Source organism: Aliihoeflea sp. 40Bstr573 (genome assembly GCF_024105655.1).
Taxonomy (GTDB): domain Bacteria; phylum Pseudomonadota; class Alphaproteobacteria; order Rhizobiales; family Rhizobiaceae; genus Aliihoeflea.
In genome coordinates this window covers 1-55030 of the sequence record NZ_JAAAMH010000002.1, presented here as the reverse complement: position 1 = coordinate 55030, position 55030 = coordinate 1, and the positions used below count along the sequence as shown (strand labels likewise).

The window sequence follows — 55030 nt, the reverse complement described above, 5'->3', positions numbered from 1 at the left end:
CGCTATCTCGGCCATCTGGCAAAGCTGATCCTCGAGCCGCTGTGCGCCGAGATGCAGCAGGCGGCCGGCGAAAAGGGCGTGCCGCAGATGGAGGACATCTGGAACCTGCATGGCGGGATCGTCTATATCGGCATCCGCAAATTCGTCTATTGCGTGCCGACGCCCGACGATTTCGGCCCGCCGGTCGAGGCGGCGGTGAACCGGTTCTGCGACAGCTTCGGACTGGAGTGAGGGGCGGAATTTGGCGGAGGTGCCACCGCCTGGAGCCGATTCAAGGTCGGGCGCGGGCGGGGTCAATTGAGGATTGCGTCAAGACAGGAGCTTGGGTAGTAGAAAGAAATTCTACGAGGGGGAAGGCACCACTTCAGATGAGGTATACAAGCGAGCAAAAGTCGTGAGCCGAAGGCAGGGCGCGGCGCTACTTTTGATCCTGATTCTCTCGACAGTTGCAGCTGTCTACTCGGTTCGCACCTACCGTCAACACTTCACCATCTCATCGGTAATAGATGGAAAGCCCTTGCTGACGCAGAATTTCCACGCGACCGCCTAAATGCTCCGGCACTGGATAGGTTGGCCTGAGCGCTTCGAGATCTGACTGATCGGCCATGATCGCAAGCGTAGCGGCCGTCCGTTGCATGCCCCAGGTCGAGGCGAAATAGTAGAACCACGATGGCTGCGCCAGGACGAGGCATAGGCAGGCGAGCGCCATCGCGCGCGCGGCCGTGGCTCCGGTCATATCCAGACAGATTGCCAGTGTTGGCACTCACAACAACGCGCTGAAGACGAAATAGCGGTAGGCCGGTTCGGTCTCCAGGGCCTCCGATGATCGTCCCATCGAAATCATCAGCGTGACGCCAAGGCCGAAAGCGCCGCAGCGTCGTCAGCGTGACGCCCTTGTTGGTGTGCCCGCCCGGATCGTCCGGATGGTTCACATAGCCGCCCTCGAAGCCGAGCGTGAAGCCAAGGGATGGAACGAAATTCTCGCGCATGAGCGGGCCTCCGGTGAGAAGGCCAGATTAGGTCGCGCGGGCGCGGGTCAATTGAGGATTGCATTGCAGAAGGCGCACGCGTAGGTAGCAACATGACAGACGGGGGTTGTCATGGTCGCACTGCCTGCAAGTTTACCGCGCGAAAGGGTCGCGCTAGGGACGTTTTTGTTCGCCGCTGCCATGATTTGGGCTGGTGCGTTGATTGCCCTGCGCAGGCCGGATCAAATCATGAACCCGGAAGTCTGGAACGAGGACGGCATTTTCGTCATCCCGCAGATCATCCAAGGCGGGTTTTTTTCCATCTTCGAGCCGGTTAACGGCTATCTCATCATTCCGTCGCGGATGATTACATGGCTCTCGCTGCAAGGGCCGCTGGAATACTATCCGACCATCTCGACGGCACTTGGTGTTTTCGCCCAGGCCGCCTGCGTGGCGGCGGTAGCGGTTGCCCCGACAATGCTGCGTTGGCCCGCTCTTTGCGCGGCGCTCATGGTGTTTCTGCCTATGGACCCCGAGGTCTACGTCCTGCCGCAGTATACCTTTTGGTGGACGACAACGCTGCTTTTCCTGGCGCTGATCTGGACACCAGCAGCGGCTCCGATTTGGCGGAATGTCTTCATCGTCATAGGCGGGTTTTCATCGCCCATGGCAATTGTCCTCCTGCCGCTTTTCGGGCTGAGGCTGGCCTACACCCGAGCACGCGAGGATGCGATTGCGTTGGCCGTCGTCGCTGCCGTCTCCATCGTGCAGCTCTATTTCATATTGCTGGGCGACCCGGCCCAGACGGAAAGCTTTGCATTGGCTGACGTTCTGCCTACGATTTCCGTGTTTTTTGCCGGGTGGACAGCCTTTGCGGCCCATCCGCACGCCCTTTGGCTGGGCCTTGGAGTTTGTGTCGTCCTGGCTTCTGGGCTGGCCGTTCTCCCGCGCGAAGATCAGTTCTATTACTTGCTGACAGGGTTGATGGTGTGGGCAGCAATCGCAAGCGCAGTCCTGCGCGCGCCTATCGAGATCATGTCACCGGTCGGCAATGGCCCGCGCTACTTCTTCCTGCCCCTCGTGCTAATGGCGTGGATGCTGGTTTGGCTGCTGGCCAGCCGAAAAGCGATTGCGATGACAGCCAGTGCGGCGGTTCTGCTGACGGCCGTGCCGGTCACGTGGACACACTATCAGCGCGGACAGGAGGGTCTGCAACCATGGGTCGAAGCGGTACAGGCCTGCCGGCAGGGAGGGCACGAAATGCCAGTGCATCACAATGGACAGTCGGTGCACCAGCATTTGGTTCCCTATGATCAGTCTTGGTGCGGTCGCTAACGTTTGGCTAGGCTCCCGGCGGGGCGAGCAAACGGGAGGTACGAATGGCGGATTCATCCTGCGCGACCTGTGCAGTCGAAGCGAAGCTGGCCGACCTGGAGGGGCTTGTGACGGCGCTGCGTTTCATCGGCGAGACGGCCGAGGATGGCGAGTTGCGCGAACTACGCCGTGGCGCTCCTCCATCTCATGGGCGACGCGATCCGCAGCGGCCAGAAGCTCGCCGGCGCGTGCCGGAAGAACGTGTGAGGAACGCCGTACGACAAAGTTTTGTCGTACGCGACAAATCTATGTCGTATGTTCCCGCTGCGTTCTCATGTCGAAAATTGCTGAAAGCCTTGCGCCGTAAGGGTTTGGCGGTGGTGAGCGCGCAGGGACTCGAACCCTGGACCTACAGATTAAAAGTCCGTTGCTCTACCAACTGAGCTACGCGCTCTTCCAAGGGCCGTAGCGGCTCGGAAATTGCGGCGGAACATAGGGAGAGGGGGCAGGGCGGTCAACTGCAAAAACGCCCTGCCGATGGGGCAATCGCGCGCAGGGCGGGGGTGCTGGGAGGGGCGGGTACCTAGCCCTTGGGGGCCGCCCGCGCTTCCTTCTGTGCCTTCAGCTTTTCGCGCAGCTTGGTGCCGAGGCCATCCTTGTTTTCCTGGCGGGCGCGGCCGAAGGCCAGTGCCCCGGCGGGCACGTCCTGCGTGATGACGCTGCCCGAGGCGACATAGGCGCCGTCTGCAATGGTGACCGGGGCGACGAGGGCCGAGTTGGAGCCGACGAAGGCACCCGCGCCGATCTGTGTGAGATGCTTGAGGAAACCGTCATAGTTGCAGGTGATCGTGCCGGCGCCGATGTTCGCGCCCGCGCCCACCTTGGCGTCGCCGATATAGGAGAGGTGGTTGATCTTGGCGCCGGTCGCGACGTCGGCGTTCTTGACTTCGCAGAAATTGCCGACCTTGACCTTGTCTGCGAGCCGCGCGCCGGGGCGCAGCCGCGCGAAGGGGCCGATCTCGGCATGGTCGGCGACGATTGCACCTTCCAGATGCGAGAAGGAATGGATGGTGACGTTCGCGCCGACCGACACGCCCGGTCCGAAGACGACGTTGGGCTCGACGATCGTATCGGAGCCGATCTGCGTATCGTGCGAAAAGTGCACCGTTTCGGGGGCGACGAGCGTGACGCCGGCCAGCATCATTTCGCGACGCTTGCGCGCCTGCCAGACGCCTTCGGCCTCGGCGAGCTGCACGCCAGTGTTGACGCCCAGGACACTCTCCTCCTCGGCGGTGGTGGCGACGACGGCAAGCCCGCGCGCGGCGGCGACCTCGACGATGTCGGTGAGGTAGTATTCGCCCTTGGCATTGTCGTTGCCGACGGCCTCGAGGAGGGACAGCGCGTGCTCGCCGGCGATCGCCATCAGCCCGCCATTGCAAAAGGTGACGGCGCGCTCGGCCTGTGTGCAGTCCTTGTCCTCGCGGATCGCGACGAGGCGGTCGCCCTCGGTCAGCAGGCGGCCGTATCCCGTGGGGTCGGCGGCGTAAAAGCCCATCACGACGACGGCGGCGCCGTCGGCAAGGCCGCTGCGCAGGAACGCGATGTCCTGCGGCTCGACGAGCGGTGTATCGGCGAAGAGGACGAGAATGTCGTCATGGCCTTCCGCGATCGCCTCGCGAGCGGCGAGGACGGCGTGGGCGGTGCCGAGGCGCTCATGCTGGAGATAGAGCCGGGCCGACGGCGCGACCCTTGCCGCGGCCTTGAGCACCTCGTCCGATTGGCGGCCTGCAACGATGGCGAGATCGGCCTGTCCGGCTGCCTGCGCAGCGCGTGCGGCATGGCACACGAGCGGCAGGCCGGCCACCTCGTGCAGCACCTTCGGCTTCGCGCTCTTCATCCTGGTGCCTTCGCCGGCGGCGAGCACGATCGCAAGGCAGCTACGTTCGGTCATCGGAATCTCTCAAGGCTGATCGGTCGACACGACCTAGCACCCCGACACCTTTCCCGCCAAGCCGGGCAAATTGCTTCACGCTATGGTAAGCGCCCCTCGGCTATGGTGATTTCAGTAGGAAACCCGAGGCTTCTGATGACCGTTCTCGTGACCGGCGGCGCCGGCTATATCGGATCGCACATGGTGTGGCGCCTGCTCGACCAGGGCGAGGAGGTGGTCGTGCTCGACCGGCTGTCGACCGGGTTTCACTGGGCGGTGCCGGCGGAAGCCGAGCTCGTCGTCGGTGACATCGCCAACCAGGAACTGGTGGAGTCCACGATCAAGCGGCGCAATGTCGATGCGATCATCCATTTCGCAGGCTCGATCGTCGTGCCGGATTCTGTCGCCGATCCGCTTGGCTATTACCAGAACAACACGGTCAAATCGCGCGCGCTGATCGAAAGCGCGGTGCGCTCGGCCGTGCCGCATTTCATCTTATCCTCGACCGCTGCCGTCTACGGCACGCCCGCCGCCTCGCCGGTGAGGGAAAGCGCCGAACTGAAGCCGGAATCGCCCTACGGCACCTCCAAGCTGATGACTGAGATCATGCTGCGTGACACGGCCGCCGCGCATGAACTGGGCTATACGGTTCTGCGCTATTTCAACGTCGCGGGCGCCGATCCGGGCCTGCGGACAGGACAGTCGACCAAGGGCGCGACGCATCTGATAAAGGTTGCGGCGGAAGCGGCGACCGGCAAACGCGCAGGAATGGACGTCTACGGCACCGACTATCCGACGCCGGATGGGACCTGCGTGCGCGACTACATTCATGTCAGCGACCTTGTCGACGCCCATGCGCTTGCGCTTGCGCGCCTGCGGGCAGGCGGCGGGAACCTGACGGCCAATTGCGGCTATGGCACGGGCTATTCGGTGTTTGAGGTGATCGACGCGGTCAAGCGCGTGGTCGGCCGCGACTTCGAGGTCCGCACCGGCCCGCGCCGCGCCGGCGATGCCGTTTCCATCGTTGCCGACCCCTCACGCGCCAACGCCGAGCTAGGCTGGCAGCCAAGCCACGCCGACCTCGAAACCATCGTCGCCCACGCGGTGCAGTGGGAAGAGCATCTGCGCCACCTCAACGTCGCCTAGGAACCGCCCCTAAGCGGCCTGAAAATGGCAGTCTTTTCCGCTTCCGGTGCTCACTTACCGAATGCCCGCTCCGCTCCGATTTTCAAAGCCTGCCATTTTCGGCTCACGCAGCTTGCGATTGGGGCGATGCGTCTGGAATTATCTGCTAGGACCGACGAAGGGACGCGCGAGACTGGCGGGCGCTGAATGAAGATGGACTATGGCGAGGCACTGACGCAGCTCGAACCTTTGGCGCTGGCCGCGGGACGGATCGTGATGGATGCCTATAACGGCGGCTGCGCGGTCGAGACCAAGAGAGACGACAGCCCGGTGACCTGGGCCGACCGCGAGGCCGAGCGCATCATTCTGGAAGGCCTGCGGCGCGATTTTCCACACATTCCGATCGTCGCCGAGGAAGAGGTGAGCGCGGGTCTGATGCCCGCCGAGCTCGGAAGCATGTTCTTCCTCGTCGATCCGCTCGACGGCACGCGTGAATTCGTCAACCGCTCGGAGGACTTCACCGTCAATATCGGGCTCGTCGTCGATGGCGAGCCGGTCCTCGGCGTTGTCTATGCGCCGGCGCGCCATCAGCTCTATCTCGGTCGGCCGGGCCGATGCGAGATGGCGCGCACGACCGATAGGCACGAGATCGCTGGGCGGCGCGAAACCCGCACGCAAAGGCCGGGACCGACGCCGCTGGTGGTGGCCAGCCGCTCGCACCGCACGATCGAGACGAACGACTATCTGGCAAAGCTGCCGCAGGCCGAGATCGTGTCGGTCGGCTCATCGCTCAAATTCTGCCTGATCGCGAGCGGCAATGCGGATTTCTACCCGCGCTTCGGGCCGACGATGCAATGGGACACGGCGGCGGGCGACGCGGTGTTGCGCGCTGCGGGCGGGCGCACGCGCACGCTCGACGGCGAGGCGCTGAGGTATGGCTGCTTCGGCAAGCCGGAGGCGGCTGCGTTTGCCAATCCGTGGTTCATCTCGGATTGTGGGGTGGATCTGGAGGGGTAAGGGCCGGGTGGTTTTTGCGAAGGGGACCCCCACCCCTTAATCCCTCCCCACAAGGGGGAGGGAGGGCATACGCGTCGCGATCTGACAGTCAGCCTTGCACCCGGATTGAAGGAAGAATGCGACGCTGACGAATCCCCTCCCCCTTGTGGGGAGGATAGAGGGTGGGGGTCCGATGGAAAGAGTCGGCTTGCTCAAGCCGGCCACTTCTCTACTCCGCGTTGCGCTTGACGAAATTGCGGATCGACTGGATGATCTTGTCCTGATCGGCTTCCGACAGATAGGGGTGCATCGGAAGGCAGAGGATGCGCGACGACAGGCCCTCGGAAACCGGCAGGCCGGCAGGCGTGCGGGGGAAGTGCTTGTAGGCGGCCTGCAGGTGGAGCGGCTTCACGTAGTAGATGACCGAAGGAATGCCGTCTGACTGGAGATGCGCCTTGAGGCCGTCGCGGGCCGAATGCTCGATGGCGAACTGTGCCCAGGCCGAACGGTTGCCCTCCGGCAGATGCGGGACCTTGACGACATCGCCGAGCGCATCGTTGTAGCGACGCGCGATGCGGTCGCGCGCTTCCATCTCGTCTTCGAGGATGGCGAGCTTTTCGATCAGGATCGAGGCCTGGATCGTGTCGAGGCGCGAGTTCACGCCGATATGGACGTTGTCGTATTGCGTCTCGCCCTTGCCGTGGAACGCGAAGGAGCGAAGCTTCTCGGCGAAGGCCGCGTCGTTGGTGAACATCGCGCCGCCGTCGCCATAGCAGCCAAGCGGCTTGGCGGGATAGAAGCTGGTCGAGCCGACATGGCCGAACGCGCCGCATTTCGTCCCGTTCCGGATGCCGCCGATCGACTGCGCGGCGTCTTCGATGACGAGGAGGTTTTCGCGTTTGGCAATGGCGTCGATCGCATCGTAATCGGCGGCAAGGCCAAAGAGGTCGACCGGGATGATCGCCTTCGGCGTCAGGCGTCCTTCGGATTTCACCATGCCGATCGCGGCTTCGAGGCTGGCGATGTCGATATTGTAGGTGTCGGGATCGACGTCGACGAAGATCGGCTCGGCCTTGGCGAGCGCGACGACTTCGGCCGTCGCGGCGAAGGTGAAGCTCGGCACGAAGACCGCGTCGCCCGGCCCGATGCCGGAGGCGTAGAGCGGCAGGAGAAGCGCGTCGGTGCCGTTGGCGCAGGCGACCACGTGATCGACGCCGACATAATCGGCCAGCCGCTGCTCGAATTCGCCGACCTCGGGGCCGAGAATGTAGCGCCCCTCGGCGACGACCTTGTCGATGGCGGTCTTGAGACGGTCGGCAATGCGGTCGCGCTGGGCGCCGAGATCGATGAACTGCATGGACGTGGTCAATCCGAACTTGCCGGATGGCGGCTTGGTGCCGATTTGCGGCAGAGCATCCGGGAGGTGGCTGGGGCGCCTGGATTCGAACCAGGGAATGGCGGTACCAAAAACCGCTGCCTTACCGCTTGGCTACGCCCCATTGCGAGCGGATGTGTGAATATCGTGCCGACCCCTGCAGGTAAAGCGCAAAATCAGCCGCCGCAGGTGACGGAACTGAAACCGCTATGCGTCGGTTTGGAGCGCGCGGCAGCAGCGCCTTGATGCTGGCAATTCAAGCCGAAAGCGGGCAAAAGGCGGGACCGGACCAATGGAGACTGAACTTTCATGATCGCCATCATCGAGACCACCCCCTTCGACGACCAGAAGCCGGGGACTTCGGGATTGCGCAAGAAGGTGCCCGTCTTCCAGCAGCCGAACTATGTCGAAAACTTCGTTCAGTCGATTTTCGATTCGCTGGCCGGCTATCGCGGCCAGACGCTGGTGCTTGGAGGCGATGGGCGGTTCTACAACCGCGAAGTCATCCAGATAGTTATCAAGATGGCGCTGGCCAACGGGTTCGGTCGCGTCATCGTCGGGCGGAGCGGCATCCTGTCGACGCCGGCCGTCTCGCAACTGATCCGAAAGAACGAGGCGTTTGGCGGCATCGTTCTATCGGCAAGCCACAACCCGGGCGGGCCGACGGAAGATTTCGGCATCAAGTACAATGCCGGCAATGGCGGGCCGGCGACTGAGAAATTGACCAACGCGATCCACGAGCGCTCGAAGGTGATCGACCGCTACGCGATCGCGCAGGTCGGCGACGTGGAGATCGACGCGGTCGGATCGAGCGAGATCGGCGGCATGACGGTGGAGGTGGTCGATCCGGTCGCCGACTATGCCGCGCTGATGGAGACGCTGTTCGACTTCGACGCGATCCGCGCCTATTTCGCGTCGGGTTTCACGATGGCGTTCGATGCCATGCACGCGGTGACCGGGCCCTATGCGGTGGAGATCCTCGAAAGAAGGCTCAGCGCGGCGAAGGGCACGGCGCGCAACGCGGTGCCTTTGGAAGATTTCGGCAGGCATCACCCGGACCCCAATCTGGTCCATGCCAAGGAACTTTACGACCTGATGATGTCGCCCGATGCGCCCGATTTCGGCGCGGCGTCGGACGGCGATGGCGATCGCAACCTGATCATCGGCAAGGGCATGTTCGTTACGCCTTCCGATTCACTGGCCGTTCTGGCGGCGAACATGCATCTGGCGCCCGGCTATGCGAACGGGCCGGTGGGAATCGCGCGCTCCATGCCGACGAGCGCAGCGGCCGACGAGGTGGCCACGGCTCTCGGCATCGAACTCTACGAGACGCCGACGGGCTGGAAGTTCTTCGGCTCCCTGCTCGACGCCGGCAAGGTGACCATCTGCGGCGAGGAAAGCGCCGGCACGGGCTCCGACCATGTGCGCGAGAAGGACGGGCTGTGGGCCGTGCTGCTCTGGCTCAACATCCTTGCTGCGCGCAAGGAAAGCGTCGCCGATATCATGCGCGGGCACTGGGCGCGGTTCGGACGCAACTATTACTCGCGGCACGACTACGAGGCGGTCGACGCGGGCGCGGCCAATGCGCTGATGGACGATCTGCGCGGGCGGCTCGACCAGCTCTCCGGCCAGATCTTCGCGGGCCTCGCCGTCGCGCAGGCCGACGACTTCGCCTATCGCGACCCGGTCGACCAATCGGTGACGGAAAAGCAGGGCATCCGCATCCTCTTCGAGGGCGGCTCGCGCGTCGTCTTCCGCCTGTCGGGCACCGGCACGGAAGGGGCGACGCTACGCGTTTATATCGAACGCTTCGAGCCGGCCGGCGGCCGCCTCGACCTCGACACGCAGGACGCGCTGGCGGACCTGATAAAGGCGGCCGAGGCAATCGCGGGCATTCGCAAGCGGACGGGCCGGGATGCGCCGACCGTGATCACCTAGCTCACTGAACCAGCACCGGACGGCCGCAGTCGACGTGGTGGACGCGGATGTCGGCTTCGCCGAGCGAGATGCCGAGGGCGGCGAGGACGCCGTCGACCACGGGATCGACCGCGCCAAGCGTGTTGCCGACGAGGCCGCCGAGCGACCCGGTGATGCCGGACGGGATGCCCAGGCCGAGGCCGAGCGGTTTGACCTCCAGCCTGAGGTTGGACAGGAGCGAGCCCGAGAGGGTCTGGAGCGTGTTGCGCGTCCGCACGGTCTTGACGGTTTCAGCGGAGATGTCGGTGGCGGTGAACTGGAGCGTGTCGGCCGCCATGTTGGTTGCTGCCGCATGGGCGCGGCCATTGACGGTCAGCAAGATCGGCACATGCAGGAGCCGCGCGTCGCTGAGCCGCGGCAGGCGGCTGAAATCGTGCATGCGCGCCGTATCGGCATCGGCAAGGTGCAGTTCGACGATGCCGGGCCTGGCTTCGACGCTGGCGCGGGCGCTGTCCGGACGGCCAGTCGGGCAGGAGGCCGATTGCAGCTTGGCTTCGCCATAGGCGACATCGACGAAGAGCGGCACATGAACGCCGACGCCCAGCAGCGGGCCGATGCGCGCATCGAGGCGGATGCGCGTCTGGACCGTGCGCACGATGGTGCCGGCCGGGCCGAGCGCGAACCAGGACTTGCCCTGCGGCGGCTCGCCGATCGCGACGGTGGCCGTCAGGTCGAGAAGGCCAGGGATCGAGCCGCCGAGGTCCAGCGCGACCTGATTGGCGCCGTTGGCAAGGGCTGCGGCCGCGTTGAGAAGCTGGACGGCGCCGACGCCGGCATCGAGACCGGTGGAAACGCCATCAATGCGCACGACCTCCAGCATGCCCGGATCGAGAAGCTTGCGCAGCGGCAGTTCTCGAGCCGCGGGAACGGCGTTGGCGAGGCGCTGAAGGACTGTGCGGGAGGCAAGGCCGACGCCGGGCGTCTGTGAGAGCGCGCGCAGGACATCGCGCATGGCGACGTCCGCGCTCAGCAGCTCGTCATAGGTGGCGGCGGTCAACTTCGCCTGGACGCCGAGCGCTTCGGAAAAAGCGAGAAGGTCGACATCGGTGTCGAGAATCGCGCGGTAGTCCATCGCGTTGAGGCTGATGCTGGAGCCGAGAAGCTGCGTCAGCAGCATGTTGGCGATGCCGCCCTCCAGGCTTGCAAGACGCGAGCCGATGGAAAAGGACGCCTTCGGCACCATCGATGCGACGGCGGAGGTGCGGATGACCGGGGCGTCGACCAGCGAAACGGAGAAGAACCGCGTTGCTCGGGTCTTGAGTTCGACACGCACGGCGTTGGCCGGTTCGATGCCGGGAACGAAGCGGTTGTCGGCAGGGATGTCAGGGTCAGGCGAGTAGGTGCCCGGCGTTACGGTGACCTGCCTGGTCTGTGCGTTCTTCGCTTCGGGCGCGCCCTCGACAGGTTGCGGGCCGTTGAGCGCAACGATGATGACGTCTTCCAAGCCATTGTCGGCGAAGACTGCCTCGGCGGCTTGCGCCGCGCGGGCGGGTGCGCGGGCGGCGGTCATCGCGGCGAGGTCGGTCAGGTTCTGCGCGCTGCGGCGCTCGACGAAGAAGGAGCCTGCATCGACGCCAAGCGCAGCCACGACGATCAGCACAGGGCTGACCAGCGCCGTCATGGTGGCGAAGTTGCCGCGCCGGTCGCGGGCAAGACTAAGAAGTGCGCGCCGCATCATACGCCTCCGACCCGGACGGTCGAGCGGCGCTCGATGGTGGTCGAGGGCAGGACGAGGCCGTCGAAAAGGTTCCAGATCGGCAGATGCCGCGCGTCATAGCGCAGATCGACCACGAAGCGCGAATTGTCGGACGGGCTATCCGAAACGGTGATGGCCAGCTTTTCCGGATCGACGAGGCCGTAGCCCTGCGAATGGCTGGCGATGTAGGCGAGCGCCATCTCGCGACGTTCGGCCTCGCTCAGCCCGGCGACCGACAGGCGCGCCGCCTCGGACGCAAGCTGCTGCACCGAATGCGAAGCGCCAAGATAGATGCCGAAGGCGATCATCCCGAACAGGAACATCAGATAGATAGGCGACAGGATTGCGAACTCTACCGCCGCCGTTCCCCTATTGCATGCCCACCGCGATTTCATTGGTTGTCTCCGTGCTTCGAATGCACGTCATGATTGCAATCAAATGCGAATGAATCGTCAAAATGCACGCATGAATTGTAGTGGCAGGGTTTGCGGCGCCGACGCGTCTGTGGCGCGGACGCAACGGCAGCGTTAGCTTCGTGCGCGCTTCTCACAGAATGTGTCGCGCAGTAACCATAAATCGGTCTAATTGTGAGACATGATGTTTGGCAGCGTCGAATCGCGTCACGGAGGTGAGTGGCCGGGATGATCATGCGGAAGGGAAAACGCAGGAAGCAGGCGCGGGTCTTTGCCACGCTGATCATGCTTCTCGTCGCCGCCTGGGCAACCGCTGCGCACACCGTTCCCGAATATGTGCTTTTCCGCGACCGGCTGGCGCTCGATATCCTGAAATTCGACAGCAAGCTGAAGCTCGAGCCGATCGAACTGACCGCGTCCGACGGGCTGAAGCTGCGCTCCTATTACTTTGCGCCGCAGCCCGGCAAGCCGCTGATCGTCTATTTCCCGGACCGGCTGGGTGACATCATCTACAAGCCGCGCCACCTGACGGCGATCGCGGAAGAGGGCTATGGCCTGCTCCTGACGGGCTATCGCGGCTATGGCGGCAATCCGGGGCTGCCGAGCGAGACGATGCTGTATGCCGACGCGTCGGCGATGATGGAGCGCATCGCCGTCGACGACCTCGCGCCAAGCGGCGTCATCATCTACGGCTATTCGATGGGAACGGGCGTCGCGAGCTACGTTGCCGCGCGCGCCGAGACGCTGGGCCTCGTGCTCGAGGCGCCTTTCACGACATTCGGCGACGCGGTGCGCCAGCAATTCTCGCAGGTGCCCGAATGGCTGGTGCGCACCAAATTCGACACGCGCTCGCGCATCGGCAATGTCGACGCGCCGATCCTGATCCTCGCCGGCGGCAAGGACCAGATCACACCGGCACGCTTTGCCGAGCGGCTGGCGTCGATCAACGCGGACCACGCCTCGCTGGTCGTGGTTCCGGACGGCAACCATCTGAACCTGATCCGCAAGGGCGGCGCGGCGGCGGTGCAGGGCTTCCTCGCCCGGCTAGGGGCGCCGTTGGCCGACACGCAGACCGACATGGCCTATGGCGATGCGCCGCATGTCATGCCGGCCAGCAGCGTCCACTGACCAATCACCCTCCTCGGATGGTCGAACAACCCGCATGATTGCGGGCCCGGATCAGAACTCCTTGGCGAGCGACACCTTGAAATGCCGGCCCGGCTCGGAGAAGTAGCTGCGGTTGGCGAGGGTGGGCGATGAGTTTCGCACATTGATCGCGTCGTAATATTCCCGGTCGAAGAGATTGTTGACCCCGCCGCGAATGGTGAAGCCCTCCAGTTGCTCAGGCTTCCACCATGCCGTGACGTCGACGATGCCGTAGCCCGGCGCCTTGAAGGTGGCGTCCGAATTGTCTGAGACTCCCTGGACGCCGATGAAGGTCAGATCGGTGCCCCAGTTCTCGGCAGCATAGCCGACATTGACCACGCCCTTGACCGGTGCGACCGAACCGAGCCCGGTGCCGGTGGCAAGGTTCTCGCCGCGCGCATAGGCCAGCGAGCCGCCAATGTGCAGGCCGCTGAGGAATCGCTTGTGGGCACTCAGCTCGAAACCGGAAATGCGCACACGGTCGATATTGCGAAATTCGGTGATGCCGAACGGATAGACCCTGCGGTTCTGTTCGGCGGCGAGTTCCGCATCGATGAAGTTGCGGTAGCTGTTGTGGAACAGGCTGGTGCGGAAGGAGAAGTCGTCGTCGCCGAAGCGGGCGCCGATCTCGAAGCCCTGGCTCGTTTCCGAGACGAGGTTCGCATTGCCGCGACGCAGATATGTGCCGGGTCCGCCGAAATTGCTGTAGAGCTCGCCCGATGTCGGCGCACGGAAGCCCATTGCCCACTGGCCGTAGAATTCAGTGAGCTCGTTCGGCCGGTAGCCGAGCCTGAGCTTCGGCGAAACCGCAGAATCGGAGAACGAACCGGGAAGAGCGGGGCGGGTAGCGTTACGCGCGAAAGCGTCGGTCATTTCCGGCGTGCGCTCTACCCAATCCAGGCGCGCACCCGGAGTAAGGTAGATGCCGCTGTCGCCGAAGCCGATTTCATCGTCGACGAAAAGCCCGACTTTCCTGCTGTCGATCCTCGGCTCGTCCGCCTGATTGGTGTGGAGGAAATTGCAGGCGGATTCGAAGCGCACCGAGCAGTTGTCCGTTCCAGCCGAATATTGCTCCGACGTCGATCCGGAAAGATCGAGGCCCATGACCAGGCGATGCGTCAGGCGCCCCGTGTCGAACAGCTTCTCGCCGGAACCGACAATGCCGACCGTCGTCTCGTCATAGGTGTTGAGCCGGGTGATCGGGCCGACGACGGAGACGGAGCGGAAGCCCTCATATCCCGTGCCGCGCTGCTGATCGAGCCAGTAGAGCGAGGCGGCCGCGCTATCGAAGATCCCGCCGCCATCATAGGCGTAATCGAGCGAGACCCGGTCGCGCGCGCCCTCTTCAAGCGCGGTGTAGTCACCCGGCCGGAAATTGTCGCGCGCTGTGGTTCCCTGATTGGTCCGCGAGTCGGTTTCGCGTTCGCGCCGGAAGCGCTCCGCGGTCAGGCCGATCCGGTGGCCGCCATCAAGCTCGTGCCGCAGCTTGAAGATCAGATTGTGCTGGTCGAAATCGGACGGGTTGGGAAGCGTGCGGGCGGAGCCGTACGTGTCGAGCGACCCCTTGTTCTCACGCTCGTTGCCGCGGGCATAGGAGCCCTGGAGAAGGACGGAGGTATCGCCCGCCCGGCGGGCCAGAGCCACCGATGGCCGCAAGCTGCGATCAGATCCGTCATAGGTCAGCGAGGTGAAACCGCCCCAGGAGCGTCCATTGCGGATGAGATCGTCCGGTTCGAGCGTTCGCAGGCCGAGCACGCCGCCGAGCGCCCCGGGGCCGGCCCTGCTCGAATCCGACCCGCGCACGATGTCCACGCCCGACAGCGAGGTGAAATCGAACAGATCGACGCCGCCGGATGCACCGCGCGTTGCATCGGCGAGGTACGGGACCGGAATGCCGTCGATCATCGTCAGCACGCGTGGTCCCTCCAGCCCCCTGATGTTCACCGCGCCGGTGGCGCGATTGAACCCGACGCCCGGCTCGAGACTGCGGCCCAGATCCTCGATGCTGGTGATCTGCCGGCTCTCGATCTCCGAACGCTCGACGCTGGAGGCGAGCGGCGTATCGGCGACCGGGTTGGGACTGGCCCGCCGACCACCTTGGACGATTATTTCGCGCAGCGCCGTGTAGCCGGCGTCGATCTGGTCGTCGGTCGACTGGGCGAGGACGACGCCAGCCGCAAGCGGCGTGAAGATGGTTGAACATGCAAGAAGGACGGCCATGCCGTGGCGCGCTGCCATGGTGATCTCTCGTGACTCGACTGTTTCGGGAGTTGGCTGCCGGCGAAACAGAAGTCGCGGTGGCTGTCGGCCGGGCGCGCATAGTCGCGCAACCGGCTTCGTCGGTGATAAGTTAACTTGACTTAAAAAGTCAACATTGATTCCGGCAAATTTGCGGTGCTTTCATGGCAGTCCGATTAGCGAATCCATGCCGTCCGCGCCGAGTTACCAGTGCATGCTGGTGAGGAAGATGTAGAGGAAAGAGCCGAGCGTTGCGGCAGCGATGCCGCCCAGCACCCACTCGAAAGCGGAAAGGCGCACTTGCTTCATGGGGGATTCCTCCGAGCCGAAGCGGCTCCGGTCCCCAGTGTGACAGATCGCAGCGATCATGCCATCAGAAACGGAGGGACGCGGCGGAAATCGGGAAAAGCTGCAAGACACAAAAAAGGCCGGGCTGAACCCGACCTTTACGTAGCCTGAGGAAACGTGCTGCCAGTACATCCGTGGTCAGCAATTCCGATCAGGCATATCGACGGCGTCTGAGCATGCTCGTCGCGCATCCAGGATGCGCGTGGCGCGACGCCGGCCGAATTCTATTAGACGGCCTTGAGGTTTTCGGCCGAATTCTTGCCCGAACGACGGTCCTGGACGATTTCGAACGAAATCTTCTGGCCTTCGTTGAGGCCATTCATGCCCGAACGCTCGACGGCCGAAATGTGGACGAAGACGTCGCCACCGCCCTGCTCGGGCTCAATGAAACCGAAACCCTTGGTCGAATTGAACCACTTAACGGTACCTGTAGGCATAACGATCTCCTTGGAATCGCTCGTGTAGAATTTAGCCCTGATGGGCCGTTTAGATCGATTATGGGAGGGACGTTCGTCGCAGGCGCCGTGGCGCAAAACAAATATCTTCTAGCAAGATCGATACACAGAAAGTGGGGCCGTGAGCCCAAAAAGTCAAACCTTTATTTTCTTCGCGGCCTTCTTCGGCTTCGCAGGCGCCGGTTCCTTGGCCTCAGCGGCCTCTTTTTCCATGCGCAAAAGCTGCAGGCGCGCGGTCTTCTTTTCGCGTGCAGTGACCTCGTCATCAATGATCGAGCGCGCAGCCGCCGTCGTGATGTCGGCCTTGGCGGACGGGGACGGCTTGGTCGTCTTGAAGACGGGATTGGATAGATCAGACACTTCCGGAAACACCTCTCGGTTGGAGCCGACCGAGCAGAATACCGGGTCGAATGGACGACGATGAGCCGTCATCGATACAATATAGGAGCTTTCGGGAAAAAATGCCATGCTCGGGGCTGCATGGCTGTGTGTCGATGGTCGGAGTGGCAGGATTTGAACCTGCGACCCCCTCGTCCCGAACGAGGTGCGCTACCAGGCTGCGCTACACTCCGCGACCGACGGCGGGCTTATAGCCGGGGTTGCAGAAGCCCGCAAGGGCCGGCTCAGCCATTCGCGCGAAATCGACGCGTCAATAAGGTGACGCAACGTCCCCCGTCTCGACATAGACCGACTTGACCTGGCTGTAGTGGCCGAGCGCGGCGAGCGCATTCTCGCGGCCGATGCCCGATTGCTTGACCCCGCCGAAGGGCATTTCGACCGGCGTGAGGTTGTAGGCGTTGATCCAGCAGGTGCCGGCCTGCAACTGGCCGACGACGCGGTGGCCGCGCGAAAGATCGGCGGTGAAGACGCCGGCGGCGAGGCCAAATGGCGTATCGTTTGCGCGGCCGATCACCTCGTCCTCGCTGGAAAAGCGCAGCACGCTCATCACCGGGCCGAAGATCTCCTCGCGCGCAATGCGCATCTGGTCGGTGACGTCGGCGAAGACGGTCGGCTCGATGAAGTTGCCGTTCTCGAATCCCTGCATCGTGGGTGCACCACCACCGGTGAGGAGGCGGGCGCCATCCTCGTCGCGGCCGATGCGGATGTATTCCATCACCTTGTCGAATTGGGCCCGGCTCGCCATCGGTCCCATCTGGGTATCCATGGCGAGCGGATCGCCGAGGCGGATGGTCTTGGCGCGCTGGGCGAGACGGTCGAGAAAGCGGTCGTAGACGCCGTCCTGAACGAAGACGCGCGTGCCGTTGGAGCAGACCTGGCCGGTGGAATAGAAGTTGCCCAGCATCGCGCCGCCGATGGCGTTTTCCAGATGCGCGTCGTCGAAGACGATGAGCGGCGACTTTCCGCCCAGTTCCATCGTCGCGTGCTTCATGTGCTCGCCCGCGAGGGCCATCACCTTCTTGCCGGTCGGCACCGAGCCGGTGAGCGAGACCTTGTCGACATGCTCGTGGGAAACGAGGGCGGCGCCGACATCGCCGTAACCTTGCACGACGTTGAAGAGGCCGGCGGGAAGACCCGCCTCGATGTAAAGTTCGGCGAGCGCAAGGGCGGAGAGGGGCGTCGTTTCGGACGGCTTGAACACCATCGCGTTGCCCATTGCGAGGGCCGGGGCGGACTTCCATGCCGCGATCTGGATCGGATAGTTCCACGCGCCGATGCCGACGCACACGCCGAGCGGCTCGCGGCGCGTATAGGCGAAGGGACCCCCGAGTTCGATGTATTCGCCGTTGAAGCCGGTAACGACCGAGCCGAGATATTCGAGCGCGTCGGCGGCCGACGAGGCGTCGGCGACCAGCGTTTCCTGAATGGGCTTGCCGGTGTCGAGCGTCTCGAGGCGCGACAGCTCCTCGTTGCGGGCGCGCAGGAGATCGGCCGCCTTGCGCAGGATGCGCCCGCGCTCGATCGGCTTGAGGCGCGCCCATTCGCCCTGCGCCGAGCGGGCCGCTTCGACCGCCAGCTCGACGATGTTGGAGGTCGCGGCGTGAAGCTTCGCGATCACCTCGCCGGTGGCGGGGTAGATCACCTCGATCTCGCGTCCGCCGTCGTCCTCGACGAAGCGGCCGTTGATGAAATGTGAGGCTTCTGGCTGGGCTTTCACACCGTTCTCCTTGTGTTGGTCAGTTCTGCTCCACCGAGACACCGCTCTCATCGAGGCGGATCTCGACGCCGTCCGGTTGGCTTTCCTCGCGATAGACATAGATGCCGAGGCCGATGACGACGACGGCGAGCGCTCCGACGAGCATGTAGAGCTGGTTCTTTTGCATATCTGGTTGCCTTGAGACGCATGATTGCGATCTCGTCGGCATACTGCGGTTTCGCGCTCGCGCCTAGCGGTCGGACGTCTCCCATCGCGGGTTGATCCAGGGTTCCTGATTGGAAGGGCTGAGAGGCTGGCGGCCAAGGATATGGTCCGCCGCCTTCTCGCCCACCATGATCGACGGCGCGTTGAGATTGCCGTTGGTGATGCGCGGGAAGATGGACGAATCGGCGACGCGAAGGCCTTCGACGCCGATCACGCGGCACTCGGGGTCGACCACCGCGTTCGGATCGTCTGCGCGGCCCATCCGGCAGGTGCCGCAGGGATGGTAGGCGCTTTCGGCATGGTCGCGGATGAAAGCATCGAGCGCCTCGTCGGACGTCACATCGGCGCCGGGCGAGATTTCCCTGCCGCGAAACTCGTCGAAGGCGGCCTGGCCGAAGATCTCGCGCGTCAGCCGGATGCAGTGGCGAAAGTCAGACCAGTCATCGGGATGCGACATGTAGTTGAAGCGGATGACCGGCTTTTCGTACGGGTCGGGCGAGCGCAGGCTCACCGAGCCGCGGGACTTGGACCGCATCGGCCCGACATGGGCCTGGAAGCCATGCGACTTCGCCGCTGCCTTGCCATCATATCGGATCGCGACGGGCAGGAAATGATACTGGATGTCGGGATAGTCGACGCCGGGCTTCGAGCGCAGGAAGGCTGCCGCCTCGAAATGGTTCGACGCGCCAAGCCCCGACTTGAAGAACAGCCATTCGGCGCCGATCAGCGCCTTGGAGAAGAGGTTGAGCTTGGAATAGAGCGTGATCGGCTTCGTGGATTCCTGCTGGATGTAGAGTTCCATGTGATCCTGCAGGTTCGCGCCGACGCCGGGCCGGTCTGCGACGACCTTGATGCCGTGCTGCGTCAAATGCGCGGCCGGGCCGATGCCGGACAGCATCAAAAGCTTGGGCGAGTTGATCGACGAGGCGGCGAGGATCACCTCCCGCTTCGCCCGGACGAAGCGGATCTGCCGGCGCGCCTCGAATTCGACGCCGGTTGCCCGCTGATTCTCGATGACCACGCGGCGCACGAAGCCACTGACCAGGCTGACGTTCGGGTGCTTGAGGGCAGGGCGCAGATAGGCGTTGGCGGTGGACCAGCGGCGGCCGAGATGGATGGTTTGCTCCATCGCGCCGAAGCCCTCCTGCTTGGAGCCGTTGTAGTCCTGGGTGGTTTCGAAACCAGCCTGCTGGCCGGCCTCGACGAAGGCGGCGTAGAGCGGGTTGCGGCGCGGGCCGCGCTTGACGTGCATTGGCCCGTCGGTGCCGCGCCAGCCTTCCTCGCCGCCATGCGAGGTTTCCATGCGCTTGAAGTAGGGCAGGACGTCGGCATAGGCCCAGCCGGCCGCGCCTTCGTCGGCCCAATGGTCGAAATCGCGCGCATGGCCGCGCACATAGACCATGCCGTTGATCGAGGATGAGCCGCCCAGAACCTTGCCGCGCGGCGTGGCGAGTTTGCGTCCGCCCAGATGCGTCTCCGCCTCGCTTTCGAAGCCCCAGTCGTAAAGGTTCATGTTCATCGGGAAGGAGAGCGCGGCCGGCATCTGGATGAAGGGTCCGATGTCGGTGCCTCCATATTCGATGACGATGACGGAGTTCTTGCCGTCCTCGGACAGGCGGTAGGCCATGGCGGCGCCGGCGGACCCCGAACCCACGATGACGTAATCGGCTTCAAGCATGTTCATTCGCCTCTCGGAAAGCGCTGGCGGTCCTCCAGCACGTTCAGGTCCATGTGGTTGCGCATGTAGCGCTCCGACGCCTTTTGCAGCGGCTGGAATTCCCACGGGTAATAGGCGCCGTTGCGCAGCGCCGGATAGACGACCCAGCGGCGCGCCTGGCTCTCGCGCACCTCGGCATCGAAGCGCGCCATGTCCCAGCGCGCGCGCACTTTCGCGACGAATTCGGCAACGCGGCCGGCATGGGCCGGATCGGCGGCGAGGTTCACGAGCTCGGCTGGATCCGATTCCAGATCAAAGAGTTGCGGCGGGTCGATCTCGCAATGGACGAACTTGAACCGGCCCTCGCGGATCGCGACCATCGGCGCGTTGGACCCTTCGGCGGCGTATTCCATCAGGACCGGCTCGCGGCGCTCGTTGCCGCCCATCTGGGGCTTGAGCGAGGTGCCATCGGTCCACGGCATGATGGCGGACATGTCGATGCCGGCGAGGTCGCAAAGCGTGGGGCAGATGTCGAGGTTCGAGGTCGGCGTTGCGTGGTTGCCGGGCGCGATGCCCTTGCCGGCGATCATCAGCGGCACGCGCGCTGAGCCTTCGAGAAAGGACATCTTGAACCAGAGGCCGCGCTCGCCGAGCATCTCGCCATGGTCGGAGCAGAAGAGGATGATGGTGTCGTCCGCCATGCGGGTGCGCTCGAGCGTGGCGAGGATCGCGCCGACATGATCGTCGACATAGGAGATGTTGGCGAAATAGGCGCGGCGCGACTTCTCGATATCCTCGTCGGTGATGTCGAAGGCCGGGTAATCGCTGGCGTGGTAGAGGCGCTGCGAGTGCGGGTCCTGCTCTTCGTATGGAATGAAGCCGACCTCCGGCTTCAGATGCGCGCAGTCCTCGTAGAGATCCCAATATTTCTGCCGCGCGACGAAGGGATCGTGCGGGTGGGTGAACGAAACGGTGAGGCACCAGGGGCGGCGGTCCTCGTCCTCGCTCAGGCGCGAAAGCTGGTGGAGCTTCTGCACGGCGTGGAAGGCGACCTCGTCGTCATATTCCATCTGGTTCGTGATCTCGGCGACGCCGGCGCCGGTGACCGAGCCAAGATTGTGATACCACCAGTCGATCCGCTCGCCTGGCTTGCGGTAGTCTGGCGTCCAGCCGAAATCGGCGGGGTAGATGTCGGTCGTCAGCCGTTCCTCGAAACCGTGAAGCTGGTCCGGCCCGACGAAGTGCATCTTGCCCGACAGCGCGGTGTGGTAGCCCGCCGCGCGCAGATGATGCGCGAAAGTGGGGATCGCGGAGGGAAACTCGGCCGCATTGTCGTAGACGCGGGTGCGCGAGGGCAGTTGCCCGCTCATGAAGGAAGCGCGGCCGGGCGCGCAGAGCGGCGAGGCCGTGTAATTGGCGGAAAACCGCGCCGAGCGGGCCGCGAGGGCCTTCAGATGCGGGGCATGGAGAAAGTCGGCCGGACCGTCCGGAAACAGCGTTCCGGTCAACTGGTCGACCATGAGAATGAGAATGTTCGGCTTCACTGATGTCCCCCCGGACTTTATTGGCTGCGTATCGAATGGTTCCGAGAATCGGTTGCCGCTTTTGCGTTCGATGCCTTGATCTTGAGGTCGAGATAATCGTTGACGAGCGCGATGGCGGAAGCGGCATCGGGAGCGCCGTCCTTGAGGGCGCGGCGGATGTAGAGCCCGTCGATCAGCGCGGCGATGCTTTCAGCGACGAGATCGGCGTCGGGCGTCAGCGGGCGAAGGCCACTCATCAGGTTCGAATGCAGCCGGCGCGCATAGATGCGCAAGAGACGGCGCAGGCGCTCGGAGCGCTGCGCCTCGACATAGAATGTGAGCCAGGCGGCGATCGTCTCGGACGCGAATTGCTGGGCCGAGAAGTTTACCGCGATGATGGCGCGCACGCGCGCTTCGGGCGTCGTTGCCTGGCCGAGCGCGGCGCGGGCGTCGTGGCCGAGCTTGGCCAGGATGTGACGCATCGTGGCATGGAGAAGGTCATCCTTGGCGCCGAAATAGTGATGCGCGAGCGCGGAGGACACGCCCGCACGCCGGGCAATCTCGGCCATCGTGACGTCCAGCGAGCCGCGCTCGCCGATCGCGCCGATGGCGGCGTCGATGAGCGCCTTGCGGCGCAGCGGTTCCATTCCCAGCTTTGGCATGGAACGGATTTAACGTTTATTGACTGATCAATCAAGAACGAGCGCGGACCGACCAGTGGAAACCGGTTCGGGTGCATGCCGACGCCTCCAAAGTGCTGGAGCGTCCTTAGTGCGTGAGATAGGACGCGCGGCGATCCAAGGCACATCCGTTGTTCGTTCAGGACTGAACAAATTTCCAGTTTCGGCAGCGGGTTGACGCATGGTAGGGTGCGGCACACCCCAAGGAGGCCAGAAAACATGACCGCATGCATTGTCGGCTGGGCACATTCCCAGTTCGGAAAACTGCCCGAAGAAACCGTCGAGAGCCTGATAATCAAGGTTGCGTCGGATGCGCTCGACCATGCCGGCATCGGGCCGGAGGACGTGGACGAGATCGTGCTCGGGCACTTCAATGCGGGCTTCTCGGCACAGGATTTCACCGCCAGCCTCGTCTTGCAGGCCGACGACCGCCTGCGCTTCAAACCCGCGACGCGCGTTGAAAACGCCTGCGCGACCGGTTCGGCCGCAGTGCGCCAGGGCATCCGCGCCATCGACGCGAATGCCGCCAAGATCGTGCTCGTCGTCGGCGTCGAGCAGATGACGACGACCAAGGGGCCGGATGTCGGCCGCAATCTTCTGAAGGCCTCCTACCTGCCCGAAGAAGGCGACACGCCGGCCGGGTTCGCGGGCGTCTTCGGCGGGATTGCGCAGTCCTATTTCCAGCGCCACGGCGACCAGTCGGATGCGCTCGCCACCATTGCCGCGAAGAACCACAAGAACGGCGTCGAAAACCCGTATGCGCAGATGCGCACCGATTTCGGTTTCGACTTCTGCCGCAACGAGAGCGAGAAGAACCCGTTCGTCGCCGGCCCGCTGAAGCGCACCGATTGTTCGCTCGTCTCCGACGGCGCTGCGGCGATCGTGCTCGCCGACACGCAGACCGCGCTGCGCATGAAGCGCGCCGTCGCCTTCCGCGCCAACGAGCACGTTCAGGACTTCCTGCCGCTGTCCAAGCGCGACATCCTGCTTTTCGAGGGGGCCGAAGCGGCCTGGGCGCGGGCGCTGAAGAACGCGGGCGTGAAGCTGGACGACCTCTCCTTCGTCGAGACGCACGACTGCTTCACCATCGCCGAACTCATCGAATACGAGGCGATGGGCCTCGCCAAGCGGGGAGAGGGCGGGAAGATCGCGCTCGAGGGCCAGACCAAGAAAGACGGACGGCTGCCGGTGAACCCCTCGGGTGGCCTGAAATCCAAAGGCCATCCGATCGGCGCGACGGGTGTTTCCATGCATGCGCTGTCGGCCATGCAGCTCACCGGCGAGGCGGGCGGCATCCAGATCCCGAACGCCAAGCTCGCGGGCATCTTCAACATGGGCGGCGCGGCGGTCGCCAACTACGTCTCGATCCTCGAGCGGATCAAGTGAAGCGTCCGGCCATCGTCACCGGAGGAGCGACCCGCATCGGCTTTGCCGTTGCCGAGCGCCTTCTGGACGATGGCTGGCCGGTCGCGATCATTGATGCCGACGCCGAGGCGATCTCGGAAGTCGAGGAGCGGCTGGGCGACGAGGACGCGATCTTCATCCGCGCCGACCTGACGGACGAGGAGGAGATGGAGGTGGCGTTCGACCAGTGCGTCGACGCCTTCGGACCTCTCGCCGCGCTCGTCAACGCTTCGAGCCATGCGCCTGCCGGCGGGCTCGACGAGACGACCGGCGAGTTTTTGCGCGAGGTTCTGGAAGTGAACCTCGTCGCGACGCTGACCGCCTGCCGGGCGGGAGTGGAGCGGCGCGGCGACGAACTGGCGATTGTCAATCTGTGCGCCGCGGCGGGTCAGGGACGCCTTGCCTACGGCGTCGCGCAAGCGGGGATCCGCGCGCTGACGGAGGGGCTTGCGGTCGAACTCGGGCCCAAGGGCGTGCGCGTGAATTGCGTGTGCACCGGCCCCGACGAGCATGTCGAGACGCTGCCGCTGCGCCGCGCGGCGGATGAGGATGAGGTTGCCGGGGCGGTGGCATTCTTGCTGTCGCCCGATGCGAGCTATGTCAGCGGCCATGTGCTGATGGTCGATGGGGCGATGTCGAAGGCGGGGTGAGGTTTGGTGCTGGCTTGCATGCGGGAGCGAGCCAGGCGGACAGGGGCGGATGGGTTGAGGACCCCCACCCTTTATCCCTCCCCACAAGGGGGAGGGAGGGCGTCGGCGTTGCAATCTACCGAAAGACAACTCATCCAGTTTGAAAGTTGGGCTCGACGCTGGCGTCCCCCTCCTCTTTGTGGGGAGGGGTGGATCGGCAGCGCGCTGGCGTTTGCGGTCAGTACACCGAGATTGTCCCGTAGCCCGGCACCTTCAGCCCGATGCGCTTCAAATCCACGCCTGCCACCAAGCCGAGAAAATGAAACTCGATGCCGCTTGCCGCGCCGATGGTGAAGCCGGCATAGCCGCCGAGGGAGACGCGGAAATCGCGGCCGTCGGGGGTCATGCCGAAGGTGCCCAGTCCGGGGGCGAAATCGCGGCCGACGGCGTTCGGTGGCAGGCGGCCGCCGAAAGCGGAGACGGCGTCGAGGACGTTGGCGACGAAGCTGTTGGAGTTCGGACCGGGCCAGATGCGGTAGCCGCCGGGCTGCGCATAGGGATAGGCGGCGATCGCGGCGTCGAATTGGGGCAGCAATTGCTCGGCCGCTTCGCCCCTGACCGAATGCACCACATAGGGTGGATTGGAATACCAGTAGCCGTCCGCATCGCGATGGTTGCGGCGGATCGGCGAGCCCCAGCCGACCTTATCGTAGCGCTCGTAGCTCGTCTCGCCGGGGCGCTTCAGGACGATCCAGCTATGCACCGACAAAGCGCCCTTGAGCCCGCCGGTGCGGGCGGCGAGGACGTAGATGCCGGCATCGTCGGTTGCGGGAGGTGGAAGAAGTCCGGACGACGTCCACATCGCGCCCCGCCAGCTATCCGGACGGTCGGTCACCGACCACCAGGCGAGCGTCGCCAGCGCCGGCAGCAGGAAGAACACGAAGACGACGAGGGCGAAGCGCAGGGCGATGGTCATGAAGCGGCACGCTTCCTTTCGGGCAGGCAAATCGGTATGTGGCGGGCAGTTGGTCTTGAGGGAAGATAATGGCGAATCCGGTTCTGGTCGAAGTCACCCGCGGAAATGTGATCGAAAGCCGCCATCGCGGTGCGCTGTCGGTGTTCGATGGCGACGGCGCGCAGGTGCTGTCGATCGGCGACGTCGCGCGGCCGGTCTTCCCGCGCTCGGCGGTGAAGTCGATACAGGCGCTGCCGCTCGTCGAAAGCGGTGCGGCGGACGCTTACGGGTTCCAGGATGCCGACCTCGCGCTTGCCTGCGCCTCCCATGCCGGCGAGGCGCGCCATGCAGACCGGGCGGCGTCGATGCTGGCGCGGGCGGGGCTCGATGCAAGCGCGCTCGAATGCGGCGCGCACTGGCCGACGGGGCAAGACGCGATGATCGAGCTGGCGCGCTCCGGCGTGTCGCCGACCGCGCTCCACAACAACTGTTCGGGCAAGCATTCGGGCTTCGTGTGCACCTGCCGGCATCTGGGCATCGACCATCGCGGCTATGTGAAGGCGCAGCACCGCTCGCAGGAGATGGTGCGTGAAGCGATGGAGGCCGTGACCGGCGCGCCGCATTCGACCGACGCATGCGGCATCGACGGCTGTTCGATCCCCACCTACGCGATCCCGCTGGCGGATCTGGCGCGCGGGTTTGCGAAGATGGCGACGGGGCAGGGGCTGGCGGAAAAGCGCGCTGCGGCGGCGAAGCGGCTGATCGCGGCCTGCATGGCCGAGCCATTCTACGTGTCGGGCACGGATCGGATGGACACGCGGCTGATGACCGTCGGCGCGGGGCGAATTTTCGTCAAGGTCGGCGCGGAGGGCGTCTATTGCGGCGCGCTGCCGGAACTGGGCCTGGGCTTTGCGCTGAAATGCGACGACGGTGCGGTGCGGGCGGCCGAGACGATGGTTTCAGCCCTGCTCGCGCGGTTGCTGAAGGATGAACTGGGCGAACGTGTCGGGGACATGGCGCGGCCGGTCATGCGCAACTGGAACGGCATCGAGGTCGGCACGGTACGGCCGGTTGGGGAGCTGGGGTAGACCGCGACGTCGAACCTCAGCCCATCACGTCCTCTTCGAGCCTGCGCGGCGACAATTTCTCGCAGAACACCGTGCCGTCGTCAGGCAGCGGCTTGACGGGAGCGTCGAGCGTGGGCTGCGAGACGGGAAGGGGCGGTTCGAAGACCGTTGCGCCGACGATGACGTTGTGCCCGCCGCGCACCGCCTCGATGCGCGCCTGGCGGGCTTGGAGGACGCGTTCCTGCAGCCGGCCGTCGACCAGTGAGTGCAAGATGCCGCCTTCGTTCTCGATGCGGCGGAATTCTTCCCACGCAGTTTCGCACAGCGACGCGATGAGGTGGTTCTGCAGATCCGGCGTGGGCGTTGGATTGGAGATCGGGCGAAGCTGCACCTCCCGCTTCATGACCGTCTGCGTGGCCAGCGCTATGCGGCGGGCAGCCCCTTCGGGCAGGCCGAGCGGCATGGTGTGCGGCAGGACGGAAACCGAATTGGCGCCGCCGGCGATGGCGGCGGCGGCGGCGAGCGTGTTGCGCGTCAGATTGGTCTCCGGATCGCGCCGGCTCATCATGCGAAACGACGTCTCGGCATGGATGTTGGCCGGGACGGGCGGCAGCGCGGACTGCTGCTCGACCGCAGCCCACAGCATGCGCAAGGCACGGATCTTCACAATCGTCGACAGCGGGTCCTGCCCGGCGGCGAGTGCGAAGCCGATATGCGGCGCGGCGTAGACGAGCGGCTGGCGCGCCTCTTCGAACATGCGCAGATGGCCGACGGCCGAGGCGATGATGATGCCGAGCTCCTGCGCGTCGGTGGCGCCGGCATTGTGGACGACGCGTCCGTCGGCCTCGAGGAAGACGGCCGGCGCGCCAACCGAGAAGAAGTGTGCGAGCGACTGCGGCATGGAGGCCTGCAGCGCCTCGATCGACATGCGCAGCCTTCCGGTGCCGGCGAACACGGCGCCCGGATCGACGCCGAAGGACAGGCTCAGGCGCGCAGGATCGACATTCGGCCAGTTGTGGAAGATCGTTTCCATCCAGTCGACCGAGGCGCGACTGGCCGGATGGACGTCGATGCGCAGATGGACCTTGTCGATGGCAACGTCCCTGACGGCGGTGCGCAGCGCCTCGGGCGTGGCGGGCAGGCCGTATCCGAAGGCATTGGGCGCGCCCTCGAAGACAAGCGCGAGACCGTCGGCCCCATTGGCAAGGTCGGTGAGCGCCTGCGCGTTGGCGCGGGCTGGATCGGGATCGTCGACGCGCTGCAGTATCTTCCACTGCGCTGCGCCGCCGGCGCGAAGCTGGAGACCGGACGCGTCGACTTCGTAGTGCAGCCGCGCGGATGCAACCGGCTCTTCCGCCAGCCGCTCAAGCCAGTTTTCCCGCTTCATTGCCGGGAATGATCTGGTGCCGACGCTTGCTGCTTCCATTTCCATCCTTCCTTTGGCTGCGCGCGGGCAACCTGATCATGGCGAACTTAAGGATGCGGAGCGGGACGCGCAACGCGGCAGGACGCGTTGCGGCATCTTTTGCCCGGGCGATGTTGCACATGAGCCCTAGCGGCGAGCGAGCACTTGACGCCGGTAGCGCGAAAAGTGAACTTCGCCTCCACTGGTTTCAGGCTTCGAGGGACGTCATGTGGCAGGCTGAGAGCATTTTCCTGGGCGCGAGCCGCAAGCCGGACGACAGCTATCAGGGGCGGCAAGAGCTTCTCCTCAAATACGGCAACCGCCACGGGCTTGTGACGGGAGCGACCGGAACAGGCAAGACCGTGACGCTGCAGATTCTCGCGGAAGGCTTTTCGGATGCCGGCGTGCCCGTGTTCTGCGCCGACATCAAGGGCGACGTCGCCGGCCTCGCGGCCAAGGGAGAGCCGAAGGATTTCCTCGCCAAACGCGCCGAGGCAATCCAGCTTCAGAACTACGAATTCAAGGAATTCCCGGTCGTCTTCTGGGACCTCTTCGGCGAACAGGGGCATCCGATCCGGGCGACGGTTTCGGAGATGGGCCCGCTGCTGCTTTCGCGGCTCCTGAACCTGACGGAAGCGCAGGAAGGCATCGTCAACATCGCCTTCAAGCTGGCCGACGAGGAGGGCATGCTCCTTCTCGACATGAAGGACATGCAGTCGATGCTGGCCTCGATGGCCGAGCGTGCGAGCGAATTGTCGGGTCGTTACGGCAACGTCACCAAGGCATCGGTCGGCGCAATCCAGCGCGCGCTGTTGGTGCTTGAAGGGCAGGGGGGCGACCACTTCTTCGGCGAACCGGCGCTGCGCATTTCCGATCTGATGCGCACCGCGCGCGATGGGCGCGGTGCGATCAACGTGCTGGCCGCCGACCGGCTGATGATGAACCCGCGCCTCTACGCGACCTTCCTGCTCTGGTTGATGTCGGAACTGTTCGAGGAACTGCCGGAGATCGGTGACCCGGACAAGCCGAAGCTCGTCTTCTTCTTCGACGAGGCGCATCTGCTCTTTGCCGACGCGCCGAAGGTGCTGGTCGAGCGCGTGGAGCAGGTGGTGCGGCTGATCCGCTCCAAGGGCGTGGGCGTCTATTTCGTCACGCAGAACCCGCTCGACGTGCCAGAGACGGTGCTGGCGCAATTGGGTAACCGGGTCCAACATGCCCTGCGCGCGTATACGCCGCGCGAGCAGAAGGCGGTGAAGACGGCGGCCGAGACCTTCCGGCCGAACCCGGATTTCGATTGCGCGGACGCGATCACCCAACTGGGCACCGGCGAGGCGCTGGTTTCCGTTCTGGAAGAAAAGGGCGCACCATCGATGGTCCAGCGTACGCTTATCCGCCCGCCATCCTCCCGGCTTGGGCCGCTGACGCCGGAAGAGCGCAGGCAAATCATCGGCCAAAGCCCGGTAGCGGGCCAATACGACACCACGGTCGACCGCGAATCCGCACACGAGTTGCTGGCGAAGCAGGCCGAAGCGAAGGCGCGTGCCGAGGAAGACCAAAGGGCGCGCGAGGCAGCGCAGAAGGAAGAGGCGCGCCGCGGCCGCTGGACGCTGCCGGACATGGACGGCGAAGGCCGACGCGAGCGCGCCCCCGCACGGCCGCGCGCCTCGAACCGGCAGACGGTGGCCGAGGCCGCAATGAAGTCGGTGGTGCGCTCGGTCGGATCGTCGATCGGGCGGGCGCTGGTGCGCGGGATATTGGGGAGCTTGAAGAAGGGGCTTTAGGGGAGTTTTTTCTGAAGTGACCCCCACCCTTTATCCCTCCCCACAAGGGAGAGGGAGGGCATCGGCGCCAGGCCTTTCCTTCAAGCTTGGAGGTGCATTGGTGGTCGAATCAGAACGCTGGCGACTCCCTCCCCCTTGTGGGGAGGGATAGAGGGTGGGGGTCGCCTTCGAGAAAACCTACGCGACGCCGAGGCTCGGAACCACCAGGATCGGCGAGCCGTTCGGCACGCGATCGTAGAGGTCGATGACGTCCTGATTGATCAGGCGCACGCAGCCCGACGAGACGGACTGGCCGATCGACCACCATTCCGGCGAGCCGTGCAGGCGATAGAGCGTGTCCTCGCCGTCCTGGAAGATGTAGAGCGCGCGCGCGCCGAGCGGGTTGTTGAGGCCCGGTTCCATGCCGCCATTCTCGATCGAATAGGGCTCAAGTTCGGGCTGGCGGGCGACCATTTCGTCCGGTGGGGTCCAGCGCGGCCATTTGCGCTTCCACTGTACGACCGCGCGACCGGACCAGGCAAAGCCCTCGCGGCCGAGGCCGACGCCGTAGCGCATGGCCTGCCCGCCGGGCTGGACGAGATAGAGATAATGCTGCGACTGGTCGACGACGATCGTGCCCGGGGCCTCGCCCGTCGGGTCGGGCACCATCTGGCGCAGATAGGCCGGGTCGATGCGCTCGACCGGAATGGCCGGAAGCTCGTATCCCTCGTCGACGCGGGCGCTGTAAAGCTGCTGAAAATAGGCCAGGTCGTAGTTCGGCTGGGCTGGCATCGGCGACACGGCGCCGATGGTTTCGCGGCGCGGAATGCTGCTGGTACAGGCGGAAAGGGCGAGCGAGGCAGCACCTGCAGCGGCAGCCCCCAGAAAGCGGCGGCGGGAAAGGCGTTCAATCGTGTCCAAAATGAGACTCCAATAAGGTCAGGCGGATGAACGCGGGATCGTTCAGCAAGGTTCCGGGTTGTTTGGCGTCGAGAAGCGACGCGGTTAACGCGCTCCCATTGAATCAAGACGTTGCCGTTCAGAGCGCGTCTGATCTTGCCCGCCACTGTGGTCGAGATGACACAGATACGAAAGCCGCCGAGCGGTCAGGATGCCGTGATGACGCCGTCAAGCGATGGCAGTACCAGCCGGGCGGGTTGCTCGGGATATTCGTCGGGCATGCCGGTTCGGTTGATCCAGATGGTGCGAAAGCCGAAGCGTGATGCGCCGGCCACGTCCCAGCGGTTGGATGACTGGAACGAGACAGCGTCGGGATAGAGCCGCCACTGGGTCGTGATCAGGTCGTAGACATCGGGATGCGGCTTGTAGCGGCCGATGCGGTCGACCGAGACGATGTCGTCGAAGATCGTGTCCAGCGCGGCGTTCTTCACCGCGGATTCGAGCATAGCCGGCGAACCGTTGGAGAGGATCGCGAGGCGCGCGCCGCCGTCCTTCAAGGCCTTCAGCACCTTTGGCACTTCCGGGTAGCAGTCGAGCTTCCAGTAGGCCTCGAGGAGCGGCTGTCGCAGGGCCTTGTCGGCAGAGGGGACGCGGGCGAAGGCGACGTCGAGGGCGCGCTCGGTCAGTTCCCAGAAATCGCGGTATTCGCCCATCAGCGAGAGCGTCCACGAATATTCCAGTTGCTTGGCGCGCCAGATGTCGGACAGCATCTGCCCATCCGGCCCGATCTCGCCGGCATGGCGGCGCACGGCGGCGTGCACATCGAACAGCGTGCCGTAGGCGTCGAAGACGTAAGCGGAAGGTTTCATCGAACAGGCCTCATCTGCACGGGTCTTGACCCGAATTGGCTTTTCCGGTCAAGCATTCCCCCTCTTTGGACCGATCGATTGGCCTTCTGTGCCGATTGACCCGCGGCACTCACGCGACTTGCATGCGCGCCGAACACGAACAGGAACGATTCCATGACACTCGCAGTACCGGCGCAAAGCACAACCTGGACCTTCGTCGATGGCGGCTGGCACGAGGGCAATGTCGCGCTGGTGGGGCCGCGCAGCCATGTGATGTGGCTCGGCTCCAGCGTCTTTGACGGCGCGCGATGGTTCGAGGGCGTGGCGCCCGATCTCGACCTCCACGCCGAACGCGTCAACGCCTCGGCCCGTGCGCTCGGCCTGAAGCCGACCGTGGAGCCGGGCGAGATCGTGCGCCTGACCTTCGAGGGGCTGAAGAAGTTCGACGGCAAGACCGCAGTCTATATCCGCCCGATGTACTGGGCCGAGCACGGCGGCTACATGGGCGTTCCGTCCGATCCGGAATCGACGCGCTTTTGCCTTTGCCTCTATGAGGCGCCGATGCAGGCGCCGGAAGGCTTCTCGATCACCGTCTCGCCTTTCCGCCGGCCGACGATCGAGACCATGCCGACCAACGCCAAGGCCGGCTGCCTTTATCCCAACAACGGCCGCGCGATCCTTGAAGCCAAGAGCCGCGGCTTCGATAACGCGCTCGTGCTCGACATGCTGGGCAACGTCGCCGAGACAGGTTCGTCCAACATCTTCATGGTCAAGGACGGCGAGGTGATCACGCCGGTCAAGAACGGCACCTTCCTGCCCGGCATCACGCGCGCCCGCACGATGGGTCTTCTGAAGGATGCCGGTCACTCCGTTTCCGAGCGTACGCTGACGGTCAAGGATTTCATGGAGGCCGACGAGATCTTCTCGACCGGCAACCACTCCAAGGTCATTCCGATCACGAAGATCGAGGACCGCAACCTCCAGCCCGGCCCGATCGCCAAGAAGGCGCGCGAGCTCTACTGGGACTGGGCGCATTCGAAATAAGACGATAACCGACCCGGCCCCGGTTGCGCGGTCGGGTTCGACTCCTATGTAAGACCTATCCTTTTTTCCATTTCCGAGAGGGAGATACACCATGGCTTTCGAACTGCCCGCACTGCCGTACGACTACGAGGCGCTCCAGCCCTTCATGTCCAAGGAGACGCTGGAATATCACCACGACAAGCATCACAAGGCCTATGTCGACAAGGGCAACGAACTGGCCAAGGAAGCCGGCATGGACGGCCTCTCGCTCGAGGAAATCGTCAAGCAGAGCTACGGCAAGAACCAGCCGCTCTTCAACAATGCCGGCCAGCACTACAACCACATCCATTTCTGGAAGTGGATGAAGAAGGACGGAGGCGGCAAGAGCCTGCCGGGCGCGCTGCAGAAGGCGATCGACAGCGACCTGGGCGGCTACGACAAGTTCCGCACCGACTTCATCGCCGCCGGCGTGGGCCAGTTCGGCTCGGGCTGGGCGTGGCTTGCCGTCAAGGACGGCAAGGTGCAGATCATGAAAACGCCGAACGGCGAGAACCCGCTGGTTCACGGCGCAAAGCCGATCCTCGGCGTCGACGTGTGGGAGCACTCCTACTACATCGACTACCGCAACGCGCGGCCGAAGTATCTCGAAGCCTTCATCGACAGCCTGATCAACTGGGACTACGTCCTGGAGATGTACGAGAAGGCTAATGGCTAATTCGCGCGAACGCAGCCGATCCAGGCTTGCGTTGAAAGCAGTCGAATTGAAATTTGCAGAACCCCGGCGACCAGCGCCGGGGTTTTTTCTTTGCGCATACCGTCACGCAAGCGTGATCTGTTCAGGTGCTGCAACGGCTTTCGCTTCTCTCTGTTCGAAAGGATGATCTGCACGGCCATACGGCCACGAGATCATCAGCCCGGAGCGCCATCCATGAGATTGCCTATCCTAGCCATCGCCGTCGGTACGTTGTTCGCCACCACCGCGCTTGCCGATCCGATCGAGGACCGACAGGCCATCATGAAGGAGCGGGGCCAGATCATGCGGACGCTGGGCCCGATCGCTCAAGGACGACAGCCTTTCGACGCCGCGACTGTCCTCGACGCGCTCGAGCAGATGAACGCCAACGCGCAAAAGACCGACATCGCGGCGCTCTTTCCCGAAGGTTCCGGCAGCGGCGACACGGAAGCGGCACCCGCGATCTGGGAGGACATGGCCGGGTTCACCGAGATCTCCGACAAGTTCAAGGCCGATGCGGCGGCAGCCTTGGAGGCAGCGCCACAGGATCTGGAGGCGTTCCGCGCCGTGTTCGCGCCGATGGCATCGAATTGCGGCTCCTGCCATGAGCGGTTCCGCCTCGATTGATGCGCCGCGCGACGAAAATCGGGCTCACGGTCGCGGCGCTCGCAATAGCATGCGCCGCGGCCGGCTGGGCTCTGACTTCGCCCAACCGCCTTTCCGCCGAAGAATTGGCGGCGCTGCCCGAAGGGAATGCCGCCGCCGGCGAGCGCATCTTCTGGGCTGGGGGCTGCGCATCGTGCCACGCCGCGCCGCAGGCGAGCGGCGAAGCGATGCTGCAACTGGCCGGCGGCGTCGAACTGGAAAGCGCGTTCGGCACTTTCGTCGCGCCGAACATATCGTCCGATCCAGACCACGGCATCGGGGGCTGGACCGCGAGCGATTTCGCCAATGCGGTGCGCCGGGGTGTCGCGCCGGATGGCCAGCACTATTATCCGGCGTTTCCCTACACTTCCTACAGCCGCATGAGCGACCGGGACGTCGCCGATCTCTTCGCCTTCATGCAGACCCTTCCGGCCGCGGCTTCCGACGCGCCCGCGCACCGCGTCTCCTTCCCGTTCACCGTTCGGCGTGGCATCGGGCTTTGGAAGCGGCTCTATCTGAATGAGCAGCCGCAGGTCGCGCTTTCCGGCGCGAGCGAGGAAGCGGTGCGGGGGCAGTATCTTGTCGAGGCGCTCGGCCATTGCGGCGAATGCCACACACCGCGCGCGGTGACCGGTGGGCTGGAGACGGATCGCTGGCTGGGCGGGCGGCCGAACATCACACCGGCCGGCGACATCGCCAACTGGAGCGAAACCGACATCGCCTACTATCTGGAAAGCGGCTTCACGCCCGATTTCGATTCGGCAGGCGGGCGCATGGCCGCCGTCGTACGCAACATGGCGCGCCTGCCGGCCGAGGACCGCGAGGCGATCGCGGCCTATCTGAAGGCCGTGCCGCCCGTGGAGAGCCAGGCGGAAAGCGAAGAAGCCGCCGACTGATCCGGCAGCGGCGCGGTGAATTGCTGGACCCGCGCCGCCCGATAGCAAAGAGCTACGCCTTTCCCACAGCCTTCAGCGCGAAGGCATAGACATAGGCGATTTCCTCAAGGCGCGAGAAGCGACCCGAGGCCCCGGCATGGCCCGCATCCATGTTGATCTTGAAGAGGACAGGATGGTCGTCCGTCTTCATTTCGCGCAGCCGCGCGACCCACTTGGCCGGCTCCCAATAGGTGACGCGCGGGTCGGTGAGGCCGGCGAGCGCCAGGATAGGCGGGTAGTCCTGCGCGGAGATGTTGTCGTAGGGCGACCATGAGGCGATGCGGCCGTAGTCGATGGGTGAGGCGAGCGGATTGCCCCATTCGGGCCATTCGGGCGGCGTGAGCGGCAGCGAAGCATCGAGCATGGTGTTGAGGACATCGACGAAGGGGACTTCCGCGACGATCGCGCCGAAATCCTGCGGGGCCATGTTGGCGACCGCGCCCATCAGCATGCCGCCGGCCGAGCCGCCCTGCGCGACGATGCGCTCGTGCGACGTGATGTTCTCGGCGACGAGATGGCGCGCGACGGCGATGAAGTCGCGGAAGGTCTTCGCCTTGTTCTCGCGCCGGCCCTGCTCGTACCATTCAAACCCCTTGTCCTTGCCACCGCGGATATGGGCGATGGCGTAGACGAAGCCGCGGTCGACGAGGGACAGGCAGTTGGTGTTGAACGCGGCGGGAATGGTGATGCCGTAGGAGCCGTAGCCGTAGAGGAGGCAGGGCGCAGAACCATCGAGCGGCGTGTCCTTGTGGTGGAGGATCGAGACGGGAACGAGTTCGCCGTCCTCCGCCTTCGCCATCAGGCGGCGCGTGACGTAGTTCTCCGGATCGTGGCCGGAGGGCACTTCCTGCGTCTTCAACAAGGTGCGCTCGCGCGTTCGCATGTCGTAGTCGAAGAGTTGCGAGGGCGTCGTCATCGACGAATATGAGAAGCGAATGACGCGCGTGTCGTATTCGAGCGAGCCGACGAGGCCGAGCGAATACGCCTCCTCGTCGAAGGCGATCATGTGCTCTTCGCCCGAGGCGCGCTCGCGCACGACGATGCGCGGCAGGCCGTCCTTGCGCTCGAGCCGCACCAGGTAATCCTTGAAGCCCATGATGGCGAGGATGAGCCTGCCCAGCTCGTGCGGGACGAGTTCGGTCCAGTTTTCCGGGCGCGGATCGGCGACCGGCGCGGTCATGATGCGGAAATCCTTGGCGCCGCCCGAATTGGTCAGGATGAAGAAGACGTCGCCGCCTTCCTCCAGCTCATATTCGATGCCGGTCTGGCGGGGGGCGACGATGACCGGCTCGGCGGACGGATCGCCGGCAGGCAGCACACGATACTCGGTCGTCTCGTGATCGTTGATGCCGATGAAGATCCAGTCCTTGGTGCGCGTGCCGCCCACGCTCATGAAGAAGCCGGGATCGGTTTCCTCGTAGATGAGACGGTCGGCCGATTGGGGATCGCCGATGCGATGATGGAAGATTTTCGAGGGACGGTGATTGTCGTCGAGGGCCGTGTAGAAGATGCCCGCGTTCGTCGCGTCCCAGTCGCCTGAGCCGCCCGTGTTGGAAATCAGGTCTGGAAGATCGGTTCCGGACGCGATGTCGCGGATCTTGAGCGTATAGAACTCCGAGCCCTTGTCGTCATAGGACCAGACGAGGCGGGCGTGGTCGCTGGAATGATCGACGCCGCCGAGACGGAAATAGGCCTTGCCTTCGGCTTCCCTGTCGCCGTCCAGAACGATTTCCTCGTCACCGCCTTCGCGCGGCACGCGGAAGAAGCGCGGCTGTTCGCCGCCGAGCACGAAGGACGAGCCGTAGGCAAAGGGTCCGTCTGGCATCGGCACGGAGGAATCGTCCTCCTTGATGCGACCTTTCATCTCGGCAAAGAGCGTCTTGCGCAGCTCTGCCTCGCCAGCAGTAAGCGCCGCCTGGTAGGCATTTTCGGCTTCGAGGTGGGCCCGGATCTCCGGCGAGAGCGTCGCGGGGTCCTTGAAGACCTCCTGCCAGTTCTCCGCTCGCAGCCAATGATAGGGATCGGCAACGGTGACGCCGTGATGGCTGTGCGAATGATCGTGCCGGGGCGCGATGGGAGCGGCGGGAAGGGCCGCGGACTTGACGAAATTCATGAAACCTCAGGCGGTCTTGGAACGCAAAAGGCGGCGCGGGGACATGCCGACGCCGCCTGTTCGATAAGAAACGATCAGTCGTGATCGAAATTGAGCGCCACGCCATTCATGCAGTAGCGCAGTCCGGTGGGCGCCGGGCCGTCCTCGAAGACATGGCCAAGATGGGCGTCGCAATCTGCGCAGCGGATTTCGTTGCGCGTCATCATGAAGGACCGGTCGACATGCTGCGCGACGGCATCGGGCTCTACCGGCGCATAGAAGCTGGGCCAGCCGGAGCCGGAATCATACTTCGTCTCGGAGCGGAAGAGCGGACGGTCGCAGCACACGCAGCGGTAGAGCCCCGGTTCCTTGTTGTCGACGTAAGGTCCGGTGAAGGCCCGCTCGGTGCCGTGCTTGCGCGTCACCTGGAACTGTTCCGGCGTCAACTGCTCACGCCATTCGGCTTCGGTCTTCTCGACTTTGATTGCGGTCTTTTGCATGGGCATGATCCTTCTCGAACTGGCTCCAATGTAGGAGCGCGCCGCTCGAATGTCATCGGGCAGGCTCGACACGAAATCGTTGCGGACAGCGATCTCGCATCGTCACTCCAGTCTTGTGACGCAAGGATTCAGTCTGTAAGGGATCGGCACTCGATTTTCAGTTTAACGCGAACGATTGGGGCGGCGGAGCAGAATGGGGACAGACGGTCTTTCGTTGACGTTCATCGCACTCTTTCTTCCGTTCATTGCCGCCATGGTCGCGCCGTTCCTGACGCAGCGCATGGGCCACAAGGCCGCCTGGGTGCTGGCGCTCGTGCCGGCCTTCCTGTTCGTCCACTTCGCGACCTTCGTCGGCACCGTCGCCTCGGGCGGGATCGTGACCGGCGGCCATGACTGGATACCAAGTCTCGGTGTCGATTTCTCCTGGCTGCTCGACGGGCTGTCGGTGACGTTCGCACTTCTGATCAGCGGCATCGGCACCTTCATCGTTCTGTATTCGGGCGGCTACCTCAAAGGGCACGAGCATCAGGGTCGGTTCTTCTCGTTCATCTTGATGTTCATGGGCGCGATGCAGGGCCTTGTGATCTCGGATTCGTTCCTGATGCTCTTCGTCTTCTGGGAACTGACCTCGATCACCTCCTTCCTTTTGATCGGCTTCGACCATGCGCGCGAAGCCTCGCGGCGCGCGGCCATGCAAGCGCTGATCGTGACCGGCATGGGCGGGCTGGCGCTCCTGGCGGGGCTTCTCGTCATCTGGAGCGCAACGGGCGCGACGAGCCTTTCAGGTCTTCTGGAAACCGATGGCGTGCTGCGCGAAAGCGCGCTCTATGGCCTCGCCTTCCTTTTGATCCTTGGTGGCGCGTTCACCAAGTCTGCGCAGTTCCCGTTCCATTTCTGGCTCCCGAACGCGATGGAAGCGCCGACGCCCGTCTCGGCCTATCTCCATTCGGCGACGATGGTGAAGGCGGGCGTCTACCTCCTGATGCGGCTCAACCCGGTGATGGGAGAGACCGTGCTTTGGGAGACGGTGCTGCCGCTCTTCGGCGGCGCGACGCTGCTCGTCGGCGGCTTCCTGGCCGTGCGCCAGAGCGATCTGAAGCTGATGCTCGCCTATACGACGGTCGCCTCGCTCGGCCTCCTGGTCATGCTGACCGGGTTCGGCTCGGAGCACGCGATCGAGGCGGCGGTGCTCTACCTCATCGCCCATTCGCTCTTCAAGGGTGCGCTCTTCATGGTCGCCGGCATCATCGACCACGAGGCGGGCACGCGCGACGTGACAAGCCTCGGCGGGCTGAGAAAGGCGATGCCGATCACCTTCGGCGCGGCGCTGGTCGCAGCCATCTCGATGGGCGGCCTGCCGCCGCTCTTCGGCTTTCTCGCCAAGGAAGAGATCTACTATGCGCTCGGCTTTTCAAGCATCTGGTCGGCGCTGTTCACGATTGTCGCGATCCTCGGCAATGCGCTGATGTTCGCGATCGGCTTCGCGGTGGCGCTGAAGCCATTCCTGGGCGCCGAGGTCAAAACGCCGAGCCACGCGCATGAGGGCCCGCCGCTGCTTTGGCTCGGCCCGGTAGTGCTCGGGGGCGCAAGCCTTCTGGCCGCGTTCCTTTCGCCGTTGACGCACCGGCTGTTTTCGATGCCGATGGCGCGGGCCGTCGCGGGCGAGCCGTTGGAGATCGACATTTCGCTGATCCCGTCGATCGGCCTGCCGCTCCTCCTGTCGCTCGTGACCGTGGCACTCGGCTATGCGATCTACTGGACGCTGGGCGATGTGCGCCAGCGCGTCGGGGCGGCCCTGAGGGTGATCGGCTGGGGTCCGGACAAGGGGTTCGACCAGGCGGTTCGCGGCATCGTGCGCGGCGCGCACCGGATCACCGGCCTGATCCAGAACGGGCGGATGGAAACCTACATGACGATGACTTTCGCGGTCATCGCGGCGGCGTTCCTCGTCCCGCTCATCTGGGCGGGCGAGATGCCATCCTTCCCCGAACTGCCGGTTCTGACGCTCTACGAGATCGTCGTCATCGCGATCGCGATCATCGGTCTCGGCGCCGTGCTCTATGCGGACGACCGGCTGACGGCGATCGTCTCGCTCGGCATCCAGGGCTTTGCGGTGGCGCTGATCTTCCTGCTCTTCGGCGCGCCCGATCTCGGCTTCACGCAGTTCATGGTCGAGACGCTTTCGGTCGTGATCCTCGCCCTCGTCATCACGCGCCTGAAGCTCGCCAAGTCGGACCACCGGCCAACACGCGAAAAGCTGATCGACGTGACGGTGGCGTCTCTGTGCGGCATCGGGCTGATGCTGGCGCTCTTCAAGGTGACGGCGCTCACCTTCGACCCCGCGCTGAGCGTGTTCTTTACCGAATATTCCCGCTCGATTGCGCATGGCCGCAACATCGTCAACGTCATCCTCGTCGACTACCGCGGCGTCGACACGATGGGCGAGATCGCGGTCGTCATGGCGGCGGGTCTTGCCATCCTCGCGCTGGTGCGGGTGCGTCTCGGCCGCCGCATCATGCATGCCGAGATGCCGGCCAGCAGCAAGGAGACGGCGGCATGAGAACGCTGATCCTGCGCACGATCGCGCCCTATCTGTCGGCGCTGATGATGATCTTCTCCGTCTTCGTGCTCCTGCGCGGGCACAACGATCCGGGCGGCGGCTTCATCGGCGGCCTGCTCGCCGCCTCGGCCTTTGCCATTTACGGCATTGCCAGCGGCGTCGCCTCGGCGCGGCGCGCGATGCGATTCCATCCCATGGCGATCGCCGGATCCGGCCTTGCCATGTCGGTGCTCGCGGGGCTGGCTTCGATCCTCTTCGGCGTGCCGTTCATGACCGGGCTCTGGGCCCCGCCGATTCCCGGCATCGGCTTCGAGGTCTCGTCCGTGCTGTTCTTTGATCTCGGCGTCTATCTTGTGGTGCTCGGCGCGGTCACGTCGATCGCACTGGCACTGGAGGAAAGGGACGAGGAATGATCGAGACCGCACTTTCCGTTCTCGTCGGCATCTTCTTTGCCGTCGCCGTCTATCTGCTTTTGTCCAAGCACACGATCCGCATCATGCTGGGCGTCGTGGTGCTCGGCAACGCGGCGAACCTCTCGATCTTCACCGCTGGGCGGCTGACGCGCGAAGTGCCGCCGGTGATCCCGCCTGATCTTTACGTGCCGGAGATCGCGACAGCCAACCCGCTGCCGCAGGCCCTGGTGCTGACGGCAATCGTGATCTCTTTTTCGCTCTTCGCCTTCCTGCTGGTGCTGGCCTGGCGGGCCTATCAGGATCTCGACACGGACAATACCGAAGAGATGCGGCTCGCCGAGCCGAAGAACGACCCGCTGCCGCCGCTGAGCTACTGAGGACAGATGGAATCCGCTTCGAACCCCTACGGCGTCGACATCTCGCAGGCGATGATCCTGGAGCGCGTGGCGCTGGCCGACTGGCTGCTGGTCTTCCCCGTCGCCCTGCCGCTCCTGACGGCGGCCATCCTCGTCATGATGCGCAGACATCCCAATCTTCACGCGCCGATTTCGCTCGGCGTCATCGGGGTCGTGCTTTTCTCCAATGTCGTTCTTCTGGCGCGCGTCCTCGACGACGGTCCGTTCGCCATGACGATGGGCCGCTGGCTGCCGCCCTTCGGCATCACCTTCGTTGCCGACACGCTGGGCGTCCTGCTGGCCGCGACCGCCGCGCTCGTGGCGCTGGTCTGCGCGCTGTTCGGCTCGACCACGATCAACGCAACAGGCAAGCGCTACGGCTTCTACCCCTTCCTCATGCTGTTGATGACCGGCGTCGGCGGCTCGTTCCTGACCGGCGACATTTTCAATCTCTATGTCTGGTTCGAGGTCTTCCTGATCTCGTCCTTCGGGCTCCTGATCCTCGGCTCGGAACGTGCGCAACTCGACGGCGCGTTCAAATATGCGATCCTGAACCTCGTCGCGACGACGCTGTTCCTGATCGCGACGGGCTTGCTCTACGGCGTCTTCGGCACGCTGAACATGGCCGACATCGCCCTGAAATCCGAAGCGCTGCGCGGCGAGGGGCCGCTGATGATGCTGGCGACGCTCTATCTCGTCGCCTTCGGCATGAAAGCGGCAGCGTTTCCGCTGCATTTCTGGCTGCCCGCCTCTTACCACACGCCCCGGCTGGTGGTCGGCGCCCTGTTCGGCGCACTTTTGACCAAGGTCGGCGTCTACGCGCTGCTGCGCACGCTCTTCGTCCTCCTGCCGCAGGAGGGCGGGGCGCTGTCTGGCGTGATCGCGGTCGTAGCGGTGCTGACGATGGTCTTCGGTGCAATCGGCGCGCTCGCGCAGGCCGACATCCGCCGCATCATGGGCTATGTGGTCATATCCGGTATCGGCATCATGATGGCGGGTCTAGCGCTCGGCAACGAGGTCGGGCTTGCAGGGACGGTGCTCTATGCCGTCCATTCGATGCTGGTGATGGCCGCGCTCTATCTGCTCGTGGCGCTGATGCGGCAGGTCGGCGGCAGCTATTCACTTGCCGACCTTGGCGGTCTTTATCGCTTGCACCCGCTTCTCGCGGCGATCGCGCTTCTGCTCGTGCTGTCAGCGGCCGGTCTGCCGCCCGGCTCAGGGCTCTGGCCGAAGGTGATGCTGGTCAAGTCCGCGCTCGACGGGGGCGCCGGCTGGATTGCCTTCGCGATCCTGCTGAGCGGGCTTTTGACGACGCTCGCGCTCGGCCGCGTCTTTGCGCTCGCCTTCTGGCGTCCGCGCGCCGGCGGTTCAATGGCCGAAACCGTGGCGCTCGACCGAACGGGCATGTTCGCGCTGGGAATTCTCATGATCCCGATCCTTTGGATCGGCCTGTATCCTGAGCCGGTGCTCGCCATGGCCAATGCGGCGGCCGCCTCGCTGCTCGACCCCGTCGGCTATTCGCTGCTCGTCCTGCCTGCCGGAGGTGGTTCATGACCCTGCTCGTCGTCAATGTCCTGCTCGCGCTCGCCTGGGGCGGGGTAACAGGCTCGTTCACGCTGCTGAACCTCCTCTTCGGCTTCATGCTCGGCGCCGCCGCCCTTTATCTGATCCGCAAGGAGATCGGGTCGCTCGGCTATCTTTCGCGCATGCGGCGGATCGTTTCGCTGACGATCCTGTTCCTGGTCGAATTGGTGAAATCGTCCTGGACGGTCGCCAAGACCGTGTTGGCGCCGACGATCGACATCAAGCCGGGCATGTTCGTCTATCCGCTGAAGGTCGATAAGGACGCGGAGATCACCATGCTCGCTAACCTCATTACTCTGACGCCCGGAACGCTGACCGTCGACGTGTCGCAGGACCGGCGCTTCCTCTACATACACGCGCTGGACTGTTCCGATCCCGACCAGTTGCGTCATGACATCGCGACCGGCTTCGAGCGCAAGATCATGGAGGCTTTCCGGTGAGCTTTTCGGAAGAATTCCTGTCGGTTGCCGAATATATTGGTCTGATCCTGCTCAGTTTGTCTTTTCTCCTGACAACCTGGCGCGTGATCGTCGGGCCGACCTTGCCGGACCGGATCGTCGCGCTCGACATGCTGGTGGTGGTTGCGATCGGCTTCATCGCGCTGATTGGCATTCGAACGAGTTTCACGCTCTATGTGGACGTCGCCATTTCCCTCGGGCTCGTGGGCTTCCTGGCAACGGTGGCATTTGCGCGCTTCGTGATGGCGAAGGGCGCTCTCTGGGTGAAGCAGGAGAGCGAGCACGGCGTGCGGGAGGCGATCGATGATTGATGCGCTGATCAATATCGCGGTGGGCCTGATGATTGTCATCGGGGCGGCCTTTTCGCTGGCCGCCGCGATCGGCGTCAACCGGCTTCCTGACGTGTACAGCCGTATGCACGCGGCCTCCAAGGCCGGCACGCTCGGCTCCGGCGTCATTCTCCTGGCGCTTGCGCTTCACGCGGATGACGCTGCGACGGTCATGCGTGCAATCGCCGGCTTCGTGTTCCTGCTGCTGACCGCGCCCGTTGCAGCGCATCTTCTTGCAAAAGCGTCTTATGAGGCCGGATATAAACTTTGGGACAAGTCCGTAAAGGACGAGCTGATCACGAGAATTCGCGAAGAGAAAGAATCCCGGCAGCATCGTTCTGAACAGTGATCGTTTCTGACGAAACAACGAGCCTGCAACTTCTGATTACAACTATGCGTGATTTCGCCACTTCCTTGTCAGTGGTTTGGGCACAAATCATCTCTCAATCCAATTTGCCGCGCAAATAATTCGCCAGATTAATTGACTTACTGTAATATCCGTACCATTTGTTGCTCAAGCACTGTGGATTCGTCGTAGGCGTTGAAACAGAACCGGCGACGCGTAAAAAGACCGGTGCACGAGCGAATTTACAATTATGGGGCCGTACATGGAAATCTCCGAAGAACTCCAACGCAACAGCGACATGCTCATCGAGCTTACAGCGGATGTCGTCGCTGCCTATGTCAGCAACAATCCTGTTCCCGTTGGTGAATTGCCGAACCTGATCGCGGACGTGCACATGGCACTTGGACGCGTCGGTGCGGCGCCCGAGGCTGTACCTGCCGACAAGCAGAAACCTGCAGTCAACCCGAAGAAATCCGTGCATGACGACTATATCGTCTGCCTGGAGGACGGGAAGAAATTCAAGTCGCTGAAGCGTCACCTCATGACCCATTACGGCCTGACGCCCGAGCAGTATCGCGAGAAGTGGGGCCTGGACGCCAGCTATCCGATGGTCGCGCCGAACTACGCCGCCGCACGCTCGCAGCTTGCCAAGAAGATGGGCCTGGGCCGCAAGCGCAAGGCGCGCTAGGCGCCTCAAGCAAATCCGACGATCCTTTGCCGGCGCCTTCGTGGCGCCGGTTTCGTTTTGGGGGCCTTGCGACCATCGATCTCGTCGAGCGCCTGCTTCAGTGCAATGTGGCGATTGAGATCGTAACTCCAGTGCCGGTTGCTCCCGCGGATGCGCTCGCGCTCGATCAACCGCCGGAGACGCCTGACGAGAAAGGCGCGCGCCGATGCGTCTTTCATCTCCAGCATCTCGATTTCGATCCCGCAATTGCACAGGAGCGCAACGCGCTGTGCCGCCTTGCGCTGGAGCATGTCCCGCTCGGCGACAAAGGCCAAGGCTTCGCTTTTCAAATCCAATTCGATCACTCCTCGTCTTGAGAAGCCGATCCTGTGCGCGGGTTTGACGGGCGGGGATAAGTTTTCTGCGTGCAATGAGCCACGACCGCCAAATCGGAAGCCGATTCAATCATTTGGTGGAAATCGAAACTTTCGATGTTCGATATTTGTTCTCACCCCGTTCGATCTGGGATAGAAAGCATTTATTCCTATATCGGAGGGTGAACGTGGCGGAGCCGAAGCGAAAGTCTGATCCGGAAATTCCAGCGGCGAGTGGGCCTCCTTCGGCCTATCCGGCGCCCAAGAAGACCGACGAGCGCATGATGAGCGAATGCGAGGCGGTGATCGACATCATCTCCGCCTTCTTCAATGTCTCGGGAAAGGAAATCCGCAATCCGACCCGTTCGCCGGCCCCGGTGGCGCGGGTGCGCCAGATCGGCATGTATGCGGCGCATACCGTCCTGCAGATCCCGATGAAGGATGTCGGCTGCGGCTTCGCGCGCGACCGCACGACGGTGCAGCACGCTGTCAATCTCGTCGAGGACTGGCGCGAAGACCGCGAGTTCGATGGCATCGTCGACCAGGTGGAGCGACTGGTGCGGGTGCTGGTGCGGCGCGAACCGATATGAGGACGGCCAGTATGGAAGAAAGGCACATGATGCGGCTGGTCAGTTTTCTCGTCAAAGGCAGCGCCCGGTGCGACCCGGTGGGGCGCGGCGACAAGATGATGGTCGACGGCGGGGATCGAGGCGTGATCCAGGTGCCGGTCGAGGCGCTAGGCGCGGCGTCTGCGAGAGGCATGGTCGCGCGCAATGGAGACCGCGTGTCGGTGACGCCGGAGGGCATGGCCTGGCTGGCGCGCGCGGCGTCTTCGGCCGGCGACCGGTTCCAGGCCCAGCATCAGGATCGTGCCGTGAGGGCGATCGAAATCGCCGGCGGGCGCGAATTTGCGACGGTCAACCTGCGCGAGAGCCCGCTGGCAGGACTTGCACAGCTTAAGGACCGGGACGGACGGCCTTTCCTTTCGGCCGGGGAGGTCGAGGCGGGGGAGAGGCTGCGGGCCGACTACGGGTTCGGCCAGATCGCGCCGCGTCTCGGCGCCAACTGGGAGGCATCGGTCTCGGGCGGCAGGCGCGGTGGCGGCAATGCCAAGGCGGATTTGACAGACGACGCTCTTGCTGCGCGCCAACGTGTCGACCGCGCCATCGACGCCGTGGGACCGGAACTCGCCGGCATCCTGATCGACGTCTGCTGCTTTCTGAAGGGTCTCGAGCAGGCGGAGATGGAGCGCGGATGGCCGCGCCGCTCGGCCAAGCTGATGCTGAAGACCGCGCTGGGCGCGCTCGCCCGTCACTACCATCCACAGCGGCGTGAGGGGCGGCGGAGCGTTCTTCACTGGGGAACGGCCGACTATCGGCCGCGCATATGAGAAAATCAGCTGGCCGGCGTCGCTTCGCTGACACTCGCCGCTTCCATGCGGATGCGCTTGATCATCGAGCGCAGGCCGTTGGCGCGCTGCGGCGTGAGATGTTCGTCGAGACCGAGCCGCTTGAGCACAGCGTCTGCGTCCACGGAGAGCATTTCGGAGGCGCGACGGCCTGAATAGAGCGCGAGGACGATGGCAACGAGGCCCTTGACGATGTGCGAGTCCGAATCGCCTTCGAAGGAGATCTTCGGATCGCTCCCATCCGATACGGTGGAGTTGAGCCAGACCTGGCTGACGCAGCCCTGCACCTTGTGCGCGGCGTCGCGCGCCTCTTCCGGATAGGCCGGCAGTCCCGCGCCGAGCTCGATGATGTAGCGGTAGCGGTCCTCCCACTCGTCGAGGAACGCGAAGTCTTCGTAAATCTGGTCGATACTGGTGCTCATGCCGTCGATATAGGGGTCGACAGGCCGGCCGTCACCTCAAAAGGTGGCCGCGGGCGTCGCCGGCACGCTGCCGGTCGTCATGCCGGCATCGAAAGCGGGCTCCATCTCGCTCGGTTGGGCAAGCATGCTTTCCGGTTCGGCCTCGCCGAATTGGCCATCCAGCGCCTCATAGGCAAGGCGCGCGCCCTCGCGGGCCCGAACACCCATCGAACCGACCAGCGCCCCGCCGACCTCGCAAACCTCGGGCTTGCGCTCGCAGATCCCGGTGACGTCGCTGATCGCCTCGCGGGCGGCGAAGAAGGCGTCCATCGCGCCCACTTGCGGCTCGCCGGTCTCGCTCGAAGGTGCGAGCGGGATGAAGAGGAGGGCAATCGACAGCCAGAAGGCACTCTTGAACAGAAATCCGATCATCATCTTTCCCCGTCGCCGACATCCCCGTGCCGGCTTCGACCAGATCAAAGCATGAGGACGAAAAAGGCTGCTTGAAGACGCAAGGGCAATTTTCGGCAAGTTTGATTCAAGTTTTATCGATCGACTGTGGGCAATGGCCGACGGCGTGGCGCGTGGTCGAGAAAAGCCAAGTCGTTCAATGGGTTGGACCAGGAAGGGGCAAACTCAAACATTGCTGTAATCCCGACTTACGAACGCTTTACCAAACTGGCAATCGGTTTGCGGATGTTGCGCCGCGAGCGTCTTTGCGCCGACCAATAGCGGCGCTTTATCCTTTCCTTAAACGCTGGATGCGAGGGTGATCGCAATGATGTTGACCCGCGAAAAGCGGGCTGTGTGCGAGTGCGTTGAGTGAAATCTAGCCGAACCCGATCCTGCGAATGGATGGGCCAAGTCCTTGGCTCTTGCGAGCGGCTGGTTCACGCGCGGCTGACTGGCCGCGCCGCACGCGAGCGGCAGGCACGGTTGATCGCATTGCTGCTGGGCGCTCCCTTCTTCCTGACCGCGCTCGCCGCGCCGCTGGCGCTGGGCGCGTGGGGCGCGAATGCCGCGATGAGCGTGGCGGCGGTGCTTTTTGCCTCGTCCTGGATGCTGGCGGTGACCGCCGCGTCGGGCCGGTATTTCGGATTTGTCGCGGGCGCAGGACTGACTCTGGCGCTTTTCGTCGGCGCGCTTGGCCTGTGGACGGGGGCGCCTGCGCCTGTCGTTCTCCTTATGGCGCTCGCCATGATTGGCGAAGCGGGCTGGGTTTCAGGCGCGCGCTCTTCGGCAGCGAAGGCGGCGATGCTCGGCATTCCATTGGCCATGGCCGCTTTCTTCGCGGACGCGACGGTGGGCGCGACGGCCACCATCACGGGCGCGGCCGCCGCGCTCTTCTACCTGGTGCTGGCCCTGCCGCGGCTTGTCGGCATGATGGCCGACGATGCGACAGACGAGCCAGCCGAACCGAGGCTCGAAGACCGGATCGACGCAGTGCTCTTGACGCTGACGCGCGAAGGGGAGGCGGTTTCGGTCTCCGACCAGGCGCGGCGCATCCTGCACCTTGAGCCGGACCTTTTGACCGGGGCGGGCTTTTTCGAGCGCGTGCGCGTAAGCGACCGTGTGAAGCTCCTGCACGCGCTTTCCTCGGACGCGGCCGAGCCGCAGCATCTTCACCTGACAGTGCGCGTGCCCGGCAAGCTGGCCGGCGACGTCGCGCATCTGGACGTTGGACTCGAACTCGTGCGCGGGACGGACGGATGGACCGCGATCCTGCGTGACGCGACGGAGATCGGCGACCTGCGCGCCGCGCTCGACGATGCGGCGGACCAGGCGGCGGCGCTCGAAATCGCCAAGAGCCGCTTCCTTGCTGCCGTCAGCCACGAATTGCGCACGCCGCTGAACGCGATTATCGGCTTTTCCGACCTGCTTTTGCACGAGGCGGTCTCGGGACCTTTGCCGGTCAAGCAGGCCGAGCATGTCGGACTGATCCGCGAGGCGGGCAACCATCTTCTGGCGGTGGTCAATTCAATCCTCGACATCTCGAAGATCGAGGCAGGCGCCTATTCGATCCATCCCGAACCGTTCGAACTGAAAAGCGCGCTTGAACTGACGGTTTCGCTGCTGGAAGGCCAGGCCTGCGACAAGGGCGTGGCGCTGGCGATCGCCAATCGCGACGCGGTCGGCGAGCTCGATGCGGACCAGCGCGCCGTCCACCAGATACTGCTCAACCTCGTCTCCAACGCGATCAAGTTCACGCCTCAGGGCGGACGCGTGACGCTGTCGACAATGCAGCAAGGCGATCGGATCGCGATCGTGGTCGCCGATACGGGTATTGGTATCGCGGCCGACGATCTGGCCGGTCTCGGCCGCCCGTTCGCGCAGGTTCAGAACGACTATACGCGCAAGTTCGAGGGAACTGGACTCGGCCTTTCGCTGGTCAAGGGTCTGGTGGCGCTCCACGATGGCGACCTCGCCATCGAAAGCGCACCGGGCGCCGGCACGACCGTCACCGTCAGCTTTCCCACACAGCACGCGGCGAACCCCGTGACGAAACTTACGACCCCCAACACAAATGGACAAAGGCCGCATGGCACGTTCCGCAAAATCGCGTAAGCGCAAGCAAAGCCCGGGGCTCCTGGTCGCCGGCTTGTCGGCGACGGGGCGCGCGATTGCCGAACGTCCGGTAGGCGTCGGCGGGGTGACGGCGTTCGCCATCACCTTCGCTTTCGTGGCCGCGAACGCGATCTGGTATCAGCCGCACCAGCACAAGAGCGCGTTCTTCCAGACGCGGCACCTGCCACCCCGCGAGCCGGCCGAGCCCGTCGACGTGACGCGGTTGGAACTCGCGCCCGAACTCGATCTGCCAGAAGAGGTGGCGCAGCCGACGCCAATGGCGCGGCCGCAGGAAATGCCGCAACCCGCGGCAGGCACGACACCGGCGACGCCGATGGGCTCCACGCCCGACGCACGACAGGCGGTGGTGGCCGAGGTGCAGCGGGTGCTGGCGGAACTGGACCTCTATACGGGCGCGATCGACGGGCTGACGGGCCCGCAGACCGACCAGGCGGTGCAGATATATCGCCAGAAGCTCGGCCTGGCGGCCGATGGCGGTATCGACGGCGAATTGCTGCGCCACCTCGGGGCCAGAACCGAGGTCGACGGCGAGGCTCAGGCCATCGAACAGGCGGCTCGCGCAGCGGCCGACCAGATGCAGACGGCATCCGCGCCCTCCGGCAGCGACCAGCGCGTGCTGCGCATCCAGGCCGGCTTGCGCGCCTTCGGCAATCAGGGCATCGACCTCGACGGCCGCGTGGGGCCCCGCACGGTGGCGGCGATCAAGGAATTCCAGAGCCTCTTCGGCCTCGCCGAGACGGGTGAGCCCGACGATGCGACTTATGCCAAGATGAAGGAAATCGGGCTCACGGACTGACGGAACCACGATGCGCGTTACTTCCGACCTTTGGGTTTCGGCCATGCTGCGCAGGGTGTTTGCGTCCGGCGGCTATGGCGCAGTCGTCAGGCGCGGTGCAAGCGAGGCAGGCGCTATCTTCGTCATCGTGCGCTCTCGCTTCGGCGAGGCGACGCTCTACGCGCCGCGCGCGCAGTCCGACTATGGGCAGGCGCGACCGGACGACAGGATGTTCTCGCCGGTTCTGGAGGCCGTCGACGACGCGGCAGTGGAGGCGCGGCTCGAGAAGGAACGGCGCTTCGACTCCGATTTGTGGGTCGTCGAGATCGAGGCGGACCAGAAGCTGGTGAGCGAACTTCTCTGACGCCCCACGACCATCGGCGTCACGAAAGCCTGCCTATGGCAGTGCTGACCCGAGCCGGGCCGCAGTAGCCGGATCTGCGGCCTCAGCTAGATAATCCTCGACAAAGGTGCGGATGGTCGCTGCGGTTCCGAACCGGTGCGGCTGGGCGGCGCATGCGATGAGATATGCTTCTTCGGCCGTCAGGCCGAGCCGCTTCAGGACGGCTTTGAACGCAGCCATCGTAGGGTCGGCGAGGAGCCCGGCGGCGGCGTGTTCGTCGATTGCACACAGGCTGGAGATCGTGGCGCGCAGGATGGCGGGATTGCCGGACAGGGCGGCCGCACGCAACTTCAGATAGGGCGTCGGTGCTTCCGGCCAGCGCGCAGAACGCGCCGCTGCGGCCGGCATCATCATGGCACGCAGCTTTTCGAGCGTGGCAGGGAGCATCGAACTCGGGGTTGCCGCGGCCTCGGGCGCGGAACGCGCCTTCAATGATGCGACGAGGTTTGCGATGCGCGGATCAAGGTCTGGCCGGCGTTCGATGGCTAGCGCATGGCCGAGCCCGTGCCGGCCGATGAGGGCAAGAAGATCGATGTCGCGCAGCGCGGTCGAGCGTACCAGGAGCGGCGCGCAGATGTCGACGGGTTCGTCGCAAAGGCGGCGCACCAGCGAGGGCGGCGGATTAAGGCATTCGGAGAGCGCCGCGGCGACGAACCGAAGGGTTTCGCGCGAGGCGTGGGAGAGGAGCGGCGTCGCCAGATCCTCGATCTGGGCGACTTCCTGACGCGAGGGGCGCAGGATGGAACAGAAGGCCGAGACGGCCGCGCGCAACAGGCGGTCGGACTTGGTGCTTTCGCTGCTGGCGGCAAACTGCCGAAACTCGACGCTGGACACTGGTTACGCCTGATCTTGCGGGCATTCGAACACGCGGATGGAACGCGGTACACGGAACGTGCCACCCACCGTTCAACTTAGCGCAAATGCGTTATGCACTTATTAACCGTGGCCGCGGCATATCGGATTCGGAGGCGTTGCGTAGTGCTCCACAACCGTGACTGCGAGCAACGACCATGGCGACTATTGTCAAGCTTCGGGCGAAGTCTCGAGCACCTTCCAGGCCCGCACCAGCAGGTGGCGGGAAGATCATCATATTTCCGGGTGTACGATACGAGAGGCTGCCCGATCCGCCGGCGCAAAAGCCGCGGTCGCGGCCGCGCCGCAGCAAGGCCTGACTATCTGAGACTGCAGTCCAGGCCCGCGAGATAGCGCGAGACGGTCGGCTCGAAAGTCGGATCCGGTACGAAGGCGCGCACGACGACGATTCCTTCCTGGACCTCGGTTTCCACGAAGACGGCGGTGCCGAGATCTTCCGCCTGGCTGTTGCGCAGTTCGGTTAGCTGAGCGGATGTGGCGACGAGGAAATCGAGCCTGCCCTCGTTCGACGTGCGGTCGTTGATCGAAAAGATATTCTGTCCCGACTGATCGTAAATCGACATCGACCAGTAGGGCACTTCGCCGTCTGCCTGGAGGTGGACGATGCCTTCCGAAAGATCGATGCGGCAGGCCGCCGCTTCGAACAGGGGATCGGGCAGATGAAGCATGTTGCCGCCGGATGCGGGATCGATGCGGACGACCTCGTAGAACGCAGCGCGCCGTTCGAGCCGCGCCCAGACGTCCGCCGCGGTCACATACGGAATGAGCAGGAGCACCAGCGCGTGGACGATGCCGGCGCCGACAAGGCCGACCAGAATGGCGCGCAGCAGGCTACCCATTGCAGCGCTCCCGAACGATGCGGGGCAGGGTGATCCCGGCAAGGTCGGCAGAGCTGACGGTCGGCGTATCGTAGACGGCCAGAACAAGACGGTAGGGGCCGGTGGCGTCGATCTGTAGCCAGTTGCCCGGCGCGGGATGGCGCGACAGCGCGATCGAGAACGAGCCGGAAGAGGCGCGCAAAAGCGCAAGAGACTGCACGGCACGGGGCGGGTTGGCCGCGCCGGGCTGAACGGCATGCAGGGTCCAGAACCGCGAGGCCGGCACGCTGCCGGTGACCACATAGTCGCACGCGCCGCGCAGCGGCTGGCCCGTCGCATCGCGCGAAGCGATGAACTGCGCGCCTTCGGCGATGCCCAGCGACAGCTCACCCTCGCGCGCGAAGCGGGCCTTGGCATAGGGGTCGGCCTGTGGCGTTCCCTCGGTCGGGTTGACGCTCCACTCGCCGATCGTCATCGCTCCGAAATCGGGGACTTCCTCTATCATCAGCCAGACGCTGCCCGCGCCGCCGCCAAGGGCGATGACGAGCGTGAGCGCGGTGAGGAGGATGGATTTCAGCATGGCAGGCGGCGGTCGCAAGGTCCGGTGAATCGGGCGGCAGTGGAAATTGCCTGCCGGCACTTACACCAGACGGCGTGAGAAATCATGCGGCTGTCAAAGTGCCGAGAGGGTTTCGGGCTGATCGGGCAGGCGCACGACGGGCGCCTGGCGGAAGGCGTCGGCCATGTCGGTCAAAAGCTTGGTCGTGCGGCTCGAAAGGAGAGCGGGACGCTCTTCCTCGGCCGCCGCGTCCGGCGCCTGCGTGTCGGCGGCCTTAGCCTCGGCGACGAGTTTTTTCTCGATGAACGGATTCTCGATGCCGGGAATCGGCTTCAGCTCGATGTTCTGGTGCGCATAGGTCATCAGGCGCTGCCAGGTCATGGCCGGCAGCGAGCCGCCGGTCATGTTGTGGGTGGGCGAGAAATCGTCGTTCCCCATCCACACGGCGGCGGTGTAGTTGCCGGTGAAGCCGACATACCAGGCGTCGCGATAGGCCTGCGTCGTGCCGGTCTTGCCGGCCGAGCGGATGCCTTCGAGCGCGGCGCGCCGGGCGGTGCCCCATTCGGGGATCTGGACGAGGATGGAGTTGAGCGATGCGACCGCCTGCGGCGACAGGGCCGGGACGGGGGGCGGCGCGTCGCGCGTGAAATCGTAGACCACGTCGCCGGCATGGGTGAGCATTTGCGAGATGCCGTGGCGGGTGCCGGCAACGCCTCCGGCGGCGAGCGTGTTGTAGGCGGTGGCCTGGTCCATGACCGTGAGGCTGGACGTGCCGAGAACCATCGTCTTGTGGGTGCTGACTTCCGATTCGACGCCCATCGCATAGGCGATGTCGCGGATCGGCGTGGTCGTCAGGTGGTCGTGCGCGAGGCGGACCGGGACCGTGTTGATCGAGCGCACCAGCGCCTCGGTCAGCGTCATGCGGCCGGAGAACTTGCGCGCATAGTTCTGCGGCGACCAGCCGCCCCAGTTGATCGGCGCATCGGAGATGACCGAATCCGGCGTGAAGCCCGCTTCCATCGCGGCCGCGTAGACATAGGTCTTGAAGGATGAGCCAGTCTGGCGCAGGGCGCGCGTCGCGCGGTTGAACTGGCTGCGGCCGTAGTCGCGCCCGCCGACCATGGCGCGCACCGCGCCGTTGCTCTCGATCAGCACGATCGCGCCTTCGGTGACCTTGTATTCAGCACCGTGCTGGCGAAGGTGGAATTCCAGCGATTCCTCGGCCGCGCGCTGCATGTCGAGATCGATCGTGGTGCGCGCGACGAGCGCGAGAGGGCCGTTCTTCGGCGCGTGTTTCTTGACCTCCTCGAAGGCCCAGTCGAGGAAGTAGTCGGGGCTGTCCTTGCTGGTCCTGTCTATGGCCGTCGCCGGGCGCAACCGCGCGGACAGGACCTCGCCCTCGGACATCATGTGGCTGTCGACGAGGTTGTTCAGGACGACGTTGGCGCGGCCGCGCGCGGCGGGCAGGTTGATGTGCGGGGCGTAGTTGCCCGGCGCCTTGAAGAGGCCGGCGAGCATCGCGGCCTCGGCCAGCGTTACCTCCTTGATGCCCTTGTCGAAGTAGAAGTCCGCCGCCGCCGTGATGCCAAACGTGCCGCCGCCCATATAGGCGCGGTCGAGATAGAGCTGCAGGATTTCCTTCTTGGTCAGATTGGCTTCGAGCCAGAGCGCCAGGAAGGCTTCCTTGATCTTGCGCTCCATGGAGCGCTCGTTGGTGAGAAACAGGTTCTTGGCGAGCTGCTGGGTGAGCGTCGAGCCGCCCTGGACGACCGAATTGGCGCGCACGTTCTGCGACATGGCGCGGGCAAGGCCGATGACGTCGATGCCGAAATGCTCGAAGAAGCGCCGGTCCTCGGTGGCGAGCACGGCCTTGATGACGTGATCGGGCATTTCGTCGACGGGGACGGAATCGCGCTGGATGATGCCGCGCTGGCCGATTTCATTGCCGTAGCGATCAAGGAAGGTGACGGCGAATTCGCCCTGGCTGCGCCAGTCGCGCGCGGTTTCCTCGAAGGCGGGCATGGCGAGCGCCAGCATCACGATGGAGCCGGCGGTGCCCAGCGTGAAGGCTTCGCTCGACATCTCGACGAGACCGCGGCGCCAGCCGGTGACCTTGAAACGGCGGAAGAAGATGGTGACGTTTTCCCACCGCTCGCGCGCGCGAAAGCCGGCTTCGTAGAGCGAGGAATCGATCCACGCATCGAGCGCGAGGAGACGACCAGGCCGCGGCGCCTGCCTCTTGCGAGCCGAAAACGGATTCTTCATTAGCCCACTGCGCCCAATGCCCGATCGCCCCCGCTCGACCTGCAACCAGGAAGCGAAGGCGGTACAACCCTTCAGGCGACGAGTGTCCTCCAAATGCGGGTCGGCCACAAGGGACAGGTCCGACTTTGGCGCGCTATCGTGAATGGAAAAAACGCGACGTCGCTATCGGGCAACAGTGGCCGCTGGGGCATGGGGATCGGGAAAATAGGAAAACAATCCAATTAATTGCCGTGCCCGACGCGATATGCCACCGCCGCATTGCCCTAAAGGTATCCGATGCCGAACGCGCGGAAGACTTGCTTCGCATGGCCGGCGACAAGCGTTTGACCTATCGGATGGTTCGGAAGCCCGTTACGCCTAAGCAGAAAGCGCGAAAGCTTCTGTCAAGACTAAAACACAAGGTGTGAATTACGGGCATGAGCCACGCGTTACCTTGCGTTACACCTCATGGTTGCCGTCCAATCGAAAACGGCGGTGCCTGATTCTCTTCCCAGAGCGCCACCGCCGCTATCGCAACCGAAACCACGGGGCGGCACGGCTTGAAGTGCGATCACCAGACTAGGCTTTGGGTGATTCAGTCAAGCACCCTGGGGCTTCACTTACAGGAAGCAGGACATGGCACTTTTTGCAATTGGACACTTCGAACTACCGGCATTTAGTAGACCGTAGGGCCGCGATTTGAGTTCTGCACGGCCTGACATGTGGCTGCGGCTTCGGCATCGGTCATCTGGGTTGGTGCGGGGCACCGATTTTCGGCGT

General features: G+C 64.4%; 54 protein-coding genes, 3 tRNA genes and 1 pseudogene (1 of these 58 cut by a window edge). 28 read left to right on the top strand and 30 right to left on the bottom strand.

Annotated features, from left to right (window positions below; genetic code table 11):
* Positions 1-231, top strand: the 3' end of a protein-coding gene (locus GTK01_RS03450) for a TetR/AcrR family transcriptional regulator (RefSeq protein WP_252924456.1). Its footprint begins 378 nt before the window's first position; only the last 231 of its 609 coding nucleotides appear in the window; its start codon lies off the left edge, out of view; its stop codon occupies positions 229-231.
* A gap of 262 nt (positions 232-493) precedes the next feature.
* On the opposite strand, the gene GTK01_RS03445 is transcribed toward GTK01_RS03450, so the two are convergent.
* Both GTK01_RS03445 and GTK01_RS03440 read right to left on the bottom strand, forming a co-directional pair.
* On the bottom strand, positions 494-736 hold the full coding sequence (locus tag GTK01_RS03445; protein WP_252924809.1) for a hypothetical protein: 243 nt from the start codon (positions 734-736) through the stop codon (positions 494-496).
* A 115-nt stretch (positions 737-851) separates the two neighbouring features.
* Positions 852-989 (bottom strand): annotated as a pseudogene (locus tag GTK01_RS03440) (glycosyl hydrolase 108 family protein); the annotation flags it as partial.
* A 111-nt stretch (positions 990-1100) separates the two neighbouring features.
* Here GTK01_RS03440 and GTK01_RS03435 point away from each other — a divergent pair.
* The gene (locus tag GTK01_RS03435) at positions 1101-2303 is read left to right on the top strand and encodes a hypothetical protein (protein ID WP_252924455.1); all 1203 of its coding nucleotides are present in this window, start codon (positions 1101-1103) and stop codon (positions 2301-2303) included.
* 357 nt (positions 2304-2660) lie between these two features.
* Here GTK01_RS03435 and GTK01_RS03430 read toward each other — a convergent pair.
* Together GTK01_RS03430 and glmU are read right to left on the bottom strand one after the other, a co-directional pair.
* A tRNA-Lys gene (locus GTK01_RS03430) sits at positions 2661-2736 on the bottom strand.
* A 129-nt stretch (positions 2737-2865) separates the two neighbouring features.
* Positions 2866-4233, bottom strand: a complete 1368-nt coding sequence (gene glmU, locus GTK01_RS03425; protein ID WP_252924454.1) for a bifunctional UDP-N-acetylglucosamine diphosphorylase/glucosamine-1-phosphate N-acetyltransferase GlmU — start codon at positions 4231-4233, stop codon at positions 2866-2868.
* Positions 4234-4368: 135 nt separating this feature from the next.
* Between glmU and galE the strand changes: the two genes are divergently transcribed.
* Complete coding sequence (gene galE / locus GTK01_RS03420) at positions 4369-5358, top strand: UDP-glucose 4-epimerase GalE (protein WP_252924453.1); 990 nt, start codon at positions 4369-4371, stop codon at positions 5356-5358.
* 186 nt (positions 5359-5544) lie between these two features.
* Entirely contained in the window at positions 5545-6354 is an 810-nt protein-coding gene (gene cysQ / locus GTK01_RS03415) for a 3'(2'),5'-bisphosphate nucleotidase CysQ (RefSeq protein ID WP_252924452.1), read from the top strand.
* 208 nt (positions 6355-6562) lie between these two features.
* Here cysQ and GTK01_RS03410 read toward each other — a convergent pair whose 3' ends face one another.
* A complete protein-coding gene (locus GTK01_RS03410; protein WP_252924451.1) occupies positions 6563-7690 on the bottom strand; it encodes a DegT/DnrJ/EryC1/StrS aminotransferase family protein in 1128 nt (375 codons plus the stop codon).
* 67 nt (positions 7691-7757) lie between these two features.
* A tRNA-Gln gene (locus GTK01_RS03405) sits at positions 7758-7832 on the bottom strand.
* A 185-nt stretch (positions 7833-8017) separates the two neighbouring features.
* Here GTK01_RS03405 and GTK01_RS03400 point away from each other — a divergent pair.
* Entirely contained in the window at positions 8018-9646 is a 1629-nt protein-coding gene (locus tag GTK01_RS03400) for an alpha-D-glucose phosphate-specific phosphoglucomutase (RefSeq protein WP_252924450.1), read from the top strand.
* Position 9647: 1 nt separating this feature from the next.
* Here GTK01_RS03400 and GTK01_RS03395 read toward each other — a convergent pair whose 3' ends face one another.
* Entirely contained in the window at positions 9648-11360 is a 1713-nt protein-coding gene (locus GTK01_RS03395) for a TadG family pilus assembly protein (protein ID WP_252924449.1), read from the bottom strand.
* Positions 11360-11776: a TadE/TadG family type IV pilus assembly protein gene (locus tag GTK01_RS03390; protein ID WP_252924448.1), complete on the bottom strand. Its 417-nt coding sequence runs from the start codon at positions 11774-11776 to the stop codon at positions 11360-11362. The genes GTK01_RS03395 and GTK01_RS03390 overlap by 1 nt, the downstream gene beginning before the upstream one ends.
* Before the next feature lie 252 nt (positions 11777-12028).
* Between GTK01_RS03390 and GTK01_RS03385 the strand changes: the two genes are divergently transcribed.
* Complete coding sequence (locus GTK01_RS03385) at positions 12029-12922, top strand: alpha/beta hydrolase (protein WP_252924447.1); 894 nt, start codon at positions 12029-12031, stop codon at positions 12920-12922.
* Positions 12923-12973: 51 nt separating this feature from the next.
* Here GTK01_RS03385 and GTK01_RS03380 read toward each other — a convergent pair whose 3' ends face one another.
* The 9 genes from GTK01_RS03380 to betI form a co-directional block, all read right to left on the bottom strand.
* A complete protein-coding gene (locus tag GTK01_RS03380; RefSeq protein ID WP_252924446.1) occupies positions 12974-15178 on the bottom strand; it encodes a TonB-dependent hemoglobin/transferrin/lactoferrin family receptor in 2205 nt (734 codons plus the stop codon).
* Between the two features lie 575 nt (positions 15179-15753).
* A complete protein-coding gene (locus GTK01_RS03375; RefSeq protein ID WP_252924445.1) occupies positions 15754-15963 on the bottom strand; it encodes a cold-shock protein in 210 nt (69 codons plus the stop codon).
* Positions 15964-16116: 153 nt separating this feature from the next.
* Positions 16117-16449 (bottom strand): hypothetical protein, encoded by a 333-nt coding sequence (locus tag GTK01_RS03370; protein ID WP_252924444.1) that lies wholly within the window; start codon positions 16447-16449, stop codon positions 16117-16119.
* Between the two features lie 27 nt (positions 16450-16476).
* A tRNA-Pro gene (locus GTK01_RS03365) sits at positions 16477-16553 on the bottom strand.
* A gap of 77 nt (positions 16554-16630) precedes the next feature.
* Positions 16631-18097, bottom strand: a complete 1467-nt coding sequence (gene betB, locus GTK01_RS03360; protein ID WP_252924443.1) for a betaine-aldehyde dehydrogenase — start codon at positions 18095-18097, stop codon at positions 16631-16633.
* 19 nt (positions 18098-18116) lie between these two features.
* A complete protein-coding gene (locus GTK01_RS03355) occupies positions 18117-18263 on the bottom strand; it encodes a hypothetical protein (RefSeq protein ID WP_252924442.1) in 147 nt (48 codons plus the stop codon).
* 63 nt (positions 18264-18326) lie between these two features.
* Entirely contained in the window at positions 18327-19979 is a 1653-nt protein-coding gene (gene betA / locus GTK01_RS03350; protein WP_252924788.1) for a choline dehydrogenase, read from the bottom strand.
* A gap of 2 nt (positions 19980-19981) precedes the next feature.
* Positions 19982-21502, bottom strand: coding sequence for a choline-sulfatase (gene betC, locus GTK01_RS03345; RefSeq protein ID WP_371924260.1), 1521 nt, complete (start codon positions 21500-21502; stop codon positions 19982-19984).
* 17 nt (positions 21503-21519) lie between these two features.
* Positions 21520-22143: a transcriptional regulator BetI gene (betI, locus tag GTK01_RS03340; RefSeq protein WP_252924441.1), complete on the bottom strand. Its 624-nt coding sequence runs from the start codon at positions 22141-22143 to the stop codon at positions 21520-21522.
* Between the two features lie 237 nt (positions 22144-22380).
* On the opposite strand from betI, the gene GTK01_RS03335 reads away from it, so the two are divergent.
* Together GTK01_RS03335 and GTK01_RS03330 are read left to right on the top strand one after the other, a co-directional pair.
* The gene (locus GTK01_RS03335; RefSeq protein WP_252924440.1) at positions 22381-23547 is read left to right on the top strand and encodes an acetyl-CoA acetyltransferase; all 1167 of its coding nucleotides are present in this window, start codon (positions 22381-22383) and stop codon (positions 23545-23547) included.
* Positions 23544-24215, top strand: coding sequence for an SDR family oxidoreductase (locus GTK01_RS03330; protein WP_252924439.1), 672 nt, complete (start codon positions 23544-23546; stop codon positions 24213-24215). Before GTK01_RS03335 ends, GTK01_RS03330 begins: the two co-directional genes overlap by 4 nt.
* A 217-nt stretch (positions 24216-24432) precedes the next feature.
* On the opposite strand, the gene GTK01_RS03325 is transcribed toward GTK01_RS03330, so the two are convergent.
* Positions 24433-25170 carry a DUF3750 domain-containing protein gene (locus GTK01_RS03325; protein WP_252924438.1) on the bottom strand — a complete coding sequence of 246 codons (738 nt, stop codon included), beginning with the start codon at positions 25168-25170 and terminating at the stop codon, positions 24433-24435.
* Between the two features lie 65 nt (positions 25171-25235).
* On the opposite strand from GTK01_RS03325, the gene GTK01_RS03320 reads away from it, so the two are divergent.
* Positions 25236-26237 carry an asparaginase gene (locus GTK01_RS03320; protein ID WP_252924786.1) on the top strand — a complete coding sequence of 334 codons (1002 nt, stop codon included), beginning with the start codon at positions 25236-25238 and terminating at the stop codon, positions 26235-26237.
* A 16-nt stretch (positions 26238-26253) separates the two neighbouring features.
* Here GTK01_RS03320 and GTK01_RS03315 read toward each other — a convergent pair whose 3' ends face one another.
* Positions 26254-27642, bottom strand: coding sequence for a methylmalonyl-CoA mutase family protein (locus GTK01_RS03315; RefSeq protein ID WP_252924437.1), 1389 nt, complete (start codon positions 27640-27642; stop codon positions 26254-26256).
* A 206-nt stretch (positions 27643-27848) separates the two neighbouring features.
* Between GTK01_RS03315 and GTK01_RS03310 the strand changes: the two genes are divergently transcribed.
* Positions 27849-29402, top strand: coding sequence for a helicase HerA-like C-terminal domain-containing protein (locus GTK01_RS03310; protein WP_252924436.1), 1554 nt, complete (start codon positions 27849-27851; stop codon positions 29400-29402).
* Positions 29403-29579: 177 nt separating this feature from the next.
* Here GTK01_RS03310 and GTK01_RS03305 read toward each other — a convergent pair whose 3' ends face one another.
* Positions 29580-30302 carry a L,D-transpeptidase gene (locus tag GTK01_RS03305; protein WP_256483442.1) on the bottom strand — a complete coding sequence of 241 codons (723 nt, stop codon included), beginning with the start codon at positions 30300-30302 and terminating at the stop codon, positions 29580-29582.
* A gap of 185 nt (positions 30303-30487) precedes the next feature.
* Positions 30488-31150 carry a haloacid dehalogenase type II gene (locus tag GTK01_RS03300; protein WP_252924435.1) on the bottom strand — a complete coding sequence of 221 codons (663 nt, stop codon included), beginning with the start codon at positions 31148-31150 and terminating at the stop codon, positions 30488-30490.
* 153 nt (positions 31151-31303) lie between these two features.
* Here GTK01_RS03300 and GTK01_RS03295 point away from each other — a divergent pair, with 153 nt between their 5' ends.
* The 4 genes from GTK01_RS03295 (at position 31304) to GTK01_RS03280 (ending at position 34426) form a co-directional block, all read left to right on the top strand.
* A complete protein-coding gene (locus tag GTK01_RS03295; RefSeq protein ID WP_252924434.1) occupies positions 31304-32173 on the top strand; it encodes a branched-chain amino acid aminotransferase in 870 nt (289 codons plus the stop codon).
* 91 nt (positions 32174-32264) lie between these two features.
* Complete coding sequence (locus GTK01_RS03290; RefSeq protein ID WP_252924433.1) at positions 32265-32867, top strand: superoxide dismutase; 603 nt, start codon at positions 32265-32267, stop codon at positions 32865-32867.
* A 213-nt stretch (positions 32868-33080) separates the two neighbouring features.
* A complete protein-coding gene (locus GTK01_RS03285; RefSeq protein ID WP_252924432.1) occupies positions 33081-33512 on the top strand; it encodes a cytochrome c in 432 nt (143 codons plus the stop codon).
* On the top strand, positions 33512-34426 hold the full coding sequence (locus tag GTK01_RS03280; RefSeq protein WP_252924431.1) for a cytochrome c: 915 nt from the start codon (positions 33512-33514) through the stop codon (positions 34424-34426). Before GTK01_RS03285 ends, GTK01_RS03280 begins: the two co-directional genes overlap by 1 nt.
* Before the next feature lie 52 nt (positions 34427-34478).
* On the opposite strand, the gene GTK01_RS03275 is transcribed toward GTK01_RS03280, so the two are convergent.
* Positions 34479-36578, bottom strand: a complete 2100-nt coding sequence (locus GTK01_RS03275) for a S9 family peptidase (RefSeq protein ID WP_252924430.1) — start codon at positions 36576-36578, stop codon at positions 34479-34481.
* Positions 36579-36652: 74 nt separating this feature from the next.
* Positions 36653-37057, bottom strand: coding sequence for a peptide-methionine (R)-S-oxide reductase MsrB (msrB, locus tag GTK01_RS03270; RefSeq protein WP_252924429.1), 405 nt, complete (start codon positions 37055-37057; stop codon positions 36653-36655).
* Between the two features lie 193 nt (positions 37058-37250).
* Here msrB and GTK01_RS03265 point away from each other — a divergent pair, with 193 nt between their 5' ends.
* The 8 genes from GTK01_RS03265 (at position 37251) to GTK01_RS03230 (ending at position 43830) form a co-directional block, all read left to right on the top strand.
* A complete protein-coding gene (locus tag GTK01_RS03265; protein WP_252924428.1) occupies positions 37251-39617 on the top strand; it encodes a putative monovalent cation/H+ antiporter subunit A in 2367 nt (788 codons plus the stop codon).
* Complete coding sequence (locus GTK01_RS03260) at positions 39614-40030, top strand: Na+/H+ antiporter subunit B (RefSeq protein WP_252924427.1); 417 nt, start codon at positions 39614-39616, stop codon at positions 40028-40030. Before GTK01_RS03265 ends, GTK01_RS03260 begins: the two co-directional genes overlap by 4 nt.
* The gene (locus GTK01_RS03255; protein ID WP_252924426.1) at positions 40027-40407 is read left to right on the top strand and encodes a Na+/H+ antiporter subunit C; all 381 of its coding nucleotides are present in this window, start codon (positions 40027-40029) and stop codon (positions 40405-40407) included. Before GTK01_RS03260 ends, GTK01_RS03255 begins: the two co-directional genes overlap by 4 nt.
* Before the next feature lie 6 nt (positions 40408-40413).
* Positions 40414-41979, top strand: coding sequence for a Na+/H+ antiporter subunit D (locus GTK01_RS03250; protein WP_252924425.1), 1566 nt, complete (start codon positions 40414-40416; stop codon positions 41977-41979).
* Complete coding sequence (locus GTK01_RS03245; RefSeq protein ID WP_252924424.1) at positions 41976-42449, top strand: Na+/H+ antiporter subunit E; 474 nt, start codon at positions 41976-41978, stop codon at positions 42447-42449. Before GTK01_RS03250 ends, GTK01_RS03245 begins: the two co-directional genes overlap by 4 nt.
* Entirely contained in the window at positions 42446-42778 is a 333-nt protein-coding gene (locus GTK01_RS03240; RefSeq protein ID WP_252924423.1) for a cation:proton antiporter, read from the top strand. The genes GTK01_RS03245 and GTK01_RS03240 overlap by 4 nt, the downstream gene beginning before the upstream one ends.
* Positions 42771-43145, top strand: a complete 375-nt coding sequence (gene mnhG / locus GTK01_RS03235) for a monovalent cation/H(+) antiporter subunit G (RefSeq protein WP_252924422.1) — start codon at positions 42771-42773, stop codon at positions 43143-43145. Before GTK01_RS03240 ends, mnhG begins: the two co-directional genes overlap by 8 nt.
* A gap of 259 nt (positions 43146-43404) precedes the next feature.
* Complete coding sequence (locus tag GTK01_RS03230; protein WP_252924421.1) at positions 43405-43830, top strand: MucR family transcriptional regulator; 426 nt, start codon at positions 43405-43407, stop codon at positions 43828-43830.
* A 5-nt stretch (positions 43831-43835) separates the two neighbouring features.
* Here GTK01_RS03230 and GTK01_RS03225 read toward each other — a convergent pair whose 3' ends face one another.
* Positions 43836-44174 (bottom strand): cytoplasmic protein, encoded by a 339-nt coding sequence (locus tag GTK01_RS03225; RefSeq protein WP_252924784.1) that lies wholly within the window; start codon positions 44172-44174, stop codon positions 43836-43838.
* 197 nt (positions 44175-44371) lie between these two features.
* Here GTK01_RS03225 and GTK01_RS03220 point away from each other — a divergent pair, with 197 nt between their 5' ends.
* Complete coding sequence (locus GTK01_RS03220; protein ID WP_252924420.1) at positions 44372-44773, top strand: helix-turn-helix domain-containing protein; 402 nt, start codon at positions 44372-44374, stop codon at positions 44771-44773.
* Positions 44774-44784: 11 nt separating this feature from the next.
* Positions 44785-45573, top strand: a complete 789-nt coding sequence (locus tag GTK01_RS03215; RefSeq protein WP_252924419.1) for a DUF6456 domain-containing protein — start codon at positions 44785-44787, stop codon at positions 45571-45573.
* A gap of 5 nt (positions 45574-45578) precedes the next feature.
* Here GTK01_RS03215 and GTK01_RS03210 read toward each other — a convergent pair whose 3' ends face one another.
* Complete coding sequence (locus GTK01_RS03210; RefSeq protein ID WP_252924418.1) at positions 45579-46013, bottom strand: SufE family protein; 435 nt, start codon at positions 46011-46013, stop codon at positions 45579-45581.
* Between the two features lie 36 nt (positions 46014-46049).
* A complete protein-coding gene (locus GTK01_RS03205) occupies positions 46050-46424 on the bottom strand; it encodes a DUF5330 domain-containing protein (protein WP_252924417.1) in 375 nt (124 codons plus the stop codon).
* A 423-nt stretch (positions 46425-46847) separates the two neighbouring features.
* Between GTK01_RS03205 and GTK01_RS03200 the strand changes: the two genes are divergently transcribed.
* The 3 genes from GTK01_RS03200 to GTK01_RS03190 are packed head-to-tail and all read left to right on the top strand — an operon-like array spanning position 46848 to position 49717.
* Positions 46848-48557, top strand: a complete 1710-nt coding sequence (locus tag GTK01_RS03200; RefSeq protein ID WP_252924416.1) for a HAMP domain-containing sensor histidine kinase — start codon at positions 46848-46850, stop codon at positions 48555-48557.
* Entirely contained in the window at positions 48532-49374 is an 843-nt protein-coding gene (locus tag GTK01_RS03195; RefSeq protein ID WP_252924415.1) for a peptidoglycan-binding protein, read from the top strand. The genes GTK01_RS03200 and GTK01_RS03195 overlap by 26 nt, the downstream gene beginning before the upstream one ends.
* A 10-nt stretch (positions 49375-49384) precedes the next feature.
* Entirely contained in the window at positions 49385-49717 is a 333-nt protein-coding gene (locus tag GTK01_RS03190) for a DUF1491 family protein (RefSeq protein ID WP_252924414.1), read from the top strand.
* Between the two features lie 33 nt (positions 49718-49750).
* Here the strand turns inward: GTK01_RS03190 and GTK01_RS03185 are convergent, their stop codons facing one another.
* From GTK01_RS03185 to GTK01_RS03170, 4 genes are all read right to left on the bottom strand, one after another.
* Positions 49751-50590, bottom strand: coding sequence for a hypothetical protein (locus GTK01_RS03185; protein ID WP_252924413.1), 840 nt, complete (start codon positions 50588-50590; stop codon positions 49751-49753).
* A 338-nt stretch (positions 50591-50928) separates the two neighbouring features.
* Positions 50929-51468: a DUF1254 domain-containing protein gene (locus GTK01_RS03180; protein ID WP_252924412.1), complete on the bottom strand. Its 540-nt coding sequence runs from the start codon at positions 51466-51468 to the stop codon at positions 50929-50931.
* Complete coding sequence (locus GTK01_RS03175) at positions 51461-52027, bottom strand: DUF1214 domain-containing protein (RefSeq protein ID WP_252924411.1); 567 nt, start codon at positions 52025-52027, stop codon at positions 51461-51463. The genes GTK01_RS03180 and GTK01_RS03175 overlap by 8 nt, the downstream gene beginning before the upstream one ends.
* A gap of 93 nt (positions 52028-52120) precedes the next feature.
* Positions 52121-54271, bottom strand: a complete 2151-nt coding sequence (locus GTK01_RS03170; protein ID WP_252924410.1) for a transglycosylase domain-containing protein — start codon at positions 54269-54271, stop codon at positions 52121-52123.
* 125 nt (positions 54272-54396) lie between these two features.
* On the opposite strand from GTK01_RS03170, the gene GTK01_RS03165 reads away from it, so the two are divergent.
* A complete protein-coding gene (locus GTK01_RS03165) occupies positions 54397-54678 on the top strand; it encodes a hypothetical protein (protein ID WP_252924409.1) in 282 nt (93 codons plus the stop codon).
* Positions 54679-55030 lie beyond the last annotated feature (352 nt).

Excerpts from the sequence above, each read along its gene's own strand:
- glmU (WP_252924454.1), bottom strand. The coding sequence starts at position 4,233 with ATGACCGAACGTAGCTGCCTTGCGATCGTGCTCGCCGCCGGCGAAGGC.
- GTK01_RS03395 (WP_252924449.1), bottom strand. The coding sequence starts at position 11,360 with ATGCGGCGCGCACTTCTTAGTCTTGCCCGCGACCGGCGCGGCAACTTC.
- GTK01_RS03445 (WP_252924809.1), bottom strand. The coding sequence starts at position 736 with ATGACCGGAGCCACGGCCGCGCGCGCGATGGCGCTCGCCTGCCTATGC.
- GTK01_RS03275 (WP_252924430.1), bottom strand. The coding sequence starts at position 36,578 with ATGAATTTCGTCAAGTCCGCGGCCCTTCCCGCCGCTCCCATCGCGCCC.
- GTK01_RS03215 (WP_252924419.1), top strand. The coding sequence starts at position 44,785 with ATGGAAGAAAGGCACATGATGCGGCTGGTCAGTTTTCTCGTCAAAGGC.
- galE (WP_252924453.1), top strand. The coding sequence starts at position 4,369 with ATGACCGTTCTCGTGACCGGCGGCGCCGGCTATATCGGATCGCACATG.
- msrB (WP_252924429.1), bottom strand. The coding sequence starts at position 37,057 with ATGCAAAAGACCGCAATCAAAGTCGAGAAGACCGAAGCCGAATGGCGT.
- GTK01_RS03300 (WP_252924435.1), bottom strand. The coding sequence starts at position 31,150 with ATGAAACCTTCCGCTTACGTCTTCGACGCCTACGGCACGCTGTTCGAT.
- GTK01_RS03435 (WP_252924455.1), top strand. The coding sequence starts at position 1,101 with ATGGTCGCACTGCCTGCAAGTTTACCGCGCGAAAGGGTCGCGCTAGGG.
- GTK01_RS03175 (WP_252924411.1), bottom strand. The coding sequence starts at position 52,027 with ATGCTGAAATCCATCCTCCTCACCGCGCTCACGCTCGTCATCGCCCTT.
- GTK01_RS03195 (WP_252924415.1), top strand. The coding sequence starts at position 48,532 with ATGGCACGTTCCGCAAAATCGCGTAAGCGCAAGCAAAGCCCGGGGCTC.
- GTK01_RS03310 (WP_252924436.1), top strand. The coding sequence starts at position 27,849 with ATGTGGCAGGCTGAGAGCATTTTCCTGGGCGCGAGCCGCAAGCCGGAC.
- GTK01_RS03385 (WP_252924447.1), top strand. The coding sequence starts at position 12,029 with ATGCGGAAGGGAAAACGCAGGAAGCAGGCGCGGGTCTTTGCCACGCTG.
- GTK01_RS03375 (WP_252924445.1), bottom strand. The coding sequence starts at position 15,963 with ATGCCTACAGGTACCGTTAAGTGGTTCAATTCGACCAAGGGTTTCGGT.
- GTK01_RS03370 (WP_252924444.1), bottom strand. The coding sequence starts at position 16,449 with ATGGCATTTTTTCCCGAAAGCTCCTATATTGTATCGATGACGGCTCAT.
- GTK01_RS03325 (WP_252924438.1), bottom strand. The coding sequence starts at position 25,170 with ATGACCATCGCCCTGCGCTTCGCCCTCGTCGTCTTCGTGTTCTTCCTG.
- GTK01_RS03280 (WP_252924431.1), top strand. The coding sequence starts at position 33,512 with ATGCGCCGCGCGACGAAAATCGGGCTCACGGTCGCGGCGCTCGCAATA.
- GTK01_RS03250 (WP_252924425.1), top strand. The coding sequence starts at position 40,414 with ATGGAATCCGCTTCGAACCCCTACGGCGTCGACATCTCGCAGGCGATG.
- GTK01_RS03245 (WP_252924424.1), top strand. The coding sequence starts at position 41,976 with ATGACCCTGCTCGTCGTCAATGTCCTGCTCGCGCTCGCCTGGGGCGGG.
- betI (WP_252924441.1), bottom strand. The coding sequence starts at position 22,143 with ATGCCAAAGCTGGGAATGGAACCGCTGCGCCGCAAGGCGCTCATCGAC.
- GTK01_RS03265 (WP_252924428.1), top strand. The coding sequence starts at position 37,251 with ATGGGGACAGACGGTCTTTCGTTGACGTTCATCGCACTCTTTCTTCCG.
- GTK01_RS03390 (WP_252924448.1), bottom strand. The coding sequence starts at position 11,776 with ATGAAATCGCGGTGGGCATGCAATAGGGGAACGGCGGCGGTAGAGTTC.
- GTK01_RS03410 (WP_252924451.1), bottom strand. The coding sequence starts at position 7,690 with ATGCAGTTCATCGATCTCGGCGCCCAGCGCGACCGCATTGCCGACCGT.
- GTK01_RS03335 (WP_252924440.1), top strand. The coding sequence starts at position 22,381 with ATGACCGCATGCATTGTCGGCTGGGCACATTCCCAGTTCGGAAAACTG.
- GTK01_RS03200 (WP_252924416.1), top strand. The coding sequence starts at position 46,848 with ATGGGCCAAGTCCTTGGCTCTTGCGAGCGGCTGGTTCACGCGCGGCTG.
- GTK01_RS03295 (WP_252924434.1), top strand. The coding sequence starts at position 31,304 with ATGACACTCGCAGTACCGGCGCAAAGCACAACCTGGACCTTCGTCGAT.
- cysQ (WP_252924452.1), top strand. The coding sequence starts at position 5,545 with ATGAAGATGGACTATGGCGAGGCACTGACGCAGCTCGAACCTTTGGCG.
- GTK01_RS03260 (WP_252924427.1), top strand. The coding sequence starts at position 39,614 with ATGAGAACGCTGATCCTGCGCACGATCGCGCCCTATCTGTCGGCGCTG.
- GTK01_RS03400 (WP_252924450.1), top strand. The coding sequence starts at position 8,018 with ATGATCGCCATCATCGAGACCACCCCCTTCGACGACCAGAAGCCGGGG.
- GTK01_RS03290 (WP_252924433.1), top strand. The coding sequence starts at position 32,265 with ATGGCTTTCGAACTGCCCGCACTGCCGTACGACTACGAGGCGCTCCAG.
- GTK01_RS03190 (WP_252924414.1), top strand. The coding sequence starts at position 49,385 with ATGCGCGTTACTTCCGACCTTTGGGTTTCGGCCATGCTGCGCAGGGTG.
- GTK01_RS03315 (WP_252924437.1), bottom strand. The coding sequence starts at position 27,642 with ATGGAAGCAGCAAGCGTCGGCACCAGATCATTCCCGGCAATGAAGCGG.
- mnhG (WP_252924422.1), top strand. The coding sequence starts at position 42,771 with ATGATTGATGCGCTGATCAATATCGCGGTGGGCCTGATGATTGTCATC.
- GTK01_RS03180 (WP_252924412.1), bottom strand. The coding sequence starts at position 51,468 with ATGGGTAGCCTGCTGCGCGCCATTCTGGTCGGCCTTGTCGGCGCCGGC.
- GTK01_RS03380 (WP_252924446.1), bottom strand. The coding sequence starts at position 15,178 with ATGGCAGCGCGCCACGGCATGGCCGTCCTTCTTGCATGTTCAACCATC.
- betA (WP_252924788.1), bottom strand. The coding sequence starts at position 19,979 with ATGCTTGAAGCCGATTACGTCATCGTGGGTTCGGGGTCCGCCGGCGCC.
- GTK01_RS03210 (WP_252924418.1), bottom strand. The coding sequence starts at position 46,013 with ATGAGCACCAGTATCGACCAGATTTACGAAGACTTCGCGTTCCTCGAC.
- GTK01_RS03255 (WP_252924426.1), top strand. The coding sequence starts at position 40,027 with ATGATCGAGACCGCACTTTCCGTTCTCGTCGGCATCTTCTTTGCCGTC.
- GTK01_RS03205 (WP_252924417.1), bottom strand. The coding sequence starts at position 46,424 with ATGATCGGATTTCTGTTCAAGAGTGCCTTCTGGCTGTCGATTGCCCTC.
- GTK01_RS03170 (WP_252924410.1), bottom strand. The coding sequence starts at position 54,271 with ATGAAGAATCCGTTTTCGGCTCGCAAGAGGCAGGCGCCGCGGCCTGGT.
- GTK01_RS03230 (WP_252924421.1), top strand. The coding sequence starts at position 43,405 with ATGGAAATCTCCGAAGAACTCCAACGCAACAGCGACATGCTCATCGAG.
- GTK01_RS03355 (WP_252924442.1), bottom strand. The coding sequence starts at position 18,263 with ATGCAAAAGAACCAGCTCTACATGCTCGTCGGAGCGCTCGCCGTCGTC.
- GTK01_RS03285 (WP_252924432.1), top strand. The coding sequence starts at position 33,081 with ATGAGATTGCCTATCCTAGCCATCGCCGTCGGTACGTTGTTCGCCACC.